Genomic DNA, 40,699 nt, shown 5'->3' on the forward strand with positions numbered 1-40,699 from the left:
CGTCGTGGTCGACGACCTCGCCGCCGCCCGCGCCCTCGTCGGCGCGCACCCCGGCCTGCGGGCGGTCACCAGGGACGGCGACGTGCTCGCCGCGCACCTCGCGGTGGGCGGCGGCGCGGGCGGGTCCTCCGTCCTGCAGATGCGCGCCGCGCTCGACCAGGCCGCCGCCGACCTCGACGCCGCCCGCGTCACCGCCGGGCGGACCGCCATCGGGCTGGAGTCCGCCGCCGAGGCCGAGCACCGGGCGCAGGCGGAACTCGACGCCGCACAGGCCCGCGTCACCGAGGCGCCGACCGCCATCAGAGTCGCCCAGGCAGGGGTCAGCGCGGCGCAGGGCGGCCTCGACCAGGTCAGGGCCAGGCAGCGCGAGGCCGACCAGCGCGACGCCGCCGCCGCCAAGCGCCTGGCCCAGCTTGAGGCCGCCGCCCAGGCCGCCGCCGACGAGGCCGCCCGCCTGGCCAAGAGCGTCGCCGCCGCCGAGGAGGCGCGGGCGCAGGCCCGCGAGGAGGCCGCCGAACTGGAGATCCGGCTGGCCGAGGCCGAGTACGCGGGCGAACTGGAGAGCGAGCCGACCACCGACGCCCGCGACGACCTGGCCGAGGCCACCACCGCCGCCCGGCAGCGCGAGATGGAGGCCCGCCTTCAGGTGCGCACCGCGGAGGAGCGGGTCAAGGGCCTCGAAGGCAAGGCCGACGGCCTGCTTCGCGCCGCCCAGCGCGAACGCCACGAGCGCGCCCAGGCCGCCACCCAGCGGGCCAGGCGCAAGCAGCTGGCCGTCGTCGCCGACGCCGTGGCCAAGGGCGCGGCCCGGGTGCTGCGGGTGCTGGCCGGATCCATCGAGCTGGCCGCCGGCGAGCGCGACGCGGCCGATCTGGCGCGGGTGGCGGTCGACGCCGAGCTCAAGCAGGTCCGCCTGCGGGTGCGCGAGCTGGGGCAGGAGCTCGACAAGCTGGTCAACCGGGTCCACGGCAGCGAGGTCGCGCGCACCGAGCAGCGGCTGCGGCTGGAGCAGATGGAGCAGCGGGCGCTGGCCGACTTCGGCGTCGAGGCCGAGGCGCTGGTGGCCGAGTACGGTCCCGACGTGCCGGTGCCGGGGGAGCCGCCGGTGCCGTACGAGCGGCGGGAGCAGGAGAAGCGCGCCCGCGCGGCCGAGCGGCAGATGACCGAGCTCGGCAAGGTCAACCCGCTCGCGCTGGAGGAGTTCGCGGCGCTGGAGGAGCGCCACGCCTTCCTCAACTCGCAGCTGGAGGACCTGAAGAACACCCGGCGTGAGCTGATGACCGTGGTGCAGGAGGTCGACAACCGGGTCCAGGCCATGTTCGCCGCCGCCTACGAGGACGTCGCCCGGGAGTTCGAGCAGATCTTCACCCGGGTCTTCCCCGGGGGCGACGGCAAGCTGGTGCTGACCGATCCGGCCGACATGCTCACCACCGGCATCGAGGTCGAGGCCCGGCCGCCGGGCAAGAAGGTCAAGCGGCTGTCGCTGCTGTCCGGCGGCGAGCGGTCGCTGACCGCGGTGGCCTTCCTGGTGTCCATCTTCAAGGCGCGGCCGTCGCCGTTCTACGTGATGGACGAGGTCGAGGCGGCTCTCGACGACACCAACACGCAGCGCCTGCTGACCTTGTTCGAGGAGCTGAGGGAGAGTTCCCAGCTGATCGTGATCACGCACAACAAGCGCACGATGGAGATCGCCGACGCCCTGTACGGCGTGTCGATGCGCGGCGACGGCGTCACACAGGTCATCAGCCAGCGGCTTCGCGAACGCGTCTAAGGCGCGAGCACCCGGGGCGATCTGGAAAACTGGCATGTTGTGGATGGTTACCTCGGCATAGTCGTGATCGTGGTCGTCGTCGCCCTGGTGGCGGCCGGCGGCCTGTTCCTGCTGTTCAAGCCGGGTGGCAAGACCGCGCCGCCGGTCGAACCGCCTGAGACGCTTCCGCTCCCGGAGGAGAAGGAGAAGCGCCCGGCCGCCGCGCCGGAGGACGAACAGGGCGCCACGACGACCGTCCCGCCGCCCGCTCCGGCCGTCGAGGTCAAGCCGGAGCCCGTGGTGGAGGTGCCGCCGCCGTCGGCGGGCCGCATGGTCCGGCTGCGTTCGCGCCTGGCCCGCTCGCAGAGCTCGTTCGGCCGGGGGCTGCTGGAGCTGCTGTCGCGCGACCGGCTCGACGACGAGGTGTGGGAAGAGATCGAGGAGAGCCTGATCACGGCCGACGTCGGCGTCGCGCCGACGCAGGCGATGGTCGAGGAGCTGCGGACCAAGGTCAAGGTGCTGGGCAGTCGCACTCCCGTCGAGGCGCGCAAGCTGCTGCGCGAGCAGTTGCTGGCGCAGATCAACCCCGACCTCGACCGGACGCTCCACGTGGCCAAGCACGGCGAGCGCCCGGCCGTGGTGCTCGTCGTGGGCGTCAACGGCACCGGCAAGACCACCACGACGGGCAAGCTGGCCCGCTCGCTCGTGGGCGACGGCAAGAAGGTCGTGCTCGGCGCGGCCGACACCTTCCGCGCGGCGGCCGCGGAGCAGCTGCAGACCTGGGGCGACCGGGTCGGCGCCGAGGTGGTGCGCGGGCCCGAGGGCGGCGACCCGGCGTCGGTGGCCTTCGAGGCCACGGCCAAGGGCATGGACGACAAGGTCGACGTGGTCATCGTCGACACGGCGGGCCGCCTGCACACCAAGACCGGTCTGATGGACGAGCTCGGCAAGGTGAAGCGGGTCATCGAGAAGAAGGCCACGGTCGATGAGGTGCTGCTGGTCCTCGACGCCACCACCGGCCAGAACGGCATGCGCCAGGCGCAGGTGTTCGCCGAGGTCGTCAACATCACGGGCATCGCGCTCACCAAGCTCGACGGCACGGCCAAGGGCGGCATCGTGATCTCGGTGCAGCGTGAGCTGGGGGTGCCGGTGAAGCTGGTCGGGCTCGGTGAGGGCCCCGACGACCTGGCGCCGTTCGACCCCGAGGTCTTCGTGGACGCACTCCTCGGCGACGAGTGATTTCGGTAGTTTTCGGACCTCCCACCCCATTCCGTGGGGGGTCTCCGTATTTGGCGGTTAATGTCCCTTACCCGGCAAGCCTTGATCTCTGACTTGGCGCTGTGGTCACATGAGGCGGTCACCTAAAGATCGCGGTCGCGGGTGTGTCGCGCCCGCGGCTTCGCCATGTGGAAGGGCAAGCATGAAGAAGGTCGTGGTCCACAAGCCCGGAACCGTCAAGCCTGCTGGCGCCGCCGCGCCGCGGCACAAGAACTGACGTTCCGATGGCCAGGCGTTTCCCCTGGAGGGCGCCTGGCCGCTCCTCCGGCTGAAGGGACCAGGTGGACCGCATCACCATCGACGCCGACCGGCGGCCGGGCGGGCCGTACACGTTCGGTGCCGCGCTGCTCGGCCACATTCTGCCCCGTACGGCCCCCGACCTGGTGGCCGCCCACGACATCGAGATCAGGGTCGTCGCTCCCGGGCTGACCGCGAGCGTGCCGAGGCGCAGACGCTCCCTGGCCGACCGGCTGCCCAGGGAACAACGGATCCTCATCCCGGGTGCGCGCCGGACCCTGCGGATCGCCAACGGGCTGGCCGAACTCGTCGCCGGGCACCTGGAGCGGACCGGGCCGATGACCGTGGTGGTCGACAACCTCGCGCAGGCCGACCCCACGGACGCGGAGCTGGTGGGGGTCCTGCGGCGCCGCGTGGCGGGCCTCGACCTGGTGGAGGGGTGCTCCCGGCCGGTCACGGCCCCGTTCTCGGTCGACTACGACCGTTTCAGGGACGAGGGCTTCCACCACGCGATGGCCGAGGCGGGGCTGGCCGCGATCGACGGGCTCGACCACGCGGCCGACCCCGAGCGGTGGTGGATGCTGCTGCACCGCACCACGGCCGCGCTGGAGGCCATCGAGCGCGAGGAGGAGGCCAGAGACCTGTACGAGCAGGCCAGGCGGGTGGCCACGGAGCCGAGGCACCGCGCCACGGTCGCCTGCTCGCTGGCCATGCTGAACGTCCGACATCACGACCCGGCCAGGCGTGACACCGGCCAGGCACTGGCCTGGATCAACGAGGCGATCACCATCACCTCGCTGCTGCCCGACCGCCGCGAGCGTGCCTTCCACCTTGGGTTCGACCTCAACGGCCGGGCGCTGGTCGAGGTACGGCAGGGCCGTACGGAAACCGCCCTCGGGCTCGTGGAGGAGGCCATCGACCTGGCCGAACGCGACCTCGACCCGGACGAGCACCCCATCCACCGGCTGGTGCTGCGAGCCAACCGGGGCCAGCTCTACGCGATGCTCGGCAGGCACGACGAGGCGCTGGCCGAGTACGCCGCCGTCATCGCGGCCGACCCCGGCTACCCCGACTACTATCTCGACCGGGGCAACCTCCTGCACAAGCTGGGCCGTCTCGCGGAGGCGCTGGCCGACTACGAGAGCGCGATGCGGGTCAGCCCGCCCTTCCCCGAGCCGTACTACAACCGGGCCGAGATCCGCTTCGCCCTCGGCGACCACACGGGGGCCCGCGCCGACCTCGACTACGCGCTGGAGCTCGACCCCGAGTTCGCGCCCGCGTACGTCAACCGGGCGGGCCTGCACGCCGCCGCCGGCCAGTACGGCGCGGCCCGCGCGGACGTCGAGTGCGGCCTGCGGCTGACCCCGCGCGAGCCGTTCCTGATGTGCGTGCTGGGTCAGGTCGAGCTGGCCGAGGGCAGGACCGGCGAGGCCAGGGCGGCCTTCGACACGGCGCTCGCACTGGAGCCGACGCTGGCCCCCGCGTGGGCGGGCCGGGCCGAGGTGGCCTTCGACAAGGGCGACTACCGGGCGGCGGTCGCCGACCTGACCCGGGCGCTGACGGCGGAGGACTCGCCGGAGCTGCGCTTCAACCGGGCGCTCGCGCTGCGGAAGTGGGGCAGACCGGCGGAGGCGCGGGCGGACCTGGTGCGGGCCGCCGAACTGGCGCCGGGCGACGCGGACATCACCCGGGCGCTGGCGGAGCTGGCTTAGGTCAGTGGGCGGGCCCGATGGGCACGACCAGGGGGGTGCCCGCCACCGGGTCGTCGATGATCTTGGAGTCGAGGCCGAACACCGTCCGCAGCAGGTCCTCGGTGAGGACCTCGTGCGGGGTGCCGGCCGCGACCACACGGCCCTCGCGCATGGCGACGAGCCGGTCGGTGTAGCGGGCGGCCAGGTTCAGGTCGTGCAGGACCATGACGATGGTCCGGCCGGACTCCCGGTGCAGGTGGCGCACGAGTTCGAGCACCTCGACCTGGTGGGCCAGGTCGAGGAAGGTGGTGGGCTCGTCCAGCAGCAGCAGGTCGGTGCCCTGGGCCAGCGCCATGGAGATCCACGCCCGCTGCCGCTGCCCGCCGGACAACTCGTCCAGCGGGCGCTCGGCCAGGTCGGCGAGGCCGGTCAGGTCCAGCGCGTGGCCGACGGCGGACTCGTCGTCCGACGACCACTGCCGGTACCAGGTCTGGTGCGGGTGCCTGCCCCGGGCCACCAGGTCGGCCACGGTCAGGCCCTCCGGCGCCGTCGGCGACTGCGGCAGCACGGTGAGGACCCTGGCCACCTCCTTCGTCGGGATGGCGGCGATGCGTTTGCCGTCCAGCAGCACCTCGCCGCCGGACGGCTTCAGCAGGCGGCCGAGCGCGCGCAGCAGCGTGGACTTGCCGCACCCGTTCGGGCCGATGATGGTGGTGACGGTGCCGGTCTCGATGCCGAGGTCCAGGCCGTCCACGATGAGGCGGTCGCCGTACCCGAGCTTGACGTCAACGGCCTGCAGTCTCATGTGCTTCCCCTACGGATGCGAACGAGGAGGTAGATCAAGTACGGTGCGCCCAGGACGGCGGTGACGACGCCGACGGGCAGTTCGACCGGGGCGAAGACGACCCGCGCGAGCAGGTCGGCCCCGGCGGTGAGGCCGGCGCCGACGATCGCCGACGACAGCAGGGGCGGATGGGGGCAGCGGATCAGCCGCAACGCGATCTGCGGCGCGGCCAGGGCGACGAAGGCGACCGGGCCCGCCGAGGCGGTGGCGACGGCGGCCAGCAGGACGGCGGCGAGGACGAGCAGCGCCCGCGAGCGGTTCATGGGGACGCCGAGCGCGGTGACGGTGTCGTCGGAGAAGCGCAGCGCGTTGAGCGAGCGGGTGCCGAGCAGGGTGAGCGGGATGAGCACGGCCAGCGCCAGGCCGACCGGCTGCACGTGTTCCCAGCCGCGCCCGTTCAGCGAGCCGCTGATCCAGACCATGGCCTGGCCGGTGTCGTTGACGTCGCCGACGGTCATCAGCCAGTACTTGACGTTGGTGAACACCGCCGCGACGCCGATGCCGACGAGGACCAGCCGGTAGCCGTCGAGGCCGCGCCGCCAGGCGAGCGCGTACACGATCGCCGCTCCGGACAGGCCGCCGATCAGCGCGAGCGCGGGGATGCCGACGCTGGCCAGCAGCCCGCTGACGCCGCCGTGGACGCTGCCGGTGAAGACGACGCCCGCGACGACGGCGACGGAGGCGCCGGTGGTGACACCGAGGATCTCCGGGCTGGCCAGCGGGTTGCGGGCGATGGACTGGGTGATCGCCCCGGCCAGCGCCAGCGCGGCGCCGACGAGCGCGCCGGTGAGGGCGCGGGGCAGGCGCAGGTCCATGACGACGAAGTGGTGGTCGCTGCCCGCGTCGAAGGTGGCGCGCAGCACCTCGGCGAGGCTCATCGGCAGGTCGCCGATGCGCATGTTGAGCGCCATCAGCAGCACCAGCAGGGCCAGCCCGCCGACGGTGACGGCCACGCCGCGCGCGCGTACCCGCCAGGACAGGCCGCCGACGCGGAAAGCGTGGGAACTCACAGTCGCACCGGCTTCCTGCGCCTGACCAGCGCGACGAAGAAGGGGGCGCCGATGAGGGCGAGGACCACGCCGACCTCCAGTTCGCCCGGAGGGGCGACGACCCGGCCGACCACGTCGGCGAGCAGCAGGAGCACGGCGCCGACCAGCCCGGAGAACGGCAGCAGCCACCGGTGGTCGGTGCCGGACAGGCGTCTTGCCAGGTGGGGGACGATCAGTCCGATGAACGACAGTGACCCGCACGCGGCGACGGCCGCGCCGGACAACAGGGTGACGGCGCCGACGCCGACGGTGCGGGTGAGCGTGATGTTCTGGCCGAGGCTGCGGGCCACGTCCTCGCCGAGCGCGAGCGCGTTGAGGCCGGGCGCGTTGAGCGCGGCCAGCAGCAGGCCGACGGCGATGAACGGCAGCACCTGCCAGACGACCTCGCCGCCCCTGGCGGCGATCGAGCCCGACTGCCAGAAGCGGAAGACGTCCATCGCCTGCTCGTCGAGCAGGACGACGCTTGAGGTCAGCGCGTACAGGAAGGCGCTGACGGCGGTGCCGGCGAGGGCGAGCGTCACGGGCGTCGGGCCGCCGCGCCCGCCCACCATGCCGAGGGCGAAGACGCCGACGCTCGCGACGAGCGCGCCGGCGAGGCCGAACCAGATGTAGACGAGCAGGCTGGAGGTGCCGAGCACGATGATCGAGGTGACCATCGCGAAGGCGGCGCCCTGGGTGACGCCGAGCAGGCCGGGATCGGCGAGCGGGTTGCGGGTGTGACCCTGCATGAGCGCGCCCGCGACGCCGAGCGCGACCCCGGCGAGGATGCCGAGCGCGGTGCGCGGCACGCGCAGCGAGCGGATGATGATGTCACCCTCGGTGCCGGTGGGCGCGACGATCGCGTGCCAGGCGTCGGCGAGCGGCACCGACCTGGATCCGATGGTGATACTCGCCACTACGGCGACGGCCAGCGCCCCGAGGAGCACGGCCAAGGTGACCAGTCTGCGGTGGCGGATCCGGGGAAGGGCGACCGCGGTCGTCACCATTTCCGCCTCCTTGTTGTTGCCCGATCCCGCTGAAGTATGCCAGCTTAGGCAGGGCTAACCTAATTAAGGGTTGCCTAATCAAACAAACCGAGAGGGACTGAAGTGAGAACGTTGCGTGCGGTCGCGATAGCCGTGCTGGCGATGGGGCTGGCCGCGTGCGGTGGTCAGGCCGCCGCGCCCGAGACGAAGACGGAGGCCCAGCCGAGTGCGGCACCCTTCCGGGTGATCAAGCACGCGATGGGGGAGACGAAGATCCCCACCCAGCCGAAGCGGGTCGTCGCCCTCGACCAGAGTTTCGTGGACGCCGTCCTCACTCTGGAGACGCAGGTGATCGGGTACACCAACTACCGGGGCATCACCGACAAGCTTCCCGACTACCTGGGGACCGTCGCGCAGACGTACGGCAAGGACGCCGTCTCGGTCGGCACTCTCGAAGCGCCCAGCCTGGAGAAGATCACCGCGCTCAAGCCGGACCTGATCGTCTCGGCCAAGGTGCGGCACGGGGCCCTGTACGACAAGCTCGCCAGGATCGCGCCGACGGTGTTCAGCGAGACGACCGGGGCGATCTGGAAGGACAACGTCCGGCTCGTGGGGCAGGCGCTCGGCAAGGAGGACCTCGCCGACACCACCCTCAAGAAGTTCGAGGAGCGGGCGGGGAAGATCGGGGCGGCCATCAAGGAGAAGGAGGGCAAGATGCCCACCATCGCCCCGCTGCGGTTCGCGGGCGAGCCCGAGGTGCGGCTGTACGTCGAGAACTCCTACTCGGGAGTCGTCCTGAAGGACGTGGGCTTCCCCCGGCCGGAGGGCCAGCCGACGGACCCGAAGGAGATCATGGTCCCGATCAGCCAGGAGCGGATCACGGACCTGGACGCCGACCACATCTTCGTCTCGACCTACCAGGACCCCTCGGCCACGGGGGCCAAGGACAAGTTCACGTCCAACCCGCTGTGGGAGAAGCTGAAGGGGACCAAGCACGACGTGTCCGACCTGACGTGGATGAGCGCGGTCGGGCTGCAGGGCGGTCAGGCGATCCTGGACGACGTGGCGAAGTTCTTCTCCGTGGAGTCCTTCCGTTCCTAATGTCCAGGCCACCCGCCGCCGCTTTTCGGCTTCCCCGGAGCCCGCTCCTCGCGGGCGCCGGGGGCTGGCGTGACATGACCGGCCTCAACGCAGTCTGGCCGGGTCGGGAACGAAGAAGTAGCCGCCGCCGACCGTGAGGACATACCGGTCCAGAGCCTGCCCGGCCAGACGGCGCTGCACCCCGGCGAATCCGCGTTCCATGTCCGCCTGGAAGGCGATGAACAGCATCCCCTCGTCCGTCGCGCTCTGGCGGTAGGTGTATCCGCGCCGCAGCATCCTGGGGGCCTCTGTCCCGGGCTCGCGGGGGTTGGCGCGGCGGGCGTGCGAGTCGAGCGGCGTGACCAGTCCGTGCGGGTCGGTGGAGAAGCGCGGGTGGCCGGTGGCGGGGGAGCCGTCGAGCCAGGTGCCGTCACGGCGGCGGCCCATCACCCGCTCCTGTACCGGGACGGGGTCCTCGTTCCAGAACTCGGTGGCGAAACGGATGATCCGTACGACCTGGTAGGTTCCGCCGATCGCCCAGGCGGGCTCGCGGGCCCCGGGGCCGATCTCGACGACCTCGCGCAGCGACTGCCGGGGCGGGTTGGTGTGACCTTCGACGAAGCCGAAGTGGTTGCGGGTCAGTGGGCGGCCCTCGGGGGCGGTGCCCGCCCGGGTCTGGAAGCCTCGGCGCTCCCAGCGCACCCGGCTGCCCGGGACCTGCCGGATCCACCTGTCTCTCACCCGTTGTGCCAGGTCGGCCGAGGACGCGGTGAGCTGGAGCAGCAGGTCGCCGTGGCTCAGGCCGGCGTCCAGCACGTCGCCCTCGAACACGGGCATGGCCGTCAGCGCCGTCGGAAGGTCGGTTCTGCCCGTCTTGGCGAACCAGGAGGCGCCGAGCGCGAGCGTCGCCGCGACCGGCTCGTCCCTGGTCGCGATGAGGTGGGCGAGGGTGCGGTAGGCGTCGGCGCGGGAGACGTCGAGGGCGGTGAGCAGCAGGTGTTCGCGGGGCGGGAGGAGCACGTCACGCAGGTGGCCGGTGTCCTGAGCCCGAACGGACTCCTCGTCCCCTGCGGTCAGTACGCCTAACGCGGCGAGGCCGCCTGCGGCGAGCGCGTGCCGCCGTCCGATCTTCGCCATGGGGCCACACCTCGATGGGGATTTGGATGCCTATTGCGGGTATTTAGGGGCGAACCTAACATCGATCTTGTCACGTGCGCCGCCCGAGGGTTCGTCGTCGGCGGCGCATCGTTGTGTTTACGGGGAGTTCATCATGAGGTCTTTTCAGCGTGCCCGCTTACTGGCGTTATCCCTGGCCATCATGGTGGCCTTACCACCGGTCCCGGCCGTCGCAGAAGCCGGAGGGCGGCCCGCTGAGGCGCCCGTACGGACCACGCAGCGGTCGGAGGCGGCCGGTCCGCGTGCGGCCGAACCCGCCCCCGGGCCCGTCTCCTACGCCTACGACGCGGCCGGTCGGCTGGTGGGGGCCACCCAGCCTGGGGGCGAGTCGGCGGTCTACGACTACGACGCCGCCGGGAACGTTCTCGGTGTCACCCGATTGGCCGCAGGCCAGCTCAAGGTCATGAGTGTGGTGCCCGTGACCGCCAAGGCGGGGCAGACCGTACGGTTGCACGGCACCGGATTCGCCGCCACCCCGGCGGGCAACACGGTCACGTTCAACGGGGTGCCCGCCACCGTCACCCGGGCCACCGCCACCGAACTCACGGTCACGGTCCCGGAAGGGGCGACCGGCGGCCAGGTCGACGTCACCGTCGCAGGCGCGACCGCCTCCGGTGGCACCTTCACCGCCGCCGCGTCCGGACCGGTCGTGACCGCGCTCTCGCCGGCCTCCGGCCCCGCGACCACCGTCGTCACGGCGACCGGCGGCAATTTCGCCGCCGAGGCCGCCGACAACGTCGTCAGCGTCAACGGCTACCGGGCGACGGTCACCGCCGTCACCGCCACTTCCCTGACGTTCGAGGTGCCCCAGGGCGCCACGACCGGCAAGGTGATCGTCTCGACCCCGTCCGGTCAGAGCACGGTGCCGGGCGACTTCGTCGTGCCGTTGACCGACGTGGACCCGGCCACGGTCGAGAGCACGACCCGGCTGGACCCGGGCACGGCGTCGCAGACCGTCTCCATCACCGCGCCCGGTAAGTCCGCCGTGCTGGTCTTCGACGCGCCCGCCTCGGGACGCGTCGACCTCGGGATGACGGGCTCCACCCTGGACGGGTTCATGATGCGCGCCTTCGGCCCCCAGGGCGAGAGCGTCGGCAGCGAGCCGGCCGCCGGGAACTCGGTGCTGAGGCTCACCGGACTGCGGGAGGGACTGACCTACCAGGTACTGATCGACCCCACCGCGCCCACCGCGGCCGGGCAGGTCACCGCGACCATGTCCGAGCCGCTCGCGGCCGGTGCGCTGTCGCCGACCGCCGCCGGGACGACGGCGACGATCACCCGTCCAGGTCAGAGCGCCATCGCCACCTTCGAGGGCACGGCGAACGCCCCGATCAGCCTCGGCCTGACCGGGAACACCTCCGCCGAGTTCATCCACGCGGACGTGGTCTCCCCCTCGGGTGACGTCGTCGTGAACAACCACATGGTCACCGCAGGCGGCAGCAGCGCGATCGACCTCGCCCGCCTTCCGGAAAGCGGCACCTACCAGGTGGTGCTCAGCCCGAACGCGGCGGCGACCGGAGCGGTCACGGTCACCTTCTCGAAGGCGGTCGACGCGGGGCAACTGTCCGCCACGGCGGCGGGCACGCAGATCGCGATCACGCGGCCGGGCCAGAACGCGGTCATGACTTTTCAGGGTACGGCCGGACAGGCTGCGGGCCTCGGCGTCACAGCGAACACCATCGGCAAGGCGTCCTACGTGGACGTGATCGCGCCCGACGGGACGCTGGTGGTGGACAACTGGTACTTCAACGCGAACACCCCCGGTGAACGCGACATCGCCGCCCTCCCGCAGACCGGCGCCTACACCGTGGTGATCGACCCCTGGGACCTCGCGACCGGTGCGGCGACCGTCACCTACTCGAACCCGGTCGACGCGGGGCAACTGTCCGCCACGGCGGGGGGCACGCTGGTCACGATCGCGCGGCCGGGCCAGGACGCGGTCATGACCTTTCAGGGTACGGCCGGACAGGCGGCCAGTCTGGCCATCACCGCGAACACCCTCAACAAGACCTCCTATCTGGACGTCATCGCGCCCGACGGGACGCTGGTGGTGGACAACTGGTACTTCAACCCCGGCTCCGTCAACGAGCGCGACATCGCCTCGCTGCCGCAGACCGGCACGTACACCGTGGTCATCGACCCCTGGGACGCCGGTACCGGGGCGCTCACCGTCACCTACGCGACCGCGGTCACCGCAGGACCGCTGTCTCCCACGGCGGCGGGCACGCAGGTCACGATCACGCGGCCGGGCCAGGACGCGGTCCTGACCTTCGACGGCACCACGGGCCAGGGCGTCAGCCTCGGCATCACCGCCAACACCGTCAACAAGCTCTCGTACTTCGGCATCATCGCGCCCGACGGCACCGTGGTCGTCAGCGACGCCTACGTGAGCGCCAACAGTGTCGGCGAGATCGATGTCTTCAGGCTGCCGCAGACCGGCCGCTACCGGATCGTGGCGGATCCCACGGACGGGGGAACGGGCAGGTTCACCGCGACCTTCTCCACACGGGTGTCGGGTGGAGCACTCGCCCTGGGCGGCGCGGCCGCCTCGGCCACGACCACCAGGCCGGGTCAGGACGCCGCCTTCACCTTCACCGGGGCGGTGGGCCAGCGGCTGCGCCTGACCATCTCCAACGTCGCCGCCTTCCCCAGCAGCCTGAACATCGCCGTCTACAGGCCGGACGGCACCCGCTGGACCAACACGTTCACCAGCGTCAACCGGACGATCGACATCGCCGACCTGACCACGGCCGGGACCTACACCGTGGTCGCCGACCCGGTCCAGGCCGGCGTCGGCAAGATCACCGTTGCCCTCGCCACCCGCACCGCCCTCGCCGCTTCGGCCCCGGCTGAGCCAGCGAAGACAGAGCCGATCACGCCAGAGCCGACCAAATCTGAGCAGACCAACCCAGCGCCGGTCGAGCAGCCTGAGGAGACCCGCCAGTCCTGGCGGCCGGACAAGCTCAACCTCAGGGGTACCGACTGGCTGATCCGCCGCCCCGACCCCGAGCCCGTGGCCGAGCTGAAGGCCGCCGACGGCAGCACCGCGCTCACCGGACTGGTACGGACGATCGACGGCAAGCCGCTGCCCAAGGTCGCGGTGAGCGCGGGCACGGTCACCGCCACCACGGACCGCCAGGGCAGGTTCCTCCTCACGGGCCTACCGGCCGGCACCGTGACCCTCGACGTGGACGGCGGACCCGCCGGGAGCAAGGGCCGCAGGTACGGCTTCTACTCGATCAAGGCGGACGCCGCGCAGGGCCGCACCACGGCGCTGCCGTACCCGATCTGGATGCAGCAGCTCGACACCCAGCACGTGGTCAGGTTCGACTCGCCGACCAAGACCGAGGTCGTGCTGAAGAATCCCAAGATCCCGGGCCTGGAAGTGCGTATCCCCGCCGGATCGGTCATCCGCACCAAAGCGGGCAAGGTCATCACCGAGCTGGGGATCACTCCCATCCCGATCGACCGGCCGCCGTTCCCGCTGCCCGCGAACGGGATCGTGCCCGTCTACTTCACCATCCAGCCCGGCGGCGGGTTCGTCTTCCCGACGGGGGCGAGCGTCGTCTACCCGAACTACAGCAAGCTCCCGCCGGGCCATCAGGTCGACTTCTGGAACTACGACCCGGAGCGGCGCGGCTGGTACGTCTACGGCCACGGCCGGGTCAGCGCGGACGCCACGCAGGTCATCCCCGACGCCGAGACCAAGGTGTGGTCGTTCTTCGGCGGCATGTTCAACGTCGGGCTGCTTCCCCCGTGGACGAAGAAGTGGTTCAGGGACGTCTGGGACTGGGTCGAGGGCGACCCCGTGCAGTTGTCGACGGGCGAGCTCATCGATGCCCGGACCGACCTGGCCGTCGACGACGTCATGCCGATCGAGTGGGGCCGGGTCCGCTACCAGGGGGACACGGCGAGCCGCACCTTCGGCGTGGGGCAGATGTCCACCTACGACATGTTCCTGCACTCGCAGGAGCAGTACAAAGAGGTTGATCTGTACCTTCCGGGCGGCGGCACGGTGCACTTCAAGCGCACCTCGGCGGGGACCGGGATCTCAGACGCCGTCTTCGCGGCGCAGAGCGCCCTCGGCGAGTGGCGCGACGCGGTCATCGACTACAAATCCAGCGAATGGCGGCTGACCAGGGTAGACGGCACGGTCTACTACTTCCCTGAGTACACCCCGGTCACGAGGATCACCGACCGCAACGGCAACACGGTCCGGATCGCCCGCAACGCCAACCGCCGCATCACCCGGATCACCTCGCCCAACGGCAGATGGATCGGCCTCACCTACGACAACGAGGACCGGGTCACGGCCGCGAGCGACAACATCGGGCGGCGGGTGAGCTACACCTACAGCGTCGCCGGCAGGACCGGGCGCCTGGCCACCGTCACCGACCCGGCCGGCAAGACGCTCTCCTACACCTACGACGGTTCCGGTCGCATGCTGACCGCCACCGACACCAGGGGCGTCGCCTACCTGACCAACGAGTACGACAGCGCCGGCCGGGTCGCCCGGCAAGTGCTGCCCGACGGGCGTACCTTCCGCTTCGAGTACACAGCCGACGCCGCAGGGAAGATCTCGGAGACCCGGGTGACCCACCCGGACGGCTCGGTCCAGCGGGTCCTGTTCAACGCGACCGGCGCCGTGACCAGCGAGACCAAGGCGTACGGCAGCCCGCTCGCGCGCACCACCACCTTCGCCAGAGGCGCCGACCAGCGCATCGAGTCGACGACCGACCACACCGGGAGGGTGACCGCCTACCACTACGACGGCAAGGGCAGACTCACCCACTCCACCCGGATGGCCGGAACGCCGCAGGCCAGCGATTCAGAGCGGGTCGTCTACAGCGCCTTCGACCTGCCATCCAAGATCACTGACGAGTTCGGCAAGATCACTACCTTCGACTACGACCCTCGGGGCAACCTGGTCAAGGAGACCGATCCGCTCGGCCGGGCCACCCGGATGACCCACAACGCCGAAGGGCAACTCCTCGGCGTAACCGACAAGACCGGCAAGACCACCGCCTACACCTACCACATGGGCGACCTCCGCTCGTCGGTCGATCCGCTGGGCCGTACCACCCGGTTCTTCACCGACGGCGCGGGCCGGGTCGTCCAGACCACCAACCCGGCCGGTGCCACCTGGCGTACGGTCTACGACGTCCGCAACCAGGTCACCGCGAGCACGAACCCGCTGGGCCAGACCCTTGGGTTCGGCTACGACGACGCGGGCAACCTGACCCGGCTCACCGACCCGCGCGGCCACGCCATCACCTGGCGCTACGACGACTCCGACCGGGTGACGCACGTCACCGACGCGCTGGGCAAGACGGCGACCACGACGTACACACCGCTGGGCAAGCCGGCGCAGACCACCGCGCGCAGCGGCAAGGTCGCCACGTTCGGCTACGACCTGCTCGGCAGGCCCACCGAGGTCAGGTACGGCGTCAACGGCCAGAACGCCGAGTCGGCCGTGACCTTCGCCTACGACGGCGCCGACCGGCTCAGCGGGCTCACCGACACCGCGGCGGCCGGCACCACCACCTTCGCCTATGACGATCTCGACCGGGTCACCACGGTCACCCGGCCCGCAGGGCAGATCTCCTACACGCACGACGCGGCCGATCGGACCGTCAGCACGACCGTGGCGGGCCGTACCCCGCTCACCTACGAGTACGGCCTGGACGGCACCCTGAGCAAGATCAAACGGGGCGCCGACGAAGTGGTCACCCACTACGACAGCGCGGGACGGCAGGAGCGGCTGACCCTGCCGGGCGGATGGAGCGGCCACTACACCTACGACGACGACGGCCGGGTCAACGCCCTCACCTACAAGCACGGCACCACCGACAAGGGCAGGCTCACCTACAGCTACGACCTGACCGGCAAGATCGGCGCCATCGGCGGCTCGCTGGCCAGGTCGGCACTGCCCCAGGCCCGTGGCGGCCTCGTCTACGACGGCGCCAACCGGCTCACCTCGGCGGGCGGCAGGACTCTCGCCTACGACTTCGACGGCAACCTCGCCGACGACGGCGACACCGCCTACACGTGGAACGCGCGCGGCCAGCTGACCGGCATGAACAGGGCCGGTCTGTCGGCCGCCTTCCGGTACGACGCGGAAGGCATCCGCGACCGCCGTACCGTCAACGGCGCGGTCACCGGTTTCCTGACCGACGGCGACAACCCGATCGCGGAGACCGACGCGGCCGGTACGGTCACCGCCGACCTGCTCTCCGGCGGCGTCGACGAGTGGCTCACCAGGAGCACGACGGCGGGCCGGCAGACCTACCTGCGTGACCTTCAGGGCAACACGCTGGCCCTGGGCGCCGACGACGGCAACCTCCAGGCACAGTACGCCTACGACCCCTACGGCGGTGCGAGCGCCACCGGCGGCACGGGCGGGAACCCGTTCACCTACACCGGCCGCGAGGACGACGGCACCGGTCTGATGCACTACCGCGCCCGCTACTACAGCCCCACCCTGGGCCGATTCATCAGCGAGGACCCGAGCGGCCTCGACGGCGGCACCAACCTGTACGCCTACATCGGCGGCGACCCGGTCAACGACACCGATCCGACCGGCCGGATCCCGTTGCTCGCCACCTGCGCCGCCGGAGCGGGGCTCGGGGGCGGGCTGGACTATCTGGCCCAGCGCCTGTCGGGCCGCAAGGTCGACTGGGGCAGCGTCGGCGGCCAGGCGGCGCTCGGCTGCGGACTCGGCGGGCTCGGCCGTGCCTTCGGTCTCGGCCGGGCCGGAAGCTGCCTCACCAACAGTTTCACCGGTGACACGCCGGTCGTCATGGCCGACGGCACCCGCAGGCCCATCCGAGACCTCCGGGTCGGCGACCGGGTTCTCGCCACCGACCCGGAGACCGGCCGAGGCCGGGCGGAGCCCGTCACCGCCGTCATCGAGGGGGCCGGGGTCAAGGAACTGGTCCGGGTGTCCCTGGACGGCGGCGGCACGGTGGTCGCCACCGACGGCCACCCGTTCTGGGTCGCCGACCTGCGCGAGTGGGCCACCGCCGACCGGCTCGAACCCGGTATGTGGTTGCGGACGGCAGCGGGGACGTTCGTCCAGATCTCCGTCGTGCAGCGGATGCGCGAGCCCGCTCACGTCTACAACCTCACCGTCGGCGACACCCACACCTTCCACGTCGGGGTGGGCGCGGCCGACGTCCTGGTCCACAACTCGACGTGCACGGTGCTCGGTACCAGGGTGGGTGTGACCCCATATCTGGGACGTCCCGGGTACAACGTGCTCAACGTCCCGAACAAGGGCACCGGCCGATGGTACTGGCGGCGCAACAAGGCCTGGGTCGACGACGCCATCGCCAGGGGCGACGAGATCCGGCTCACGGTGGACCCCCACAAGCCCATCTACGCCAAGGGCAACGTCTACCAAAGGGAGTTGCGCTACCTGCGTGACCTGGGATATCGGTTCGAGCAGCGCGGCGACCACTGGGTCGCGATCCGTTACCCGAGAGGGTCCTGAATGCCTGAGTCCCGGCGTGGCCGTGTGTTCGCGGAGGAGGTCGAGAGCCACTTCGGCTTCCTCCGTGCCCGGTTCGGGTTCGAGGGTCCGCGGGCCGAGCCGTACGCGCTGGTCTTCCTCCGGCCCGATCTCAAGGTCGAGGTCATGCGCGACAGCCGAACGCAGGATGTCTTCACCCTCCTGTGGCGGCGCCGCACCCCGCAGGACCCCGCGCGGGAGGCCGATCGGCCGTCGTGGTCGCGTGGGTGGGATCGGGAGGATCTGGAGGAGGTGGCAGCGGAACTGTTGCCCTCGGGGACGGCCGCCCACAGTGTCTCCGGGCGCACCCGCTATGCGATGAATCGGTCGCTCGCCCAGCAGGCCGAGGTGCTGACCCGGCTGCTGGAACTGCTCGTGACATGAGACAACACCCTCTTGCCCCGGAATGGGGCAAGAGGGCGTTGTCGCGGTGAGGAACCGTCTGTGGTGGCCGGCCGTGACAGGAGTGTCAGGCGGCGCGCTGGGCCGGGAGGCGGATGGCGCCCTCCTCGCGGGCGTAGTCCTCCAGCATCGTGCGCAGCTGGCGGCGGCCCCGGTGGAGGCGGGACATGACCGTGCCGATCGGGGTGCCCATCCGGTCGGCGATCTCCTTGTAGGCGAAGCCCTCGACGTCGGCCAGGTAGACGGCGACGCGGAAGTCCTCGGGCAGGGTGCGCAGCGCGTTCATGACGGCGCTGTCGGGCAGCCGCTCCAGCGCCTCGGTCTCGGCGGACTTGAGCCCGGTCGAGGTGTGCGACTCGGCCGCGTGCAGCTGCCAGTCCTCGACCTCCTCGGCGGCCGAGAGCTTGGGCGAGCGCTGCTTCTTGCGGTAGTCGTTGATGAAGTTGTTGGTGAGGATGCGGTGCAGCCAGGCCTTGAGGTTGGTGCCCTCACGGAACTGGTGGTAGGAGGTGTACGCCTTGGCCACGGTCTCCTGGACGAGGTCCTCTGCGTCCGCGGTGTTGCGGGTAAGGCGCATCGCGGAGGCGAACAGCTGCGAGGTCACGGGCACGACGTCGCGCTCGAACCAGTCCTGTCGCTGCTCTTCGGTCATCGTGATCAAGTCATTCCCCCTTGCTATCCCCCGTTCGGCATGAGCCGCAGACAGCAGCTCTATGGTCGCAACCCGCGCGTAAGGGGCGCGTTAAACGGTTCTGCCTGGTCAGGGGTTGAAAACGGTCCTTCTGCTCGCGGCGTGCGTGGTCACGTCCACGGCCGGACAAGTCTCATTATCGTAACACTATTTACCCATTTCCGCAGATAAAGTGGCCAGAGTCACATGGGATAGCGTATGGACCATGGAATACGTCGACCGCCACGACCCTGACGTGCGGCAGTGGGTCTGCGAAGCCGTCCGCACCGTGGAGGCCGACACCAACCGGAGCAGCGACACCCATCTCCACGTCTTCCCCCTCCCTCCGCGCTGGGGAATCAACCTCTATCTCAAAGACGAATCGGTCCACCCGACCGGTTCACTCAAGCACCGGCTCGCCCGCTCCCTGTTCCTGTACGGCCTCGCGAGCGGCTGGATCGGCCCGGGAACCACCGTGGTGGAAGCCTCCAGCGGATCGACGGCCGTCAGCGAGGCGTACTTCGCCCGCCTGCTCGGGCTGCCGTTCATCGCCGTGATGCCCGCCTCGACCTCGCCGGAGAAGATCGCGCTCATCGAGTTCTACGGCGGCAAGTGCCACCTCGTCGGCGAACCGTCGGCCATCTACGACGAGTCCCGCCGCCTGGCCGCCGAGACCGGCGGGCACTTCATGGACCAGTTCACCTACGCCGAGCGGGCCACCGACTGGCGTGGCAACAACAACATCGCCGAGTCCGTCTTCGAGCAGCTCGCCATGGAGCCCTACCCTGAGCCCGCGTGGATCGTCGTCGGCGCCGGGACCGGCGGCACCTCGGCCACCATCGGCCGCTACCTCAGGTACCGCAGGCACAGCACCCGGCTGGCCGTCGCCGACCCCGAGGGCTCGGCGTTCTATCCCGCCTGGGAGTCCGGCGACTGGGGCGTGACCGCGCCCGGTTCCCGCATCGAGGGCATCGGCCGTCCACGCGTCGAGCCGTCGTTCCAGCCGTCGGTCATCGACCGCATGATCCGGGTGCCGGACGCGCGTTCGATCGCGGGCATGCGCTGGGTCAAGGAGGTCACCGGCCGCCCGGTGGGCGCCTCGACGGGCACCAACATCGCGGCCTGCGTCGATCTGGTCCGCGAGATGCGCGCGAACGGGGAGTACGGCAGCGTCGTCACGCTGATCTGCGACAGCGCCGACCGGTACACACGCACGTACGGCGACGACGCCTGGCTGCGCGAGCAGGGCCTCGACCTCGGCCCGCACCTCAGGGACTTCCGGGCCTTCCTGCCGCACTGACGTCGTCACGGCGGGAGAGGTGAGCGGCCGGGGAGCGTGCCCCTGGAAGGCGGGCAGGAGGGCGGCGGGTGGCGGGGGTGGGGCGTGCCGTAACGGAGGCTCTACCCGCCGGGCAGGGCGATGAGGGCGACGGCGCCCAGCGCGCACGCGACCCCCGTGATCTGTACGGCCCGCAGCCGCTCGCCCAGCACGTACCTGGCCAGCAGCAGCGTGCTCGCCGGGTACAGCGACACCAGCACCGCCACCAGGCTCAGCATCCCGTGCTCCTTGGCCACCAGGTACAGCACGTTCGCGGCCATGTCCAGCACGCCGGCGCCCGCGATGATCCGCAGCGACCCGCCGCTCGGCCGCAGCGAGTGCCCCGCCGTCACCGCGAGGAGCACGACCAGCGCCAGCGACGACAGTCTCGCCCCGACCAGCGGCCACATCCCCGTGCTCGCCGGCGCCTGCGCCAGCAGGATGAAGAATCCGCCGAACCCGGCCCCGGCCGCCAGCGCCACGAGCAGCGATGACAGCGAGCCAGGCGTCTTTTCGCGCGGCGCCTCCTTGCTGATCAGCACCACCGCCGCCAGCGCGAGCCCGATGCCCGCCAGCGCGACCGGGTGCGGACGCTCGCCCGTGACCAGCCCGAAGACCACCGGCAGCGCGGCCGACGTGACGGCCGCCGTCGGCGCCACCACCGACATCGTGCCGGTCGCCAGCGCCCGGTAGAACAACACCAGCCCGGCGGCGCCCACGAGCCCGGCGCCGAGCCCCCACCAGAGGGCCTCGGCGGAGAACCCGCCGGGCAGCACCGGCAGCAGCGCGAGCACCAGGACGAGGCCGGCCGCCTGGGACAGGGCGACGACCGCGAACACCCGCGAGCGCTTGGTGGCCATCCCGCCGAGGAAGTCGGCGGTCCCGTACACCACCGCGCAGGCGGTGGCGAGGATCACCGCTGTGGTCATGCTCCCCTCCTTAGTTCATTGGATTGCACTATCCGTACAAGATAATGCATTGCAGCAGACTGTAAAGACATATCAATAGACTGAACTCCGTGGAAGACCCGGAGATGATCAACGCCACCATCGCCAGCAACGTGCGCGCCCACCGGGCCCACCGAGGACTGACGCTCGACGCCCTGGCCGCCCGCTCGGGCGTCAGCAGGGGCATGCTGGTGCAGGTCGAGCAGGGCAGGACCAACCCCAGCGTCTCGACGCTCACCCGGATCGCCTCGGCGCTCGGCGTCACCGTCGCCCGCCTCGTCGAGGTCTCCGACGTGCCCGTCGTCCGGGTGATCCCCCCCGAGCAGGCCGTCTCCTTCGAGATGGGGGAGTCCAGGGCGAGGCTGCTCATCGGCGCCGACGTCCCGATGATCCTGGAACTGTGGGAATGGACCCTCGCCCCCGGCGAGCACCACAACGGCGACGCCCACCCCGCCGGCACCCGCGAGATGCTCACCGTCCTGTCGGGCGAACTCACCCTCACCGTGTACGGCGGCGACCACGTCGTCCAGACCGGCAGCGCCGCGCTCTTCACCGCCGATCGCCCCCACCGCTACGCCAACAGAGGCACCGGCGAGACCAGGTTCATCATGGTCGTGTCCGAACCCCGCGAGGCCGACGACCGCTGAGCGCCGTCCGGCGAAGAGCGCCGAACGGCCCACAGATGACCCCGTGAAGTCCGATGATTACTCCATGTCCATCGGAGTCCTGCCGGACCGGGGCAGGAATCATCCTGTTCGTGCGACCACTCGTCATAGGGGAGGTGCGCGTGACTGAGTCCGGCTCAGCGACGGAGAAGCTCCTTGCGGAGCTGCGAAGTCTGGGCGTGACCAGTGCGTATGAGATCGGCGACGACGCGACGATAGCGGTGTGGATCGGGTTGGTCGTCCGCTATAAAGCTGGTTTTTACCGCTGGATGGAAGGACCGGTGAGTCGTCGGCATTTGGGTACAGATCCGGTTGAGTGTGCCATAAGAGTGGCGCGTCGCTACACCGAACTCCAGGCGGATGTCCCAGCCTGGTGGGACGACCTGGTCACGGAGTTGCGGGGGGACTCGGTCGGCGATTATCCATAGGCCCCGCCTGCGTATTTCGGGGGGAATATGCGCGCGTGGGCTGTGCCATTGGCGTTGCTGCTGGTGGCCGGATGCGGAGAGGTCCGGCCGGTCGCCACGGTGCCCAGACCGTTGCCGGTCACGGTCCGGGCGTCACAGGTGGTCGAGCCGGCCGTGCTGGCCCGGAAACTGGCCGCGATGCAGCCCGACTGGCCCCGCGGCCCCCGCGTGGACTGCCGCCGGGCCAAGTGCGTGGCGCTGACCTTCGACGACGGGCCGGGCGACCACACCGCCCGGCTGCTCGACATGCTCCGCAGGAGGGGCGCCAGGGCCACCTTCTTCGTGGTCGGCCAGATGGTGGTCGCCGACCGTGAGCACAACCTGCGGCACATGCTCCTCGACGGGCACGAACTCGGCAACCACTCCTGGAGCCACGAGCAGCTCACGGCGCTGTCGCCACTCGGGCTGAAGTTCCAGCTCAAACAGACGCAGGCGGTGGTCGAGCGGATGACGGGGGTGCGCATGTACCTGATGCGGCCGCCGTACGGCTCGACCGACGGGAGGGTCGCGGACGAGACCCGCCGCGAGGGCCTGGCCCAGATCCTGTGGAACGTCGACACCTTCGACTGGCGCGACCGCAGCGCCTCACTCGTCGCCGAGCGGGCGATCAAGGCGGGACCCGGCTCGATCGTGCTGATGCACGACATCCACCGCACCACGGTCGACGCCATGCCGAGGATCCTTGAGGTCCTGTCCCGCAGGGGCTTCGCCTTCGTGACCATCTCCGAGCTGTACGGCAAGCATCCGCCCGCACCCGGCAGGAAGTACACAGAGCGATGACCACCGATGACGTGATCAAGGGGTACACCTTCGCCGAACCGGCCCTCGACCTCGGCGCCCTCCTCGTGGACGGCGAGCCACGGCCGGAGGCGCAGGTGCGGATCCCGCTGCGCATGCTCAACCGCCACGGCCTGGTCGCCGGAGCGACGGGCACCGGCAAGACCAAGACGCTGCAGCTGATGGCCGAGCAGCTGTCCGCCGCCGGGGTGCCGGTCTTCCTCGCCGACATCAAGGGCGACCTGTCCGGCATGGCCCAGCCGGGCGAGCCGTCCGAGCGGCTCCGGGCCCGGACGGCCGCCCTCGGCCAGGACCGGACGCCGCAGGCGTGCCCCACCGAGTTCTACGCCCTCGGCGGCGTCGGCGACGGCATCCCGCTGCGCGCGACCATGACCGCCTTCGGCCCCACGCTGCTGGCCAAGGTGCTCGGCCTCAACGAGACCCAGGAGTCGTCCCTCGGGCTGATCTTCCACTACGCCGACACGCAGGGCCTGCCGCTGCTCGACCTGAAGGACCTGCGGTCGGTCATCCAGTACCTCATCGACAACCCGGAGGCGCTCAAGGGCGTCGGCGGGTTGTCCAAGCAGACGGCGGGGGTGATCCTGCGGGCGCTGGTCAACCTCTCCGCAGAGGGTGCCGACCGGTTCTTCGGCGAGCCGGAGTTCGACACCGCCGACCTCATGCGGCTCACCCCGGACGGGCGCGGCGTGGTCTCGATCCTGGAGCTGCCCGCCCTCCAGGACCGTCCGCAGCTGTTCTCGACCTTCCTGATGTGGCTGCTGGCCGACCTGTTCAGCCACCTGCCCGAGGTGGGCGACCCGGACCGGCCGAAACTGGTGCTCTTCCTGGACGAGGCGCACCTGCTGTTCACCGACGCCTCCAAGGCGTTCCTGCGCTCGGTCACCCAGACCGTGCGGCTGATCAGGTCAAAAGGAGTCGGGGTCTTCTTCGTGACCCAGACCCCGAAGGACGTACCCGCCGACGTGCTGGCCCAGCTCGGCGCCCGGGTGCAGCACGCGTTGCGGGCCTTCACCCCGCAGGACGCCAAGGCGCTCAAGGCCACGGTCTCGACCTTCCCCAACTCCGGCTACGACCTGGAGGAGGTCCTCACCCAGCTCGGTATCGGCGAGGCCGTCGTCACCGTCCTGTCGGACCAGGGCGTCCCCACGCCGGTCGCCTGGACCCGGATGCGGGCCCCGCAGTCGCGGATGGCCCCCGCCGACCCGGCCGTGGTGCAGGGCGTCGTCGCCGCCTCGCCGCTGCTTCCCAAGTACGGCGAGGCCATCGACAGGCAGTCCGCCTACGAGATCCTGGCCGCCAAGGTCGCCCCCGCCGAAGATCCGGCCCAGCCCGTGGACAGGGCCCAGCCCGTGGAGGCACAGCCGTCCGTGCTGGAGAGCGTGCTCGGCTCGCAGGTGTTCAAGTCGTTCGCGCGCTCGGCCGCCAGCTCGCTCGGCAGGGAGATCAGCCGCTCGATCTTCGGTACGGCCAGACGGCGCCGGTGACCGGCCCCCTGGCTGGCATGGCAGGCTTGCGCCATGGGTTTCACCGGCTTCCCCGACGAGGCGTTCATCTACTACGAGGGCCTTGAGGCGGACAACTCCAAGGCGTACTTCTCCCGCCACAGGCAGCTCTACGACGACCACGTCAAGGCGCCGATGCAGGCGCTCGCCGACGACCTCGCCGCCGAGTTCGGCCTGGCGCACCTCTTCCGGCCCTACCGCGACGTGCGTTTCGCCAGGGACAAGTCACCGTACAAGACCCACCAGGGCGCCTTCGTGGACGTGATGCCGGGCATCGGGCTGTACGTCCAGCTCAGCGCCGAAGGGCTGATGGCCGCCGGAGGAATCTACACGCAGGCCGCCGACCAGGTCGCCCGCTACCGCGCCGCCGTGGACGAGGACCTGTCGGGCAAGGAACTGGAGAAGATCGTCGCCCGGCTGCGCGAGCGCGGCTACGAGATCCAGGGCGACCGGCTCAAGACCAGGCCGCGCGGGGTCGCCGACGACCATCCGCGTCTCGACCTGCTGCGCCACCGCTCGATCTTCGCGGCCTGGAGCGCAGAGCCGGAGCCGTGGGTGCACACCGAAGAGGTGCTCGACCGGGTCAGGACCTCGTGGCGCGACTTCGCGCCGCTCGTGGACTGGCTGTGCGCGCACGTGCGCGGCTCGGAGCTGCCCCGCCGCTGAGGGCCTACTTCTGGGCCGAGGTGACCTGTTCGCCGCGCAGCAGCCGGTCCACGGTGTGCGTGGCGGCGGCGGACGCGGCGGCGGTGCCGACGGCGATGATCACGGCCACCAGCGGGGTGGCGAGGCTGCGCAGGCTGCGCACGTTGCGCACCCGGCCCCACGGCTCGCCCGCCAGCCGCATGATCCGCCATTCCCAGAACAGGCCGAGTCCGATGTAGACGAGCGCGGCCTGGCCCACGACGATCGCGACGAGCTGCACCTTCTCCAGGAGCGCCACGTCGGGTTCGACGAAGGCGGGCAGGTAGGCCGACAGTTCGGTCAGCACCGCCGCCGCCATCAGGTGCAGCACCTTGGTCATCGGCTGGGTGCCGCGCAGGCGCGGGTAGAAGTAGCCGAACAGGAAGCCGAAGGCGGGCAGCGTCAGCAGGTAGCGGGCGTCGAACAGGTAGCTGGCCAGGTCGGTGCCCGCCGGGGCGCCGTACACGAGGCCGAGGGGCAGGCTGAGCAGGAGGCACACCACGAAGCCCTGCAGGCCGTTGTGCCAGGGCGAGCAGGCCGCGGCCGTGGCGAAGGCCGTCTCGGGGTGGCGGCCGTGGCGGTCGAGCGCGGTTTCGAGGTCGCCGCGCTGCTGCTCGAAGTCGGTCATGCTGAGCTCGCCCGCGCCGATCTTGCCGCGTCCGACCCGGTAGAGCTCCTGCTCGGAGATCAGCAGCAGTCGCTTGTGCAGGGCGGACCTGACCAGGTCGCGGTGCTCGTCGATGGTCGCGGGCTCGACCAGGTCGGGGTCGGGCGGGCCGAGCAGCCACCAGGCGGTCACCCAGGCGACCAGCGAGGTGATCGACAGCAGCGGCACGCTCACGTTCAGGTCGGGCAGGTTGCCGGTGCCGCGCGGCGACAGGTAGAGCACCATCAGCAGCACGATCGTGATCGAGACCGCCGCGCGGTTGTGCACGGCGGGCAGCCCCTGCCCGAGCCGCCGCAGGCGTACCACCAGCAGCACGAAGCCCAGCAGGAGCAGGCCGAACACGCCGCGCAGGAGTTCGGTCAGCTCGCGGTCGCCGACCCTCGGATTGGCCTGACTGGCCGGGTCGACGCTCCACGAGCCGTCGTCGAGCCATTCGGCGGGCCAGCCCTGCATGAGCAGGCCGACGAGCAGCGCCACCGCCACGACCGGGCGCGACCAGGTCCTGGTCACCACCGCGATCGCGCCGATCGGGATCAGCGACCAGAACAGGCCGAGCACCAGGCGGACGCTGTCGGGCGGGTAGACGCCGTGCGCCAGCGCCCGTGCCCACAGCGCCAGCGCCAGGCAGCCGAGCGCCGCGCCCGCCGAGACGGCCGCCAGCCGTACGACGACGTTGCGCACCCCGAGGTCGGCGCTGAAGACGATGGCGGCGGTCGCGGCGGACAGGGCGACGACCATGGCCCCGGCCACGAGCTCCGGATAGGGGAGCTGGCCCTGACGGCCCGACCAGATGAGCATGCCGAGTGCGACGAGCACGCCGAGCGCGGTCACCGCGAGGACGTCGCGGGTGGTCCACGGGGCGGGGACGGGCACCATGCGGGAGGCGTGGCGCAGCGCGAGCACGGGCAGCGCCCCGAACATGATCACGTATCCGATCGACTCGACGCTCTGCGTGAGCATCGGCACCAGCAGCGCGGGCGCGACCAGCAGCAGGCCGATGGCGAGTTCCCGGTTGGGCAGTTGTGCCCACCAGGCGGTGCCGAGCGATCTGAGCAGGAAGAAGACCAGGACGACGGTGGTGCCGATGGCCAGCGCGGTGCCCCAGGCGAACGGGTCCATCGGCTGCTCGTCGGCGAAGCCGTGGGAGCGGTGGACGAGCCAGAGCCGCACCTGCTCGCCGGTGGTGAAGCGCAGCCGGTCGGGGGTCTCCCGCTCGGGCTGCAGGCCGGTGGTGCGCAGCACCGTCCACTCGGTGGGGCGCAGGGTGACGGTACGCCGGAGGGCGACCGGCTGCGCCTTCGGGGTCTGGAAGTCGAGGTCCAGTTCCGTCCCGGCCGAGAGCTGGCGGAGCACGATGACGCGGAAGCGCGCGGTGGTCCTGCCGTCGCGGGTGGTGAGCGTGGGCGGCAGCCGGACGGTGGGGGCCAGCCAGGAGCCGCCGACGCTGATCCGGCCGAGCCCGTCGTCCACGAGGGTGCGGATGCCGGTGGGGAAGTCGTTGCCCTGCCTGATCCAGGCGGCGAGCGCGTCGTCCTCCGCCATGCGGATGGTGTGGGTGATCGTCACCCTGGCCTGGTACTGGCGGTCGTCGATCCGGGCCGAGGGGACGCCGGTCAGGGTGTCGCGGGCGGCGCGGGCGACGGTGACGTCGGTGGTGACCGTACGGTCGGGGAAGGGGCTGAGGGACGGCAGGGCGCGTGGAGAGACCGGATCGGGCGGCGGGTGGATCTCGACCGGTCTGGCGATGACCGTGAGCCAGGCGATAGCGGCCACAGAGACAGCGCCGAGCCCGTAGGCGACAACCATCCGCAGAGCGCCCATACTCTGCATGATCCTCCCGGCAGGCGGGAGGCACGCCGAGTGAATATAACGGATTCATTACACCGGTACGGCATTTTCAAGATCACAGTACGCTTCGCCCTTTGTGCCCGATTAGCAAGGGGGATGCGAAATCGTGTGGTTCAACCGTCGTCAGCGTAAGCGACAGCAGCCGGACGACGAGCCTGCGGCCGAGCGCCGCTGGGCCTGGCAACTTCAACTCAGCCCACAGGCGGAGGTGGCCTTCACCGGAGGGCTGAGCGCCTTCGCCGCCGAGGGCAACCCGGTCAGGGTCCACGGGGAGCACGGGGTGCTCGCCCTGTCCGGCCCGCCCCGGGTCATCTCGCTGTACGTCCTCGCCGCCCGCTTCGCGGCCATGAGCCACCGCGCGCTGAAGGACCCCGACGGCTCGGTCGCGGCGCTCGTCCGCTCGTGCGTGGACGCCGAGCAGCCCGGCGTCCTGCACCTGCGGGAGGGCTGGCTGAACGGGGAGGTCCACGGCCTCGGCCGCGCCGACGTGCTGGCCGCCATGCGAGCGGCCACCGGCCACATGGGCGCGTGGTACGGCGACGCCGACCTCGGCTTCGTCTGCGTGGTCGCCCCGGGCGACGACGAGAACACGCTGCTCGTTGACCTGTCGGCCGTCGTCGACAGGTACGGGGCGGTGCCCGCGCACACGCCGCTCGCCGACGTCCTCCAGGCACTCATGGACAGCGAGCATCCGGGCGTCACCTGGGTGCGCCCGCCCGTGGGCGAACAGCGCACCCTGGTGCTGAAAGGCCGGTGACGGCGGTCGGAGGAGGGCCGGGCGCCCTCCTCCGGCCCTAGTTGGACCGCTTGGCGCGGGCCGTGCTGCGGGCGCGGGTGGCGCCGTCGAGCACGACCTTGCGGATGCGCACCGCCTCGGGAGTGATCTCCACGCACTCGTCCTCGCGGATGAACTCCAGCGCCTGCTCCAGCGACAGGACGCGCGGCGGGATGACCTTCTCGGTCTCCTCCGAGGTGGAGGAGCGCATGTTGGTGAGCTTCTTCTCCTTGGTGATGTTGACGTCCATGTCGTCCGAGCGGGAGTTCTCGCCGATGACCATGCCCTCGTACACCTCGGTGGTGGGCGAGACGAACAGGGTGCCGCGCTCCTGGAGGTTGAGCATGGCGAAGGCGGTCACCGGGCCGGAGCGGTCGGCCACGAGCGAGCCGTTGTTGCGGGTGCGCAGCTCGCCGAACCAGGGCTCGTACGCCTCGAACACGTGGTGGACCAGGCCGGTGCCCCGGGTCTCGGTCAGGAACTCGGTGCGGAAGCCGATCAGGCCGCGCGCCGGGACCACGAACTCCATACGGATCCAGCCGGTGCCGTGGTTGGTCATGTTCTCCATGCGGCCCTTGCGGACCGCCAGGAGCTGCGTGACCGCGCCAAGGTACTCCTCGGGGCAGTCGACCGTCAGCCGCTCGACCGGCTCGTGCACCTTGCCGTCGACGGTCTTGGTGACCACCTGCGGCTTGCCCACGGTCAGCTCGTAGCCCTCGCGGCGCATCTGCTCGACCAGGATGGCCAGCGCCAGCTCGCCCCTGCCCTGGACCTCCCACGCGTCGGGCCGCTCGGTCGCCAGCACCCGCAGCGAGACGTTGCCGACCAGTTCCTTGTCGAGGCGGTCCTTGACCATGCGCGCGGTGACCTTGCCGCCCTTGACCCGGCCGACGAGCGGCGAGGTGTTGGTGCCGATCGTCATCGAGATCGCGGGCTCGTCGACGGTGATCAGCGGCAGCGGGCGCGGGTCCTCGGGGTCGGCCAGCGTCTCACCGATCATGATGTCGGGGATGCCGGCGATGGCGATGATGTCGCCGGGACCGGCCTGCTCGGCGGGCTTGCGCTCCAGCGCCTCCGTCATGAGCAGTTCGGTGATCTTCACGCGCTGGATCGAGCCGTCCGTACGGCACCAGGCGACCTGCTGCCCCTTGGTGATCGTGCCCTGGTGGATGCGGCACAGCGCGATCCGGCCGAGGTAGGAGGAGGCGTCGAGGTTGGTGACGTGCGCCTGCAGCGGCGCCGACGGGTCGTAGACCGGGGCCGAGATCGTGTTCTTGATGACCTCGAACAGGGGTTCGAGGTCCTCGGAGTCGGGCATGCCGCCGTCGTCGGGGCGGGCGAGGGAGGCCCGGCCAGCCTTGGCCGAGGCGTAGACGATCGGGAAGTCGATCTGGTCCTCGGTCGCGTCGAGGTCCATGAACAGCTCGTAGACCTCGTCGACGACCTCGGCGATGCGGGCGTCGGGGCGATCGACCTTGTTGATGCACAGAATCACCGGCATCTTTGCCGTCAGCGCCTTGCGCAGCACGAACCGGGTCTGCGGCAGCGGCCCTTCCGAGGCGTCGACCAGCAGCACCACGCCGTCGACCATGGACAGGCCGCGCTCGACCTCGCCGCCGAAGTCGGCGTGGCCGGGGGTGTCGATGATGTTGATGGTCATGCCGCCGTGACGGACGGCGGTGTTCTTGGCGAGAATGGTGATGCCCTTCTCGCGCTCTAGGTCGTTGGAGTCCATGACGCGGTCGTCGACGTCCTGGTTGGCGCGGAATGCCCCGGACTGCCAGAGCATGGCGTCGACCAGCGTGGTCTTGCCATGGTCGACGTGCGCGATGATCGCGATGTTCCGCAGGTCGTCGCGGCTGTTCAAAGGCATGATGACGTCTCGCTCTGTGATCGTGGGGGTCGGCCGCGCGAAGTCGCGACCTGTTAAGTCTAGTTGATCCCGCTCAGGACCTGGGCGGGATGTCGAGGGTGTAGACGGGTACGGCCTACACAGATACATAACCGGATGCACATTCATGAGGATGTTAGGTCGCGAGATGCTCCCTACATTGGCGGCATGACCTGGACAGAGCTGGTTATGAGCGCCGCGCCGGGGCGCGGTGACCGGCCGGCCGTGACCGACGTGCGGACCGGTGAGGTCCTGACCTACGCGACCCTCGCCAAGAGGGTCACCCACGCCGCCGCCGGTCTGCGCCGGTACGGGCTCCGCTACGGCGACCGGGTCCTCGTGGACCTGCCGCCCGGGGCCGCCATGCCCACCGCCGCGCACGCCGTCGCGTGGGCCGGGGGGGTCGTGGTCCTGAACAGGCCGGGCAGCGACTCCCCGCCCCGGTCACGGTCCATCCCGTTCGGCATCGTCGCCCCCCAGCGCCGGGAGGGCCCGAAGGAGGCCCTCGGCCTGCTCGACCTCGTCGGCGAGACCGAGGTGGAGTTCGGCCCCCTCGCCGGGCCAGCGCTGAGCGCGGGCGCCGACCGGGTGCTCACCCACGAGGAGCTCGCGGGCGACCTGCGCAGACTCGCCACGCGGCTGCTCATCACCAAGGACGACGTGGTCCTGGTCGCGGTCTCCGACCGGCTGCGGGCGCTCCGGACGATGGACATGGCGCTCATGTCGGGCGCCCACATGGTCGTGGCCCACGAGCCCACGCTGATCGGCTGCCGGGTGCTGGCGAGCGAGCACCAGGCCACCCTCGTGGTGGCGCCTTTCGAACTGGCCAGGCGACTACTGGGCAATCCATATCTCAGGGTTGTGGACGAGCGCACAGTGGTGAGTTCCCTCAGCCTGTGAAAAATCGGTGACAGAGTGCGCTGACTGCGCCAGGGTGAAGGCATGGCGGACGCGTTGCTGCACAACCTCCCCGCAGAGCCCAACCGGTTCGTCGGCCGCGAGCGAGACATCGACGATCTGTGCGCGATGTTTCATGAAACCCGCGCCGTCACGCTGTGCGGCGTGGGCGGCATCGGCAAGACCAGGCTGGCCCTGCGGGTGGCGGCCAAGCTCGTCCCGGAGAACGCCGACGGCGTCTGGCTGGTCGAACTCGCCCGGCTGAACCGGCCTGAACTGGTCCTTCAGGAGGTCGCCGACGTCTTCCGGCTGGAGACCGAACCCGGGCACTCCCCTCTCGACACCCTGGTGGCGCGGCTGTCGAACGCCACCTGCCTGATCGTGCTCGACAACTGCGAGCACCTGATCGAGGCCGCGGCGCACACGACGGCGGCGCTGCTGGCCATGTGCCCCGAGGTGCGGGTCCTCGCGACCAGCCGCGAGGCGATGCGCATACCGGGCGAGCTGATCTGGCACGTCCCGCCGCTCGACCTGCCGGGCGACGACCCGGCCGAGGCCGAGTCCGTGCAGCTCTTCCTCAACCGCGCCCGCGCCGCGGGCACCCAGCTCGGCGAGGGCAGCCTGCCCGACGTGGCGCGGCTGTGCCGGGCGCTCGACGGGCTGCCGCTGGCGCTGGAACTGGCCGCCGCCCGCACCCGCATGCTCAGTCCGGGGCAGATCGCCGACCGCATCGACGACCGGTTCGCGCTGCTGACCAGCGGTGACCGTACCGCTCCCGCGCGTCAGCGGACGCTCGCGGCGGCGGTCGAGTGGAGCCACGACCTGCTGTCCACGGCGGAGAAGACCCTCCTGCGGCGCCTCTCGGTGCTGGCGGGCGGCTTCGACCTCGACCTGGTCGAGCGGGTCTGCGCGGAGCCGCCGCTGTCGGACGCGATGGTCGTCCCCCTGCTCGGCGCGCTGGTCGACAAGTCGCTGGTGGTCTGCGACGAGCAGCGCGGACGCTTCCGCCTGCTCGACACCATCCGGCAGTTCGCCGCCGACCGGCTGGCCGAGTCCGACGAGGAGCGCCTGGTCCGCGACCTGCACCTGCGGGTGCTCGTGCGCCTCCAGGAGCTGGCCTTCGAGGCGGAGTTCGTCACGCCCAGGCTGTCGTGGCAGGAGCGGCTGGCCGCCCTCACCGGCAGCAGGGAGCGGCTCGGCGACCAGCGGGAGGCGCTGGAGTGGGTGCTGCGCTCCGGCAATTTCGCCCTCGGCCTGCGCCTGTGCGTACGCAGCAGCGGCCTGCTGTCCATGGGCGGCGGCGCGGGCGAGATCGTGAGCTGGATGGAGCGCCTGCTCGACCAGGACCTGTCCAGGGTGCCGCGCGAGCTGGTCGCGGTGGCCAAGGGCTACCTGTCGTACGGCCTGCTGGCCCGCGACGAGCTGGAGGTCGGCCTGACAGCGGCCCTGGAGGGCCTGGCCGAAATGGACGGCGACCCGTTCATGCTGGCCGCCACCCACGCGATCGCGGCGGGCGCGCTGATGCGCATGGGCCGGGCCGAGGAGGCGAGCGCGCACATCGAGCAGGCCATGACCGTGGCCCACGCCCACGACGACCAGCTCAACGAGGTGAGCGCGCTGGTGGCGCTGTCGGTGCACGCGCTGCGGCGCGGCAGGCACCGCGAGGCGCAGCGCCTGGTCGCCGAGGCGCACGCGGCGGCCATGTCCCACGGGCACCCGTGGTCGGCGGCGCTGGCGACCACGCATCTCGGGGTGGTGGCCGAGCGCCGGGGCGATCTGGAGGCCGCCTCCGAGCACTACGACGCGGCGATCTCCTGGTTGCGCAGGCTCGACAACCGGGGCGAGCTGTCTGAGTGCCTGGCGCGCAGCGGGCGCATCATGGCGCTGCGCGGCGAGGGTGCGGCGGCCAAGGAACGCCTGGTCGAGGCGCTGGCCGTGGCCAGGCAGTGCGGCATCCGCCAGGCGCTGTCGCGGTGCCTGGCCTCGCTGAGCACGATGGCCGAGGCCGAGGGCGACCTCGACGGCGCGGTGCTGGCCTCCTCGGCCGCGAGTTCGCTGCGTGAGTCCATGGGCCACAAGGTGGGCTCCCACGCCGCCGACGAACTGCTCGCGCGGGCGCGGGCCAAGCTGGGCGAAGGCCGTACGACCGCGCTGTGGTCCAAGGGGCGGGCCAGGCCGCCGCTGGAGGTGGCCGCGCTGGTGCTCGACGGGCGCCGGCCGGAGCCGGCCCCCGTCCGGGTGCTGCAGGTGGAGGCGCCGTCGGCGCTGCTGACGGTCCGCGAGATGGAGATCGCCGGGTTGCTCACGCGCGGCCTGTCGAACAAGGCGATCGGCGAGGAGTTGGTGATCAGCCCCGCCACCGTTGCCCGGCATATCGCCAACATCATGGAGAAACTCGGCTATACCTCTCGGGCTCAGATCGCGGTGTGGGCGGCCGAGCACGGTGTGCCTTCTGCGTAGATCTGGGGGAGATCTCTGCATAAGGTTCTGCATAATCCGCCCCATGTGCCGACGAGATGGACTCCCTACCGTTGTCGCCATGGAGCACATCGTCACGATGGACCCCGGGACCGCCCACGACGAGCGGCTGGCCAGAGCCACTCTGCGCCTGCGCCGCTGTGGCGTGCGGCCCGGAGACACGATTCTCATCTGCCTGCCGATCGGCCCCGACCTGTTCTTCGCCGCCGATGCGGTCATGGCACTGGGCGCGACGGCCGCGCCGCTGGCTCCCGACGGTGAGGCGCTCGACGAGACGGTGGCCGCCAGCCCGGCCCGCCTGATGATCTCCGACGATCCTCGGGCCGTCACCGCGGCCGCGGAGTCGCGCATCAGGGTGGTGATGAGCGTCGCCGACCTGGGTGCATAAGCTCAGGCTCATGCCGCTCGCACCCAACTACCCCGTCATGCTCAGAACCACCGACGGCGTCCGCCTCGACGGTGCCCACACCCCCGCCGGGCCCGGCGGCTCCGACGTCGGTATCGTGCTGGCCCACGGGTTCACCGGCTCCTGGCGGTGCGCGGACACGCGGCGCATCACCCACGTCCTCAGCCGCTACGGCGGCGTCGTAGCCTTCGACTTCCGGGGCCACGGCCGCTCCGGCGGCCGGACCACCGTCGGCGACCTGGAGGTGCACGACGTCGCCGCCGCCGTGCGGCACGCGCGCTCGATCGGCTACGAGAAGGTCGCCGTGGTCGGCTTCTCCATGGGGGCGGCGGTCGCCATCAGGTACGCCGCGCTGCACCGGGGCGCCGACGCCGTCGTGGCCGTGAGCGGCCCCGCCCGCTGGTACTACCGCGACACCCCGCCGATGCGCCGGGTGCACTGGGCTATCGAGCGGCCGCTGGGGCGGATCGCCGCCCGGATCGCCAGGCGCACCCGCATCTCCAGCGGCCGCTGGGACCCCGCGCCGATGCCTCCGCACGAGGCCGCCGCCCTGGTCGCCCCGGTGCCGTTGCTGGTGGTCCACGGCGACGCCGACACCTTCTTCCCGGTGGAGCACGCCCACCAGATCTTCGCGGGCGCGAAGGAGCCCAAGGAGCTGTGGATCGAACCGGGTTACGGTCACGCCGAGTCCGCGGCCAGGCCCGGAATGATCGTCCGCATCGGCGCGTGGATCGAGGCGAACCTTTCCTAAGCGAATCGCGTCTACCTAGGGCAGATGGAGATAACCGCCGGGAGTAACACCTTGGGGAAGGAATCCACCGCCCGACGGTGTGCCCAGCGTCGCGGGGGCGCGCTGGGTGCCATCAGCATCGACCGGCGAGGGCCCGCGTCCGGCGCGGGCCCTCGCACCGGCCGGGGTCAGCCCATCCTGGTGATGGTCTTGTACTCCAGGTAGCCGTTCAGGCCCTCGGGGCCGAGTTCGCGGCCGAGGCCGCTGGCCTTGTAGCCGCCGAAGGGCGCGTTGGCCTCCAGCATCACGATGTTGACGCCGTAGGTGCCGGTGCGGACCTGCCTGGCCACGTCCATGCCGTGGTCGGTGTCCGCAGTCCAGACGGAGCCGGACAGGCCGTACTCGCTGTCGTTGGCCAGCCGGATCGCGTCGGCCTCGTCCGCGTAGGGGATGACGGTGAGCACCGGGCCGAAGATCTCCTCGCGGGCGATGCGCATGTCGTTGCCGACCTCGGCGAAGACGGTGGGCGCGACGTACCAGCCCCGCTCGTAGGGGCGCTGCAGCCCGCCGACGACGACCTTGGCGCCCTCGTCCATACCGATCTTGATGTAGCCCTCGACGCGCTCCTGCTGCCGCCGGGCGACGAGGGGGCCGACGGTGGTGGTGGGGTCGGACGGGTCGCCGACCGCCTGACCGGCGACCATCGCGGCGACGGCCTCGACGACCTCGTCGTACCGGTGGCGGGAGGCGAGGATGCGGGTCTGGGCGATACAGGCCTGGCCGTTGTTCATGAGGGAGGCCATGGACAGCATGTTCATGCTGGCGGGCAGGTCGGCGTCGTCGAGGATGATCGCGGCGGACTTGCCGCCGAGTTCGAGGCTGACCCGCTTGAGCTGCCGCCCGCAGACGGCCGCGATGCGGCGTCCGGCTTCGGTGGACCCGGTGAAGGCCACCTTGTCGACGCCCGGGTGGGCGACCAGGTGCTCGCCCGCCTCGCGGCCGGCGGGGACGATGTTGAGCACGCCCGCCGGGACGCCCGCCTCCTGGACGATCTCGGCCAGCAGGTAGGCGTCGAGGGGCGTCTCCGGTGCGGGCTTGAGCACGATCGAGCACCCGGCCAGCAACGCGGGTGCGATCTTGGTCATGGTGACGAACTGGGGGACGTTCCACGGCACGATGGCGGCGACCACGCCGACGGGCTCGCGGCGTACGGTGATCGGCCCGAACAGGCCGGGCCGCTCGTCCTCCTGCTCGAAGGCGCTGCCGTACTCGGCGTAGAACTGGAGCATGCCGATCGGCGGGAGGATCTGGCCGAGGTTGGAGAAGGTGATCGGCGAGCCCATCTCCTCGGTGATGAGCGCGGCCATCTCGCCCTGGCGGGCGATGTAGACGTCGGCGAGGCGGCCGATGACCGCGGCGCGCTCGGCGAAGCTCAGTCTCGGCCACGGGCCGTGGTCGAAGGCGTGGCGGGCGGCGGCGACCGCGCGGTCCATGTCGGCGGCGGTGCCGTCCGGTACGCGTCCGACGACCTCCTCGGTGTGCGGGGAGACGACCTCGATGGTGCCGGTGCCCGCCGGGGCCACCCACTCGCCCCCGATGAACAACGTGTCGTGCTGGCGCATACCGTGTCCTCTCTACCAACCGAATGTTTGCTTGGTTCAGTCTTGCCTCAGGAGGAGACCCCGTCCATAGAAAACCGAATGGCATTCGGACTATTCCGTGCCGATGCGGCAAAAGGGGCGCCGGTGCCCCGGCGCCCCTTTCGCCACCGATCAGCCGAGCAGGTGCTTCATGGACCGGCGGATGAGGTCCGTACGCGCCTGCGCGTCCAGACTCTCGGCACCGAAGCCCAGGTAGACCGTGTCGGCCGTGACGATGCCGCCGCCCTCCTCGAACAACTGGTCCGTGCGGAACCAGTCGTTGACCGACGTCGAGGTGCCCGGCGGCGGACCCGAGACCGTCCAGCCGCCGAGATCGGTCTCGAACGAGGTCTGCGCCGCCGTCGCGCCGTCCAGCGTCACCACGGCGTCGTCCACGAAGACACCGGCCTGCTGGGTGGACCAGTCACTGATGTAGGAGATCGACAGCTCGACCTTCTTGCCCGCGTACCGGCTCAGGTCGAGCTTCCACTGCTGCCAGCCGCCGGAGTTGCCGGAGGCCGCGTGCCACTCGCCGGAGCTGCCCACCGGCTCGCAGTTCGGGCCCTGGTAGCGCTGTGTGAACGGGTGGAGCGTCCGCCAGCCGCCGCTGCCCGGCGCCGCGCAGCTCTGCCCCGTCTCGCGCGAGGTGTGGCCGTTGGCGTCCGGGAGCGTGGTCCAGTCGTCCTGCCCGGCCGTACGCGCCTCGACGGTGAGGTGGTCCCAGCCCGCCTCGGTGTCGTACGACGTCCAGAACGACAGGTCGCCGCCGGACTTGCCGGTCAGGTCCACCGTGGTCGTCAGCCGCTTCCAGGAGACGTCCGCGATGCCGCTGTAGACGTCCCAGGCGCCCGTGTGCGGGTCGAACGGCCCGCCGGGCCGCGCCCACTTCACCTGCGCCGAGCTGGCGAACAGGGGGAAGCGGTCCTTGGGCAGGATCGCCGAGGTCGCCACGAAGGAGTTGGTGTGGCTGGGCGCCAGCGTGCCGCCGAAGCCCTCGAACGGCCCACCGGCCCCCTTCAGCGGGTACGGTGCCCCCGTGCCGTGGTCGGTGCCCGCGTCGTCGAAGTACACGTAGGCGCCCAGCCAGTACTGCTGGAAGTCGTTGAACACCGGGATGCACGGCGGGTCGTTCGGCACCGCGCACTCGCCCTGCGCGGGCTGGTCGGGCTGGAAGTAGTACGAGCCGTTGGCGTTGCCGGCGTACGACGGGTACTTCCCGGCGTGCAGCAGCTTGCCGCCCTCGTTCAGGTAGTCGCGCACCGCCATTTCGGTGTCCACGCCCAGCTTGGAGGTGGTGCCCGGTACCTGGCCCGCGCTCCTCGGGATGATGTCGTCGCCGGTCTCCCACACCACGGCCCGGTAGTGGCTGAGCACGCCCAGCGGGTGCGGGGCCTTGCGGCCGGCCTTGTCCACGTCGTAGACGTCGGAGGTGTAGCCCGCCTCGGTGAGAGAGGCGGCGTACTCGTCGGCGTACTTGGCCTCGGTGACGCCCTGCGCCGGGCTGAGGCCGGTCACGTCCTCCGCCGCGAGCACGAGCACCTTGCCGCCGATGTCGGCGGCGACCTGGTAGGTGAAGTCGCCGCTCTTCTTCCCGTCGAAGGAGGAGAACCAGACCTTCACCCGGTCGCCGGGCCGGGTGCCGGTGACCTTACCGCGCACCCGGTGGTAATAGCGGTCGTAGCCGTCGCCGTAGCGCTCGCCGCCCTTCCACTCGGCGGTCCTGACGGTCTTGGTCCTGCCGCCGTTGACCTGGTAGCTGAGGAAGACGGGGCCGAGCTTGCGCTTGGCGTTGACCTGGACGACCTGGTCCTTGCCGTGGCTGGTCTCGAAGGGGTCGAGCTCGAAGTCCGGCGTGCGGTTGCCGAGGTGGCTGAGCGGCTCGGCCGGGTCGGGCGCGGACTTCGCGACGTCGAGGGCGAAGGGGAGATTCTTCTCGAACTCCGCCTGCACCAGCGCCTCGTCGTCGGGGAAGACGAAGCCGCAGCCCTCGCAGCCCTCGCTCAGCTCCGGCGTCCACGACAGCGTGCCGTGCGCGAAGTGCGCCTGGTCGTTGGTGTCGCCGTTGGTCGTGTACAGCTCGGCGCCGAGGTCGGGGTCGAAGCCGGGGATGGCCGGTCTGGCGTCGGTGCCCGCCAGCGCCTCGTAGATCGGGTTGTCCGCGGTCTCGGTGGCGATCTGGATGCCGAGCGGATAGAGGAGCAGTTGGCCGTAGGAGTGGTAGTTCACGTTGAAGGCGAACTTCATCCGCTTCATGAGGCCGTCGAGCGCCCTGGTCTCCGGCTCGCTGGCCGGTCCGGTGCCCCGGTAGGTCTCACTGCTCGGGATCGAGGAGGAGCCCTCCTCGTCGTGGTGGAAGTTCGTGGGGAAGTTGCGGTTGGGGTCCACGCCGTCGCCGACGGAGATCCGGCCGTCGCCGTTGACGTCCCGCAGGTTCTTCCGCCACAGGCGGTTGCCCTCGGTGAAGGTGAAGTCGTAGCCGTCGGGGTTGGCCACCGGCACGAACCACAACTCGGTGCTGCCGAGCAGCTTGCGCAGCGCCCGCTTGTTGGCGACCACGTGCTTCAGCAGCCGCATGTCCACCTCGGTGGCGATCCACTCGCGGGCGTGCTGCGTCGCGGAGTACAGGACGGCGGGCTTGCGGCCGTCGGGCAGCACCCGGGCCAGGCTCGTGACCTTGGCGGCGAGGATGTCCTTGCCCTGGACGGTCTTGCCGATCGACTGGAGTTCGACGACGTCCTTGTTGGCCGCGGCGATGGCCCGCAACTGGTCGGCGATGCCGCCGGGCTCCGAGTAGGACTTCCACACGGTGTGACCGCCGGCGGCCTGGGCCTTGGCCGCCTCCAACTGGGTCTGGCCCTGCGCGTTGCGCACGGGCTCCGGCCGGTGGCCGAGTTTGCCGAGCCCCGCCAGGTCGTCGCGGGCGGCGGTCAGCTCGATGTGTTCCTTTCCGTTCTTGACCTGCTGGCGCACGATGTCGAAGCCGGCTTCCCTGAGCTTCTCACCGGTGCCGGGCGCGGCGTCGAGTTCGTACAGCTCGATGCGGTCGCCTGGGGGCGGGGGCGCCACCGTCGCCTGGACCTGCGTGGCGGCGGTGGTCGCGGCTAAGCCCACTAAGGCGGCCGCAAGGAGGGCTAAGGTTCGAGACACGATCTACCCTTCGCGGAGTCGAGTTGATCGCAATCTCACTCGGCGGGGTGAGGTCGGCAAGACCCAAAGTTCCGGGCGCCTACGCAAGGTGGTAGATACTTCGCCAACAGTGCCGGAGTTCACGGGTTCCTATGACAGCACTCAAGATCATCTTCTATAGTTTCGCTCCGTCGTACATGGGAGGACGAGCGTGAGATTCGGGCGCTTCGCCGGTGCCGCCGTCATCCTTGCCGCATTGCTCGCCGCCCCCTTCTCGCAGGCCGCTGCGGCCGACCCGGGCAGCCCCGCCAACCTGCGCAAGCTCACCAAGCAGGCCGCCGAGCTCAGCAAGCTCTACCGGGGCCAGATCGAGGCGCTGGAGGACACCCGCCTTCAGGCCAAGAAGGCGATGGAGAACTCCGAGCGGCTGCGGTCCCAGCTCGCCACCGCCCGCGCCGACGTCGGTGACATCGCGCGCACCTCGTACATGACCGGGCCCTTCGGCTCGGTGCAGTTGTTCGGCATCAGCGACCCCACGTCCGTGCTCGCCGAGGCCACCCGCCTGCAGTACATCGCCAACGAGCGCACGAACCGGATCAAGCGCATCCAGACCCTCGTCAAGCGGGCCGACGACGCCAAGAAGGCGTCGGCCGACAAGATCAAGGAACTCGAGCGCAAGATCAAGGAGATGCGCGACAAGCGCGACGACGTCCAGAAACTGCTGCGCAAGTACGGTTTCCAGACCCCCACCGGCGGCGCCGGCCTCACCGCGCGCATGGTCACGGTGAAGATGGCCGCCCAGCAGAACTTCCCCTTCCCGTACGGCATCGGCTGCCTGCGCCCCGGCGACCCGGGCGAGCACGGCAAGGGCCGGGCCTGCGACTTCATGATCTCGCGCGGCATGGCCAGCGGAGCCGAGGCGGCCCAGGGCGACGCCCTGGCCGATTACCTGATCAAGAACGGCGCGCGGCTGGGCGTGATGTACATCATCTGGAAGCAGCGCTACTACGACGTGCGCACCGGTGGCGGCTGGGATCCGATGTCAGACCGGGGCGGCGTCACCGCCAACCACTGGGACCATGTGCACGTGTCGGTGTTCTAGGCCGCTCTAAGACGCTGTGAGCCGCCAGGAGAAGCCGTCCGGGTCGGTGAAGTACCCGCTGTGGCCGTTGTCGCCCGGCCCGCCCGGGACGGTGACCCGGCCCCCC

The 40,699-nt window shown here is 70.8% G+C and carries 28 protein-coding genes; 18 read left to right on the plus strand and 10 right to left on the minus strand.

From position 1 onward, the window contains the following. The 3 genes from ABD120_RS10675 to ABD120_RS10685 all read left to right on the plus strand — a co-directional run. Window positions 1–1,771 (plus strand): AAA family ATPase (locus ABD120_RS10675; protein WP_343949595.1); only part of this gene is annotated, 1,771 nt, incomplete at its 5' end. A gap of 39 nt (window positions 1,772–1,810) precedes the next feature. After that, on the plus strand, window positions 1,811–2,989 hold the full coding sequence (gene ftsY / locus ABD120_RS10680; RefSeq protein ID WP_343949596.1) for a signal recognition particle-docking protein FtsY: 1,179 nt from the start codon (window positions 1,811–1,813) through the stop codon (window positions 2,987–2,989). 320 nt (window positions 2,990–3,309) lie between these two features. Beyond that, a complete protein-coding gene (locus ABD120_RS10685; protein ID WP_343949597.1) occupies window positions 3,310–4,977 on the plus strand; it encodes a tetratricopeptide repeat protein in 1,668 nt (555 codons plus the stop codon). Window position 4,978: 1 nt separating this feature from the next. On the opposite strand, the gene ABD120_RS10690 is transcribed toward ABD120_RS10685, so the two are convergent. The 3 genes from ABD120_RS10690 to ABD120_RS10700 are packed head-to-tail and all read right to left on the minus strand — an operon-like array spanning window position 4,979 to window position 7,835. Further along, window positions 4,979–5,761 carry an ABC transporter ATP-binding protein gene (locus ABD120_RS10690; protein WP_343949598.1) on the minus strand — a complete coding sequence of 261 codons (783 nt, stop codon included), beginning with the start codon at window positions 5,759–5,761 and terminating at the stop codon, window positions 4,979–4,981. Beyond that, window positions 5,758–6,810 (minus strand): FecCD family ABC transporter permease, encoded by a 1,053-nt coding sequence (locus tag ABD120_RS10695; RefSeq protein ID WP_343949599.1) that lies wholly within the window; start codon window positions 6,808–6,810, stop codon window positions 5,758–5,760. Before ABD120_RS10695 ends, ABD120_RS10690 begins: the two co-directional genes overlap by 4 nt. Next, window positions 6,807–7,835 (minus strand): FecCD family ABC transporter permease, encoded by a 1,029-nt coding sequence (locus tag ABD120_RS10700; RefSeq protein WP_343949600.1) that lies wholly within the window; start codon window positions 7,833–7,835, stop codon window positions 6,807–6,809. The genes ABD120_RS10695 and ABD120_RS10700 overlap by 4 nt, the downstream gene beginning before the upstream one ends. A gap of 102 nt (window positions 7,836–7,937) precedes the next feature. On the opposite strand from ABD120_RS10700, the gene ABD120_RS10705 reads away from it, so the two are divergent. Further along, complete coding sequence (locus tag ABD120_RS10705) at window positions 7,938–8,915, plus strand: ABC transporter substrate-binding protein (RefSeq protein ID WP_343949601.1); 978 nt, start codon at window positions 7,938–7,940, stop codon at window positions 8,913–8,915. Between the two features lie 84 nt (window positions 8,916–8,999). Here ABD120_RS10705 and ABD120_RS10710 read toward each other — a convergent pair whose 3' ends face one another. Continuing rightward, window positions 9,000–10,031, minus strand: coding sequence for a Dyp-type peroxidase (locus tag ABD120_RS10710; protein WP_343949602.1), 1,032 nt, complete (start codon window positions 10,029–10,031; stop codon window positions 9,000–9,002). A gap of 133 nt (window positions 10,032–10,164) precedes the next feature. Between ABD120_RS10710 and ABD120_RS10715 the strand changes: the two genes are divergently transcribed. Both ABD120_RS10715 and ABD120_RS10720 read left to right on the plus strand, forming a co-directional pair. Then, a complete protein-coding gene (locus ABD120_RS10715) occupies window positions 10,165–17,562 on the plus strand; it encodes an RHS repeat-associated core domain-containing protein (protein WP_343949603.1) in 7,398 nt (2,465 codons plus the stop codon). Further along, window positions 17,563–17,964: a hypothetical protein gene (locus ABD120_RS10720; protein WP_343949604.1), complete on the plus strand. Its 402-nt coding sequence runs from the start codon at window positions 17,563–17,565 to the stop codon at window positions 17,962–17,964. It begins immediately after the preceding gene. An 85-nt stretch (window positions 17,965–18,049) separates the two neighbouring features. Here ABD120_RS10720 and ABD120_RS10725 read toward each other — a convergent pair whose 3' ends face one another. Then, window positions 18,050–18,634, minus strand: coding sequence for a sigma-70 family RNA polymerase sigma factor (locus ABD120_RS10725; protein ID WP_343949677.1), 585 nt, complete (start codon window positions 18,632–18,634; stop codon window positions 18,050–18,052). Window positions 18,635–18,878: 244 nt separating this feature from the next. On the opposite strand from ABD120_RS10725, the gene ABD120_RS10730 reads away from it, so the two are divergent. Beyond that, window positions 18,879–19,952, plus strand: coding sequence for a PLP-dependent cysteine synthase family protein (locus ABD120_RS10730; protein ID WP_343949605.1), 1,074 nt, complete (start codon window positions 18,879–18,881; stop codon window positions 19,950–19,952). A gap of 101 nt (window positions 19,953–20,053) precedes the next feature. On the opposite strand, the gene ABD120_RS10735 is transcribed toward ABD120_RS10730, so the two are convergent. Then, window positions 20,054–20,899: an EamA family transporter gene (locus tag ABD120_RS10735; protein WP_343949606.1), complete on the minus strand. Its 846-nt coding sequence runs from the start codon at window positions 20,897–20,899 to the stop codon at window positions 20,054–20,056. Between the two features lie 89 nt (window positions 20,900–20,988). On the opposite strand from ABD120_RS10735, the gene ABD120_RS10740 reads away from it, so the two are divergent. From ABD120_RS10740 to ABD120_RS10760, 5 genes are all read left to right on the plus strand, one after another. Then, complete coding sequence (locus ABD120_RS10740; RefSeq protein WP_343949607.1) at window positions 20,989–21,564, plus strand: helix-turn-helix domain-containing protein; 576 nt, start codon at window positions 20,989–20,991, stop codon at window positions 21,562–21,564. A gap of 140 nt (window positions 21,565–21,704) precedes the next feature. Beyond that, window positions 21,705–22,010 (plus strand): hypothetical protein, encoded by a 306-nt coding sequence (locus tag ABD120_RS10745; protein WP_343949608.1) that lies wholly within the window; start codon window positions 21,705–21,707, stop codon window positions 22,008–22,010. A gap of 27 nt (window positions 22,011–22,037) precedes the next feature. After that, a complete protein-coding gene (locus ABD120_RS10750) occupies window positions 22,038–22,829 on the plus strand; it encodes a polysaccharide deacetylase family protein (protein WP_343949609.1) in 792 nt (263 codons plus the stop codon). Continuing rightward, a complete protein-coding gene (locus ABD120_RS10755) occupies window positions 22,826–24,331 on the plus strand; it encodes a helicase HerA-like domain-containing protein (RefSeq protein WP_343949610.1) in 1,506 nt (501 codons plus the stop codon). The genes ABD120_RS10750 and ABD120_RS10755 overlap by 4 nt, the downstream gene beginning before the upstream one ends. A 33-nt stretch (window positions 24,332–24,364) precedes the next feature. After that, the gene (locus ABD120_RS10760) at window positions 24,365–25,015 is read left to right on the plus strand and encodes a DUF2461 domain-containing protein (protein ID WP_343949611.1); all 651 of its coding nucleotides are present in this window, start codon (window positions 24,365–24,367) and stop codon (window positions 25,013–25,015) included. Between the two features lie 4 nt (window positions 25,016–25,019). Here the strand turns inward: ABD120_RS10760 and ABD120_RS10765 are convergent, their stop codons facing one another. Next, entirely contained in the window at window positions 25,020–27,521 is a 2,502-nt protein-coding gene (locus ABD120_RS10765; protein ID WP_343949612.1) for a hypothetical protein, read from the minus strand. Between the two features lie 133 nt (window positions 27,522–27,654). On the opposite strand from ABD120_RS10765, the gene ABD120_RS10770 reads away from it, so the two are divergent. After that, complete coding sequence (locus ABD120_RS10770; RefSeq protein ID WP_343949613.1) at window positions 27,655–28,305, plus strand: hypothetical protein; 651 nt, start codon at window positions 27,655–27,657, stop codon at window positions 28,303–28,305. A 37-nt stretch (window positions 28,306–28,342) separates the two neighbouring features. Here the strand turns inward: ABD120_RS10770 and typA are convergent, their stop codons facing one another. After that, the gene (gene typA / locus ABD120_RS10775) at window positions 28,343–30,196 is read right to left on the minus strand and encodes a translational GTPase TypA (protein ID WP_343949614.1); all 1,854 of its coding nucleotides are present in this window, start codon (window positions 30,194–30,196) and stop codon (window positions 28,343–28,345) included. A 186-nt stretch (window positions 30,197–30,382) separates the two neighbouring features. On the opposite strand from typA, the gene ABD120_RS10780 reads away from it, so the two are divergent. The 4 genes from ABD120_RS10780 to ABD120_RS10795 all read left to right on the plus strand — a co-directional run bounded on the left by ABD120_RS10780 (window position 30,383) and on the right by ABD120_RS10795 (window position 34,746). Further along, window positions 30,383–31,114 (plus strand): AMP-binding protein, encoded by a 732-nt coding sequence (locus ABD120_RS10780; protein ID WP_343949615.1) that lies wholly within the window; start codon window positions 30,383–30,385, stop codon window positions 31,112–31,114. Window positions 31,115–31,156: 42 nt separating this feature from the next. Further along, window positions 31,157–33,571, plus strand: coding sequence for a LuxR C-terminal-related transcriptional regulator (locus tag ABD120_RS10785; RefSeq protein WP_343949616.1), 2,415 nt, complete (start codon window positions 31,157–31,159; stop codon window positions 33,569–33,571). Window positions 33,572–33,650: 79 nt separating this feature from the next. Then, on the plus strand, window positions 33,651–33,977 hold the full coding sequence (locus ABD120_RS10790; RefSeq protein WP_343949617.1) for an AMP-binding protein: 327 nt from the start codon (window positions 33,651–33,653) through the stop codon (window positions 33,975–33,977). 10 nt (window positions 33,978–33,987) lie between these two features. Continuing rightward, entirely contained in the window at window positions 33,988–34,746 is a 759-nt protein-coding gene (locus ABD120_RS10795) for an alpha/beta hydrolase (RefSeq protein WP_343949618.1), read from the plus strand. Between the two features lie 167 nt (window positions 34,747–34,913). Here ABD120_RS10795 and ABD120_RS10800 read toward each other — a convergent pair whose 3' ends face one another. Both ABD120_RS10800 and ABD120_RS10805 read right to left on the minus strand, forming a co-directional pair. Then, on the minus strand, window positions 34,914–36,347 hold the full coding sequence (locus ABD120_RS10800) for an aldehyde dehydrogenase (RefSeq protein ID WP_343949619.1): 1,434 nt from the start codon (window positions 36,345–36,347) through the stop codon (window positions 34,914–34,916). 150 nt (window positions 36,348–36,497) lie between these two features. Continuing rightward, window positions 36,498–39,512 carry a M14 family metallopeptidase gene (locus ABD120_RS10805; RefSeq protein ID WP_343949620.1) on the minus strand — a complete coding sequence of 1,005 codons (3,015 nt, stop codon included), beginning with the start codon at window positions 39,510–39,512 and terminating at the stop codon, window positions 36,498–36,500. Window positions 39,513–39,702: 190 nt separating this feature from the next. On the opposite strand from ABD120_RS10805, the gene ABD120_RS10810 reads away from it, so the two are divergent. Further along, complete coding sequence (locus tag ABD120_RS10810) at window positions 39,703–40,593, plus strand: coiled-coil domain-containing protein (protein WP_343949621.1); 891 nt, start codon at window positions 39,703–39,705, stop codon at window positions 40,591–40,593. Window positions 40,594–40,699: the final 106 nt, after the last annotated feature.

The organism is Nonomuraea longicatena (assembly GCF_039525605.1).
Taxonomy (GTDB): domain Bacteria; phylum Actinomycetota; class Actinomycetes; order Streptosporangiales; family Streptosporangiaceae; genus Nonomuraea; species Nonomuraea longicatena.

Excerpts from the sequence above, each read along its gene's own strand:
- ABD120_RS10710 (WP_343949602.1), bottom strand. The coding sequence starts at position 10,031 with ATGGCGAAGATCGGACGGCGGCACGCGCTCGCCGCAGGCGGCCTCGCC.
- ABD120_RS10755 (WP_343949610.1), top strand. The coding sequence starts at position 22,826 with ATGACCACCGATGACGTGATCAAGGGGTACACCTTCGCCGAACCGGCC.
- ABD120_RS10750 (WP_343949609.1), top strand. The coding sequence starts at position 22,038 with ATGCGCGCGTGGGCTGTGCCATTGGCGTTGCTGCTGGTGGCCGGATGC.
- ABD120_RS10780 (WP_343949615.1), top strand. The coding sequence starts at position 30,383 with ATGACCTGGACAGAGCTGGTTATGAGCGCCGCGCCGGGGCGCGGTGAC.
- ABD120_RS10735 (WP_343949606.1), bottom strand. The coding sequence starts at position 20,899 with ATGACCACAGCGGTGATCCTCGCCACCGCCTGCGCGGTGGTGTACGGG.
- ABD120_RS10720 (WP_343949604.1), top strand. The coding sequence starts at position 17,563 with ATGCCTGAGTCCCGGCGTGGCCGTGTGTTCGCGGAGGAGGTCGAGAGC.
- ABD120_RS10800 (WP_343949619.1), bottom strand. The coding sequence starts at position 36,347 with ATGCGCCAGCACGACACGTTGTTCATCGGGGGCGAGTGGGTGGCCCCG.
- ABD120_RS10785 (WP_343949616.1), top strand. The coding sequence starts at position 31,157 with ATGGCGGACGCGTTGCTGCACAACCTCCCCGCAGAGCCCAACCGGTTC.
- ABD120_RS10715 (WP_343949603.1), top strand. The coding sequence starts at position 10,165 with ATGAGGTCTTTTCAGCGTGCCCGCTTACTGGCGTTATCCCTGGCCATC.
- typA (WP_343949614.1), bottom strand. The coding sequence starts at position 30,196 with ATGCCTTTGAACAGCCGCGACGACCTGCGGAACATCGCGATCATCGCG.
- ABD120_RS10700 (WP_343949600.1), bottom strand. The coding sequence starts at position 7,835 with ATGGTGACGACCGCGGTCGCCCTTCCCCGGATCCGCCACCGCAGACTG.
- ABD120_RS10690 (WP_343949598.1), bottom strand. The coding sequence starts at position 5,761 with ATGAGACTGCAGGCCGTTGACGTCAAGCTCGGGTACGGCGACCGCCTC.
- ABD120_RS10725 (WP_343949677.1), bottom strand. The coding sequence starts at position 18,634 with ATGACCGAAGAGCAGCGACAGGACTGGTTCGAGCGCGACGTCGTGCCC.
- ABD120_RS10760 (WP_343949611.1), top strand. The coding sequence starts at position 24,365 with ATGGGTTTCACCGGCTTCCCCGACGAGGCGTTCATCTACTACGAGGGC.
- ABD120_RS10730 (WP_343949605.1), top strand. The coding sequence starts at position 18,879 with ATGGAATACGTCGACCGCCACGACCCTGACGTGCGGCAGTGGGTCTGC.
- ABD120_RS10765 (WP_343949612.1), bottom strand. The coding sequence starts at position 27,521 with ATGGGCGCTCTGCGGATGGTTGTCGCCTACGGGCTCGGCGCTGTCTCT.
- ABD120_RS10795 (WP_343949618.1), top strand. The coding sequence starts at position 33,988 with ATGCCGCTCGCACCCAACTACCCCGTCATGCTCAGAACCACCGACGGC.
- ABD120_RS10790 (WP_343949617.1), top strand. The coding sequence starts at position 33,651 with ATGGAGCACATCGTCACGATGGACCCCGGGACCGCCCACGACGAGCGG.